Genomic DNA, 40,871 nt, shown 5'->3' on the forward strand with positions numbered 1-40,871 from the left:
CTGCTACCCCTGCTACCCGCCCGCTCCCCCCAGCAGCCTGGGCAGCAGGGTCAGCAGCCGCTCGCGGGTCAGGGCGTCGCCGGAATTCCATTTGGCGCCGTCCAGCATATAGACGCGGCCCTCCTGTACGGCGGGCAGGCTGTTCCACAGCGGCGTCCGCAGCAGCTGCTCCATGGCTTCCCGCGAGTCTTCGCGCTCCGGGATGAGCATGAAGACGCGGTCCCCCGCGTAGCTGTGCAGCTTCGCCGGGTCCACCTCGCCGAAGCCAAGACCCTGGTCCAGCATGCCCTTAATCTCTGCCGTCGGCTGCAGGCCGCCGGGAGCATACAGGGCCGTGGACAGTCCGGTCATCGCCATAGCAAACAGGCGGTTGCCATGGTCATAGAACAGCGCGGAGGCGGTTTCTCCCGGATGGAGCCCCTCTGCGTACAGACGCTGCCACATGGCAGCGTTTTTGGCGTGGTAGGCCTCCAGCCAGGCTTCTGCTTCGCGCTGCCTGCCGAGCCACCCACCAAGTATCCGCAGCCGATGCTCGAGCGGCGCGAACGAATCGAAGGTGAGGGTCGGGGCGATACCGGAGACACGCGTATAGGCGCGCTCGTCCGAATTCGCGATAATAATCAGGTCAGGGTTGATTAACCGGGTCAGCTGCGGGTCCAGCGGGAAGCCGACATTGGCCAGATTCTTAACCCGGTGCTTATAGACGCTGTTCCGGGCGAAGGCCTCATCGCCTCCGGCCGGCTTGACTCCCAGCGCCAGCAAATCTCCCAGTGTCTCCCCGTGGTAGACAATCCGCTTCGGACGCTCCGGAATTTCCACCTCATGCCCCGTCCAATCCTTGACGGTAACTTTGCGCTGCTGGGCCTGGGCATACTGCCCGGGCGTGACTCCCGTCTTCTGCCGGAAGCGGCGGCTAAAGTAATATTCATCGGAGAAGCCCACCAGCCGGGCGATTTCGCGCAGCGGCTCGGCGGATTCCAGCAGATAGTTCTTGGAATGCCCGATGCGCAGATCGGTCAGATAATCGAGCGGCCGCTTGCCGGTCAGCTTCTGGAAGATAGGGGTGTATTGCCAGGGAGAGAGTTGTGCCAGCTCCGCAAGCTGCTTCACCGTAATGCTCTCCATATAATGATCCTGCAGGAATTGGATCGTACTCTCCACGGATTGCGCGGGACTGGGCAGCTGGCGGGTGGAGTAATTATGTTCAAACAGCAGGAGCAGCAGCTCCTGGAACTGCAGCTGCTGTCTGAAATACTGGAGTTCGTCCGCGCTGCCCTGGTTCGCAAGCAACTCTTCCGCGAGTCGGATTACCCGGGTGAAGGGGTGGGCGATTAGCTCTTTCCGGCCGGGCAGCAATTCAGCTGTATAGCAAGCAGGGGAATCTCCAGCCGTGATAGCGGCAAAGGATATCAAATAATAGTATAGTGTCATTTCCGCGTTATCCGTACTGTAGGAAGTTCCGGGGGACAGCAGACAACACTTGTCTGCATGTACTGAAAAGGCCGGCTGCTCCCCGATACAGAGCTCACCGCGGCCTCCGGTAAAGATTAGAAGTGTATGCTGACCGGCAGTCTGCACAGCGGACACAGTGTCGGCACTCTGGATTACCAGCTCAATGCCCCTTAGCTGAAACAACAGGGAACGGAGCGGAACTGCCGGCAGGGCCGGAGCCGCTGCAAGTGCGGGGGCAGGGGGGAGTCCCGGGTTCAGGGCATTCTGTCGCAAGGCTCGGCACTCCTTTCAGGGCAGTTGAATTTATATGTATATTGAGAACGATTATCAATAAACCTCATTGTATATAAAATAAAGCAGCTTATCAACATTAGTTGATAAGCTGCTTTTAATATTCGTCCTGTCTGCATGCGTAATCGTTACTTATTCAGCATGGCGGGGATTTCGCCCAGCAGCCATTCTCTGGTGGCGGCATCACTGGAGGTTTTCATGATGTCCTGTGTATAGACGTAACCGTTCTTAACGGCCGGCAGGCTTTTCCAGACTGCACTTTCCAGCAGCTTGTCGGTCGATGCCTTGGCTTCGTCAGCTACCGGCGTCAGAAGGAATATGCGGTCCCCTGCGTATTCCCGGATAACCTCCATCGAAATCTCCTGGAAGCCCATGTCGGCGTCAAGCACCTTTTGGATCGCCGGAGTAGGCTTGAATCCGTTCTCTCCATACAGTACCTGCGAAAGGCCGGTTGTAGCCATTACAAACAGTCTGTCGCCCGGATAGTAAGTGAAGACTGCGGCGGTTTCGCCTTCCTTCATGCCTGAAGCTTTAAGCTGGGCCCACATGGCGTCTTCCTGCGTCTGGTACTGGGCCAGCCAGGCTTCTGCTTCTGCCGTCTTGCCCAGGATACCGCCGATTTCCTGCATCCGTTCCTTCAGCGGGGCGAAGGTATCGAAGATAATGGTTGGAGCGATTTTGGACAAGGCATCGAAATCAGCCTCTTCAATTCCGGCATAGATGATCAGATCCGGCTGAAGCTCAAGCGTCTTCTCCAGGTTGATCGGGAAGCCGACATCTTCTACCCCGGTCAGTTTGTCCTTGAACACCTGGCCTTCAGCCATGGAGAGCGGATAGCCAATGGCCTGTACGCCCAGCGCAATCAGATCGCCGTAAGTTTCCCCGGAGTAGATGATCCGCTGAGGGTTCACAGGAATCTCAACCGTATGGCCTTTGTAATCGGTGTAAGAGCGTGTTGTGGCTGCCGGTTCTGCAGTAGCTTCTGCGGTTGGAGCAGAGGTTGCAGCGGTATTGCCGGCAGCTGTGTTAGCCGCAGCGTTGCCTTCATCATTCTTGGTGCTGCTGCAGGCGAGCAGTAAGGTGCTCATCAGGAAGATGATGCACAGGATAGCGAAAGGTTGTCTTGCCTTGTTCATTGTAAGTATGCCTCCCCATGTGTATATCGACTACCAATAATGATAATCATTCTCGTTGAAATCATCATAGAGGATAACTATCCATTACTCAATGGACAAAACCCAAAGCGGGAATCGAGTTTGTGCAAAAGAAGAATGGAGTATGTGCAAAGCCGGATATCCGTTGTGAATTTTCAGGTTTTAAAAAAAGAATGAGGCTATTCAGACTACATTCAGTTTGGGTTGTTATGATGCATTCAGCCTACCTCTTGAGCAGGGTGTTTTAGAGGTGTTCTTTTTCCGCGGATTGTGTAAATACATAGATGAATAATCGATTTATTACCGTTGTTATAAGAAAAAAATATAAGTCTTTAGTACCTGAATTTAAAGTCAGGATATGTCGATAAGAGATTCAAATCATAATTCAACAAGGAGGATAACAGATTGAAGAAAAACAGTTATTTCCGGTTTTTGCTGATGGCATTGCCGCTGCTTCTGGTATTGACTAACGGGGGATTGGCGCTGGCGGCCACCACTGTAACGGTCTCCAAAATTGTGCTGAATGCAAGTGAACTTACGCTCGCGGTGGAAGAGACTTCGGCTCTAACAGCTACTGCGGTCTATTCCGACAGCACATCAGGGGACGTGACGGTTAACAGTGACTGGTCCAGCGATAAGCCGGCGGTAGCCACCGTATACAACGGGATTGTGACGGCCAAGGCGGAAGGGACAGCTACGATTGTTGCGGTATTTACATATAGTGACGGCACGAAGTTTTCCCAGGCCGCAACGGTTACTGTAACCAAGAAGGTCAAAGCCCTGACGCAGAATGTCCAGAGCCTGGACCTCCGCAAAGCCGATTCGGGCAGCATTATTCTGACCGCAACGTATTCGGATAATACAACGGATGCCACGGTTGCGAACAAGGCAGTCTGGAGCACAAGCGATGCTGCGGTAGCTACCGTGGTAAACGGTGCAGTCAAAGGGATCTCCTCCGGGACTGCCACAATCACAGGCGTATACGGCAAAAAAACCATCACCGTCACAGCGAATGTAGAGGTAGCCAAGTGGATCGAAGCGGATCAGCCGGAGCTTGCGCTTTTGCTGAAAGAGAGCTCGGCTGTTAAGCTTACAGCTACTTTCCAGGATGGCACACAGGAGAATGTAACGTCCCTGGCCACCTGGTCCTCCAGTGATGAATCGGTTGCCGATGTCCTTAAGGGCGTCATTACCGGCTACAAGCAGGGAACGGCGGTCATCACCGCCAAATACGGCACCAAGACTACCACAGTAGAGGTGACGGTTGACCAGACCAGTAAACTGGTTGTGGATGATCAGAGTGTTTTTCTGAAGACGGAAGAAGCTCAGCAGCTTAAACTCACCGCAGTCTACCCGGATGGGACGACCAAAGATGTGACCAGCACCGCGGTCTGGAGTTCGAGCGATCCCAGTATTGCTTATGTATATAAAGGCAAGGTTTACGGCTATACAGCCGGAACGGCGACGATTACAGCAGCCTATGGCGACAAGTCTGTACAGGTGGATGTGGACGTTGCGGTGGCCCGGTATCTGGATCTGAGCGAAGAACAGCTTAGCCTGAAGACAAGCTCCACCCATGCGCTTACCCTGACGGCGACCTATGCCGATGGCAGCACCGAGGATGTCACTTCTAAGGCGGCATGGAGTTCGAGCGATGAGCTTGTTGCTTTTGTCAAAAAAGGATCCCTCACTACTTATAAATTGGCTGGAACCGCAACAATCTCTGCCGTCTACGGCACACTTGAAACCTCGACCCAGGTGGAAGTAGGAGCTGTAAGCAAACTGGTAGCCAGCGATGATAATGTATTCCTGCAGATCAGCGGTACGAAGCAGCTTGTGCTGACTGCCGTTGCAGGCGACGGGTCCTCATCGGATGTTACAAGCAGTGCGGTATGGACCACAAGCGATAAGAGCATCGCTCTGGTCAGCAAAGGCCTGATCACCGGTTATTCCGTAGGTACGGCGACCCTTACAGGAACTTATAATGGAGCGGCGGCCACGGTTACCGTTGATGTGGGAACAGCAAGACATCTGGCCTTAAGTGAAACCAGTCTGAATCTTGCGGTGGATGCTGCCAAGGTGCTTGTGCTCAAGGCGACTTTTGCGGACGGTACGGTAACCGATGTAACCAGCAAGGCAACCTGGACCTCCAGTGATGAAGCTGTGGCTTATGTGGATAAAGGAAATATTACAACCTACGCAGAAGGTAATGTAACGATAACGGCGGTCTATGGCGGGAAGACAGTCACTGCAACAGCTGCTGTAGGTAAAAGCAATAAGCTCAGCGTCGACAACGACAGCCTGAACCTGCGCCTGAACGGAACTCATCAGCTTGTGCTGACTGCCCTGGATGCAAGCGGCACTCCAAGCATAGTGACAGACAGCGCAGTCTGGACCACTGCTGATGAGAATATCGCTATCGTGACCAAAGGTCTGGTTACGGGCTACAAGTCCGGCAAAACTACAATTACCGCCGTTTATGGCGGCAAAACCCTCACCATTGCGGTGAGTGTCGAAACAGCTGCGCGCCTGAATCTTACGGTCAGCAAGCTGAATCTCGGCAAGGACCAGAGCAAAGCAGTAACGGCTATGGCCAGTTATGAAGACGGAACTTCACAGGATGTCACAGAGGATGCAGTGTGGAGTACGGATAATGCGGATGTAGCTGACGTTAGCAAAGGAACCATTACCGTCTATGCTACAGGCAGTGCTGTAATTGCGGTCTCTTACGGCGGCAAGACGGCAACGGTCAAAATCACGGCAGGCACACCGGACAAACTGTCGCTGCAGGCCACAACCATTGAACTGAAGGAAGACGAGACTTATCAGGCCGAGGCTACCGGCAGTTACAGCGATGGCAGCGACAAGACGATCACGAGTGAGGTGGAGTGGAGCTCCAGCGATGAGAAGATTGCCGAAGTTAAGGACGGTCTGATTACCGGCCTTTCTGTCGGTACAGCAGTGATTACCGCCAAAATAGGGACGGAGAAGGCCGCAATTACCGTGAATGTGGGCCTTGTGGATGAGCTGGCTGCCAATGTGAGCCTGATTACGATGTCTGCCGGAGACAAGGAGCAGATTACACTGACTGCCACGGATTCCGCCGGTGTAGAGAGTGATGTAACGGCGGATGCGGATTGGAGCTCAGCCAAGACTACAATTGCTACGGTCAAAAAAGGTCTTGTAACCGGAGTGCTGAAGGGCAAAACGGCGATCACCGCCTCCTATGGAGGGCAGAAAGTGACGGTCAATATTGAAGTGGATCAGATCACTGTCATCGAAGCATCGGTGACCAACCTGGCGATGAAATCCGGCGATACGGCAAAAATTACAGTGAGCATCACTTACAGCGACGGCAAAACCAAGGATGTGACGGACAAGGCGGAGTGGAAAAGCGGAAGCTATAAGATCGTCACAGTTACCGGCGGCTCGGTCAAGGCAGTGGCTTACGGCAAATCCTATGTGACGGCCAAATACGGCGGCAAAACCGTCAAAGTCCCCGTAACCGTTGATGTGCTGAAATATCTCGAGGTCAGCCAGATGAATCTTACGTTGAGCGTTGGCCAGTCTGTGCCGCTGGCGGCAACGGCTACTTTTGAGGACGGCAGTGAATCGGATGTGTCCAAGACGGCAGTCTGGGCTTCCGCCAAGGAGCTTGTAGCTACCGGCAAAAACGGGCTGATTAAGGCCAACAGTAAAGGTACTGCGAGCATATCCGTGAAATACGGCGGCAAAACCGTGAAGATAAAGGTCACTGTAAAATAACTTACTTACACTTGCCTCATTTTCCATTTTGGAGAATGAGGTGGTTTTTTGCGGATTTTTGTTATTAACATATTGATAATATCATTAAAGTCTGCTAAGATGTTGTTAATAACAAATTAATAATAACATTTAGTTAATATCAATTGCTAAAATAAACAACAGGAGGTAATGACCATGTTCGGATTCCGCTTCGTAAAGTTCCAGCCCAGTGAATATGTCCTTAAGGTGAAGAACGGTAAGGTAGTGCAGGAAGGTGTGGGACTTTCTTTCCATTATTACGTGCCTACGACCTCGGTTGTAGTGGTGCCGGTCTCTTCGATTGATGTACCGTTTATGTTCGAGGAAATTACGGCTGATTATCAGACGGTGACCGTGCAGGGGCAGCTGACCTACCGGATCGTGGATTACCGCAAGACTACGCAGATTCTTAACTATACCTATAATCTGCGGAAGAACACCTACCTCTCCGATGATCCGCACAAGCTGGCCCAGCGGGTGATCAATATCGCCAAAGTGCTGACCAAGAAGCAGCTCGGGCAGCTGCCGCTGAAGGAAGCCATTCAGTCGAGTGAACGTCTGGCTAAGACAATTAAGCTCGAAATCGGACAGAGTTCGGAGATAGAGAAGCTGGGCATCGAGCTGATGGGGCTGTCCATTCTGGCAATCGTGCCGAATAAGGAAACGCTGCGCGCGCTGGAGGCGCAGGCCCGGGAAGAGATTCTCCGCAGCGCCGACGATGCGCTCTATGAACGGCGTAATGCCTCGATTCAGCAGGAGCGGCGGGTGAAGGAGAATGAGCTGAATACGGAGATCGCCGTGGAGACGAAGAAACGGCAGATCCGCGCAGCGCCGACGATGCGCTCTATGAACGGCGTAATGCCTCGATTCAGCAGGAGCGGCGGGTGAAGGAGAATGAGCTGAATACGGAGATCGCCGTGGAGACGAAGAAACGGCAGATCCGCGAAACCCAGCTCGATGCCGAACGCTCGGTGAAGCAGAAGCAGAATGAGATGAAGGAGGAGCAGCTCAGCTTCGATACTGCGCTGGAGGAGAAAAAGCAGGAGCTGATTGAACTGACGGTGGCGAATCAGAGAGCAGAAGCGGATGCCAAGGCCTACGAGTTATCGGCGGTGATGAATTCGCTCCAGGGCGTAGCACCTGGTGTACTTCAGGCACTGACGAATGTAGGCATGAATCCGGATAAGCTGATTGCCATCGCGTTCCAGGAACTGGCTGAGAATGCCGGGAAGATCGGGCAGCTCAATATTACCCCGGATCTTTTGCAGGGAATTATGGCCGGATCGCCGGGTAACGGGGCGGGCGCGGCAAGAGGAGGCAACGGACGATGAGCAGCCCGGTATCCGAGAACAAGATTATTCTGATCAAGCGCAAGACGCGCCTGGAAGAACTGGTGGTCCGCTACAATACGATCCAGCAGGCCCAGTTCTATATTGAACGGCTGGGGGCCGATTTCAGCGATTATTTGAGCGAGGACTTCACTTACCGCAAGGCGGTAGAGGCTGCTGTAACCGAGCTGAGCGCGGTAGGCCGGCTGCAGCTTCTGGACCGGCAGCATGTGCCGAACTTTATTTTTGGAGAGCGGGATACAGTAGTGGTGCTGGGGCAGGACGGTCTGGTGGCCAATACACTGAAATACCTGCGGGAGCAGCCGCTGATCGGTGTGAATCCGGATCCGCAGCGCTGGGATGGTGTGCTGCTGCCCTTCACGGTTAAGGACCTGCGGCAGCTGGTGCCGGAGGTGCTCCGCAGCCAGCGGCAGGTGCGCGAGGTTACACTTGCCAGGGCAGAGCTGAACGACGGTCAGAGCCTGTACGGTGTCAACGATCTGTTCATCGGCCGCCGGACCCATGTCTCGGCCCGTTATCAGCTTGAACTGAACGGTACGCTGGAGCAGCAGTCCTCCAGCGGGATTATTGTCTCCACCGGCATGGGCTCCACCGGCTGGCTCAAAAGCGTTCTCGCCGGAGCAGCGGGAATTGTCAGCCAGGCGGCACAATGGCAGGCAGCGGAACGGGTGACGGTAAATGCGGGCTTGGAAGCACACGCGTCTGTACATGGGGGCAGACCGCAGGAAAGCGGTGCGGTGCTCAAGCTGGCCTGGGATCATCCGGAGCTCTACTTTACGGTACGGGAGCCTTTTCCCAGCCGGACGACTTCGGCCGATCTGGTATTCGGCAGGATCAACAGCCGCATGCCGCTGCGAATTACTTCGCAGATGCCGGAGGACGGGGTAATCTTCAGTGATGGAGTCGAGAGCGACTACCTGGAATTCAACTCCGGCGTAGAGGCAACGATTAGCCTCGCGGAGAAGAGGGGACGGCTTGTAGTCTAACATGCATATGTATGATGTCCAGGCGCGAAGCGCAGATACAAGGAAGGGGTTCTCCGCAGTGCCGCTGGTACGGCTGAGAGAACCCCTTTTGTCTTGAACCGCTTATTCCGGCTTATATTACTGCTGGAAGCTGCGTCCCTGATTCATCGGAGAACCGTAGGAATGGTTAGTCTGCATGGGTGTATGCAGCGGCTGCGGGTTAAATGAAGAGTTAATTGAAGAGTTAATTGGGCTATGCAGTGAATTTACCGGCTGGCTATTGGAAGTGAAGGACGGGCTGAAGGAAGAATTATATCCTCCAGAGCCTGTGCTGAAGCTTTGATTGCCAGAGTTACCAGTACTGAAGCTTGGGATTCCTGTATTAAAGCCCTGTTGTTCGGTATTGAATCTTTGAATACCACCTGTATTGTAGCCGGCAGTCGGAATCTGCTCCAGCTGTCTGATTAACTGCGAGACCTGCTGCAGCTGCTGCATAGCGGTCTGATGGCCCTGCAATGCCTGCTGAATCATCTGAATGGCCTTATTGCTGTGCTGGCTGAGCTCCTGCAATTTGGCGGCATGCTCCTGCTCCTGCTGCAGAAGCTGCTGATAATTCTGCGTGCCCTGCTGGGTCTGTGTCATTAGCTGCTGGATGATTTGCTCGCTTTGGCTGATCTGGCTGGAATGGTTTGAATTCAAAGTAAGTGGCCTCCTTGGCGGGTGCTGTAATGGTCATGCGGGCTTATTATCTCTGGCGGAGGCACTTAATATTCATCCTCATGAAACCGCACGCGAAGCATAGCTTGAACGGTTACAATTGTGCAAACTCTGCTTCAAATCCGCAGGGACGAGTTGATATGAATAGGTACAAGCTGCTGTGCAACTAATGCGGCAGACTGACGTCTATGTAGAAAAGAGTTTCCAGAATCACCCATAACCTGGAGGTGGGGCAACCATGAATCTGCGTGAGCGTATCAGCCTGACTACAACTTATGTTCCAAGGAGCATCAAGCTTATGCTTGTGTTCGCAGTGCTGTTCACAGCATGCTTCACAGGATCAGCCGCAGCAGCGTCATCATCATCCTCAGATCTGATTATTGTGAACAAAAAGACGAATAAGCTGGCCTATTTCAGCGCCGGTAAGCTGGAGAAGGTTTTTCCGGTCGCCACCGGCAAGACCCAGAGCCTGACGCCTGAAGGCAGCTTCAAAATTGTGGTCAAAATCAAGAACAGACCCTATTACAAAGAAAAGATTCCCGGTGGCGATCCGGCCAATCCGCTGGGCGACCGCTGGCTGGGACTGGAAGTGAACAACACCTACGGAACCACCTATGCCATTCATGGCAACAATAATGAGGCCTCCATCGGTAAATATGTCAGCGCCGGATGCATCCGGATGCATAATGAGGATATCCACTGGCTGTATCCAAGGGTAGCCAATAACACTCCCGTGATCATTACTAGTTCAGGACTTGATATGGCAAGCATCGCAGTGAAGAGCGGCTATTCCACCGGGCCGACAATGATTGCGGGCGTCTTTATCATCAATGGAGAAAAGCTGGAGGTTAAGGATTCTTTCCTGCTGGAGAATTCACGGGTATTCGTTCCGCTCCGCGAATCGGTTGCCCTGCTGGGCGGAACCTTGAAGCAGGAGGCGGGAACCGGAGCGCTTATCATCACTATAGGTGAGCACACCGCGGTCCATCAACCGCTTAGCGAAACAGCGAAGGTGAACGGCAAAACGGTGGCCATGCTGGCCTCGCGGAGCGTAAACGGGCGGTTGTATATTCCCTTAGGCAGCTTGACGCCGCTCTTTGGCCTTCCCGTCATATGGAATGCCAAAGAGGCGACTGCGGTGCTGTGAAGCGGCTAAACTAGAAGCTGCCAGATGAAGGTCTAACCGTAGCAATCACGCGCTGCATATATGTCATTGCGGCAGCTTGCTGCTATGCTGCAGCCGGCTGATTATGTTTTCCGTGACCGGCCGGCCTAATTGCTCCAATGCATATAGGACAGCTCCTGCTTCGGGCGGGAGCTGTGGTGTTACCACGGTATACTGCTTGATAGCGCCATTCTTTAGTAATTTACGCATTTCAGCCTGGAAGTAACCGCTGTTTGCTACACTGCCAATAAAGGCTACCGGGACGGTCTGCTGCGCAAAAGAAGAAGCCAGCAGCCCGATGCCAGTCTTAATCTGCTCTGCAGCCCTGCCGCAGACCCGGCCGGCGGCGGAGCTTCCGTGCTCCGCTTCTTCCGTAACTATAGGAGCAAATTCTCCAAAACGTCTGTCCCGGGCTTTCCGGTCATCGTCAAACCCTTCGCTCGCAAGCTGGTATAATTCAGACACAGCAGTAACATTCCAGTGTGCCAGCATCCGGGCGACAAGCAGCTCATCGCTGGAATCCGTGTGACTGGCCAGTACTTCAAAGACGGTATCGTATGAGAGGAGCCGGGCGGCACTTGCGGCATAATGATGGAAGTCATAATTGCGTAAATAACGTCCGTCTTCATTAATGGCAATAATGATGGAGCCGGTTCCCGAGATGACAATAATGCCGGGCTGCGCAAGCAGGGCTCCGTAATGGGCGATAAGCGCGTCATTGACATGCCACTTCGGACAGGTCAGCTCCGGAACCCCGGTGAGCGGCAGGATCCAGTTCAAATCCTCCGGCGAGTCATAGCCGGCAATTCCGGCAGCGATGCCGATGACCCTTCCGGGCTCGATCCCCCCGCTTACCAGCGCTTCTATAATCGCTGACCTTACGTTATGCTGAGCGGCAGAATCCCGGTATGCGGAAGCGCTTCCCTTTTTGCAATAAGCCAGTACATTTCCCTCGATATCGGCGGCGATGACGCGGGTATACGTCCCGCCTCCGTCTATTCCAATTACAACCTCCGCACGCTGCATTCCGAACACCTCTTCACATTCTTTTCTACAGAATACTATAATCACTCCAGTGTTGGATATAACGCAGGCAGATACTGTGAGGGGAAAATGCTCCCTCACGGCAGCCGCTATACCGGGAGCTTGCAGTTGCTGATGCAGGATTAACAGGGTAAATATAGAATTTATAGAAAGACACTGGAAAACAATGATTCGGAGGACAAAATGAGTAAACTCGCAACTTTTATAGCAGAGATGCTGCGTTTAGTGTTTTTGCTGATTCTGACCTTATTCTTACTTGGGAGCCTGGAACAGTCGATCTTCAAGATGCTATATGGATGGACCGGGTATATGTATACTGCAGTAATCGGTAATTTACTCGTGTTCTTTGTGTTATACCGGAACTATTGGCAGTTCAAGGGCTGGTACAAATCGGAGAAGAATCAGAAGCTGAAGCCGGTGTGGACCCGGAGTCTGAGTGCCGCCGCGCTGCTGCTGATTCTTGTTCCGTTTGTGGTACCGTTCTGGATGTAGTTAGTTTTGTACAGAGGATGATGCTTCCCCTGGAATTTCAAAGAACTCATTTAGCTTCATATTTTGTTGCCCGACCGTCCTGGAGACACCCGTAGCATCTATGAATCCATAGGTTGCCTCCATAACCGGAAGCATCAGATGATAGAATGCGAGGCTACCCTTATAGGCGGGCATTTTTCCGGCCTGATCCACAATTTTGTACGGTACAAAGAAGAGTCCGGCAGAGGATGGGGCACTGTAGTCTATTTTGGCAGACCAGATCTCTTCCGCATAATTACCTGCAACTTCATAATACGAGATACCAGGCCCGCCTTGAATGAAGAAACGGCCCGCTGTGCCTTCCGGGAAATAATAGTCCTGATTCTGTGACTCATTAATGATAGGGATTTGCTTAAGCGTACTGACGCGGGGAAAATGAAGGGCTGCTGTTCGGGCTTCCCCCAGATTCGCGGATTGGAGTTGAGTGATCAGTGCCCCGCTTGCTTTGGCGATATACACACTCCGGGTGGCTGCATTCCAGATTACATGAGCATCGGCTGCTTCTGCTATGAAGCGGATCGGCACCATGACTCTGCCTTTAAGCAAAACCGAGGCGACAGGCAGTGCGGTTGGTTTGCTTCCAATCAGGGCGTTTTTTTGACCCGCAACCAGTGTGATTGTTTCCCCGCTGCGGCCAATTGTAACCGTCTTGGTGCCATTGTTCCAAGCGACAGTAATCCCCGGGATATGCTTCACTACATTTAGCGGGACCATGGTTGTGCCTTGTGTGAGGTAAGGGGGAATGTCCGTGCTTATCGTGGAGTTGTTTATTTCTACTGTAATGGTTGGAGCTGAAGCAGGGGCGGCCAGGGCAGTGCCGGACAGCAATATTAGCAGCAGCAGCGGCAGGCAGATAAATTTGATGACTTTCATCTTGAGTAGTCCTCCTTCGAGAATTTTGTTGGTTTACTAAAATTATACAGTTATAGACGCCGGATCTATTTGAAAGTTGCGTATATGCCAGTTGTACATATCTTGGTACATACCCGATGGAAAGGCTGCGTCGCACAGCAGGCTGTCGGATTGATTATTATACACTGAGGGGGAACAGTATGGAGCAGCGGGTAGAGGAACAGCTCGATTTGGATGACTACGTAGGTTTTTGGAAAAGGGTGCTGATCAGCTTCATAGATTTTCTGATTCTGGCCCTTCCTACGTATTTTTTGAACAGGTTTTGCGTCTCTGCCGCAGAGTCGGCGGAGTCGGCGTTTCCACTTTTTATTCAGTTTGTGCTGCTGATAGGCTTCAATGTGTTCATGGTTGTCAAATATGGAGGGACTCCGGGCAGACTGCTTCTGGGGGTAAGAATTATTAATGAGGACGGGAGATATCCGGCGCTGAAGCAGGCTTTGATTAGATATCTCTTCTTCATCGTCAACGGCTTTCTTGCGGTTATTGTGAGTTTGAACACTGAGGAATTATCTGCGGTTTCCAGCAGTCTGGCCAACTGGAGCCCGCTCGCCACGAATTTGAATGTGTTTTTTGGCTGGGTCGTGGTCGCCGATTGCCTATTCGTTGCATTCACCCGGCGCAACCGGGCGTTGCATGATATGATGGCCGGAACCTATGTGGTTAAGAAGAATGCACTGGACCGTCTTGTTTGAGCCAAAAGAATAGATAAGCCAACTCGCAAAGGGGATAGACCAGACGGCGCTGCCGCTCCTGTTCTATCCCCTTTGCGCGCTGCTCCGGAGGTGGATTAGCCCACCTCCAGAACAGCCTTCATGAACGTCTTGAGCGCGGAATCCCCGCTTTCTCCAATCCATTCCCTGAGCTTTCCGGACCTTGCTGTATATAGCTCCAGCATCTGTTTCAGCTGCCGGTCAAAGAGCTCAGGCTGTCCGGTACGCTCTGCCTTCATCAGGGTTATCAGCTTCGCCCAGTTAACAGTGCTGGAGCCGGGACTATGCTGGGGATAACGCTGAGCAAGCTTTAGTACGTCATCCAGCGGCTGTCCCGCCGCCAGCTCTGCAGCCAGATAGCTGCCGATGAAGCGGTGGCTGCCATCCTCCTCCAGTGAGGCGACGAATTGGCTGCGGGCTTCGTCCAATTCCCCCTGGTACATCAGCGCGATAGCATTAATTCCCTGATCATAGCTGTGCGGTTTCTGCTCACGCAGTTCAAGAAACCAGGAATAATAATGATTGTAGCTTTTCCAGTCGGACTGCTCATAGTAGTAGTGCGCCAGGTTGAAGACATAGTCTGCAGTCGGACGCAGCTCTACAAGCTTCACTAGCAGAGGTATCGTTGCGGCTTCTAAGGATTTGTCTTTAGTATAGGAAGCCTTGGCTGTCATGAGATGAACCAGCATCTTGAGGGCATGGTCATCCTGCGGATCTCCGGCATAGTCGTGGCGGTACGCTTCCAGTGCCTGTTCAAGCTTCTGCGCTTTAACCAGCTGATCGGCAGCGGTAAGACTGCGTGATTGTAAATAGAAGAAAGGCAGATTGCCGACGGTGTCCTCGTTCAGCCTGTAGCCATTGCTGCGGGTAATCACCCGCCCGGATTCATCATAGACTTCGATGCTCCACGAGAAGCGTCCGCTTGGATCGGCGAAGCCGAGCAGAGAGGAAGGCTTAACGGATTCCCAGCCTTCTCCGCTGCTGCTGGTGGAGAAACCGCCGCTGTTATACAGCTCTGTTACAGGGATGGAAATCTTATTCCCCGTGATATGCTGGCGGATTACATAACTGAAGGTGCTGCCTTCCGCTGAGACTGTGCCGCTGAGGCTATAGGAAGCCGCGTTCTTAACGGCTTCCCACTCAAATTCTACAGAATCTCCTGTAAGGATCTGTGAATTTACCGGTGATTTCAGCTCCAGCAGAGGCTGAAGGATAATATTATTAGTCAAACGATCATTTGGTTTGATCTCGATCCAGTCATCAGTCTGCACAGGCCAGGTCCAGCCGTCGATCTGCTCAAAGCTCAGGCCCAGATGAAGCTGGTAATAGCCGGGAATGACGCCTGAGAATGAAAAGCGGCCCTGCGCATCCGTGTAGATTTCATATGGCTCCGAGCCATTTAACACACTATGACTCACTTCGCTCTCCGGCCGCAGGAAGATGCCTGCCCGTGAGACTGGAGTTCCGTCGCTGTAGGTTAGTGTCCCTGACAAGGTGGCAGGAGCAGAGTTTCCTGCTTCCGCAGCGGATAATAAAGCGTTCCGCATCAGGAGCAGTTGCCGCTCTGATTCAGAATGTGGCTCCTCCAGAAACTGTGAAGTTGCTTTTAAGGATTCCGGTGGGGATGCAGAGACCGTGGAGCCTTGGAAGTTTTTGGAGTCTTTGGAGTCTTGGGAGTCTTGGGAGTCTCCGCCATTCCCCTCGTTCATCTCCTGATATTTCTGGTCACGGACCTCCTGATAACTCTCCAGTCCGTTGCTTACCAGCTTCAGCGCTCCGCTGCTGTCTCCCTCTGCAAAAAGCAGCCGTGCACTCAGCCAGGCCGAACGGGCATTTAATTCTTCTTCACCATAATGCCCCGGGGAGTCAGCCTGCATGAGCAGCACTTTTGCAGCCGCCCAATTGCCTGCACTCAGTGCCCGCTGTGCCTGAAGCAGGAGCAGTTCTCTGGCCAAAGAGGATTTGCTGCTAATTCTTGCAATAGCCTCCGTAAGGACCTTGTCTCCGTCACTTCCGGTGCCAAGCACATCATATTCATAGGCCAGCTGTTTAGCCGCAGTAAGCAGATAGCGGTCTATAGGGCCTTCTAGCACATACTCCTTCAGGAACCGCAGCTTATCCCCGGGAAGTAGTAGCGAAGGGGGTTCTTCGTTATTGTTCTGGCTCCACTGGCTTGAGGAAGAACCGATATATACATTGTACTGATATGGCGGCCTCGCATTGCCGGGCTCAATGATCCTGGTACGGATGAGGGTCATTCGTTTACTGCCGCTGTTGGAATTCAGAGTGTTCAGCAGTTCCTCGCGTGCCTTGGACACGGTATTTGCAGCTGCGGAGGTTGCAGGCTGAACCGAAGGCGCTGCTGCCTGCTGAAGAACACCCGGTATTACTATCAACAGCGCAAGCGGAAGCAGCACGAACAGCACCAGCTGTTTGACCTTGATTCTAATTTTCATGGCGTCTCACCGCCTGTTCATAAATGTCTTTCCAATACGTATTGCCGCCAGCTTCAATCAGTTCCCGCTGGCCCTGTACGGGTAGTGTACGGGCCTCCTGTTCCGGGGTCCCGCTCTGCGGGTAGCATAGGATCAGCGCACCTGCGATTAACAACGCAGATAGCGCACCTAGTGGCTTGAGCGGGATTTCCAGTTCCTTATTCCATAGTGCCCGCAGGCGGGCCAGCGGTGCGGAAGGGTGAGTCTGCTGCAGAACCCTTTCCTGTCCGCTGAAGGAGAGGCAGCTCAACTCTTCATCCAGGCGGCGTTTAATGTTTTCTTGTTCACTGCTCATAGAGCATGCCCCTCCTTCTCCAGAATCTGCTTCAGCAGTAACCGTCCCCGGGATAACCGGGATTTCACCGTATTGTCCGGTAATCTCAACTGCCCGCTGATCTCACGGATGCTCATCTCATGGTAATAGTACAGCGTCAGGCATTCGCGGTAGATGTAATCCAGACTTCTTACAGCTTCACTTAGCCGCAGATTATGCCATTCTGCTATAAACAGCTCTTCTGCGCCTGCGGAGGCGCCTGCTTCATTCTGTACCCAGGCCCCGCCCTCCGGCGCAGGAAAAATATTTCGCCAGCTCCATGTCCGCTGCCTCATCCGGCAGCGGTTAACCACGATGGTAATCAGCCAGGGGCTCAGACGCTGAGGGTCCTTCAGCTGCCCGATTTTGGCATAGGCCTGAATGAAGGTATCCTGCACGGCTTCCTCGGCAGATTGCCGGTCCCGCAGCAGCAGCCAGGCGGTCCGGAGCAGCATATCCCCATATTGCTCCATTAGCTGGCGGAGAGCGCACTCATCCCTGGCCTTGATTCTCTCTATAATATCCAGATGAAGCTCCCCTCCCTTTATTAGTAAGATGCGTGCTGCGGGAGGAAGGTTGCGTGCCGCAGGGAAATAATTCCTGAATTGAAGGGCTTGAGCAGCGAATCTGCTTCTCAATTGCAGAAAGTGCAATAGAAAACGCGTTTTTGGAGGCTGGAAAGCAATCTGCTGTATTTGATGCAACAGAATTTTGAGGAATGGCTGTATAAGGGTGTTTTTGTGATTTTTGACTGCAGAAAGTGCAATAGAATCAAATTTCGGGTAATTTTTAGGGAGTTCAATTGTACTAAATGCAACAGATCCGGAAATGCAGCTTTGGGGGGCGGGGAGCGGTAAGGGCAACGCTGCAACTACACGCTGCAGCATCAGTCCCAGCTGCTCCATGCCAAAAATCTTCTATAGAAGGAGCAGCCTGAGAAGGAGCATCGTGCAACCTTTAGCGGGGGCACTGCGTCATAGGTTAACAGTTTAGACTTTAAAAGACGGTACCTATTATGAAGGAGATGGCATCATGATCACATCATTCAAAACGATAGCAGGCATAATTCTACTCGGCGGAATGCTCAGTCTAACGGCTTGTAATTCCGGTAAGCCGGATGCGGCGAATACCGGCGGAACGGCTGCGCAAGCCTCGGAGCTTCCGGCGTCTGCACAGCCGGAAGGGAGTCCCGCCCCGGCGGCGGGCACGGAGCCGGCTGAAGCTGGCGGCGCTGCAGCAACAGCTGCGCCTGACGCGGCTCCTGCTGCGCAAGGCGGCACTGGCGCGGCCGCTTCACCTGCGGCTGCAGAGCCTGGCGCAGCGGCGGGAGCCGCGTCGGCCGCTACGCCGCAGGAGCTGAGCAAGCAACTGAAAGAGCTGCTGCAGCTTGCCAAGCAGGGCAAGGTGCCCGGCGTGGAATATGCTGCACACAGCGGACTTATTGACGATGTGGAAGCAGCATGGGGAGAGCCGGACACCAAAGAATCGGCAGGCAAAGGCATTTATTCCACGTATGCCGGCAAGCACGTGGTATTCGGCTTTAACAAGGGCAGCCAAATCTTCGATGTGCGTTCAAGCGCCTCCGACTTACAGAAGCTGACGCTGAAGCAGATTGAAGAAGTTCTCGGCAAGCCGGACGCTACCTCCGTGAACGGCAGCGATGACATTTATATATTCCAGGCGGGCAAGCAGTACCAGCTCAAATTCATCATCCCGGATTCAACGGGTACCGTGGATCATATCTCAGTATTCTCCAAACAGGATTCCATCAACAATATGGCTGGTTAGAACAGCATCTGTAAATCCCCGGATTGCGGCAGCTGCAGTCACATAGATAGAGTAATTTAAGAAGAGTCCCTTAGCAGCGGCAACTGTGTAGGGACTCTTCTTGATTATCGGATACAAGTACCGGGCAGTTGCCCTCCATGAATGCAGCTGCTGCTATCGTGCACAGAACTTCTTGCTGATATAATCAGTTTATGGGTTGATCTGTAGAAAGAAAAGAGGCACAGCTATGCATCTGGAGTTGAATGAAAGTGAATATAAAGTATCTTCCGGCGGGTTAACCATAGAGCTGCTGCCCAAGGAGTTTGCGCTTTTGCAGTTTCTGTACCGCAACAGGGGACGGACCTTCAGCCGCGAGCAGCTTCTGGATAAAGTGTGGCCCATGGAGTATCCGGTGGAGCGGACCGTCGACGATCATATCTACCGGCTGCGCAAGAAGCTGAGCGGCCTGGGCGGGATTGATATCAAGACCATCCGCGGATTCGGGTATAGCCTGGCCGTGCCGGGCTCGCCGGAAGGGGTAGCAATGACCCCTGCAACGAATGATCCGGAGCTGCGGGATACAATGAGTGAGGTATTCATGAAGTTTCATATCTACGGTCAGGGCAAATCGATGCTGACCCTCGCACGCCAGCAGGACATTCTCGGCTACGAGCTGGACCCGCACTATTCGATGGTCGTTCATTTCGTCCAGGGAGATTTGGAGTGGCTGATCAATACGGACGAGATTCCGCTGAAGGACCGGCTTTTTTACCTCAACCTGTTCTACTTCTTCATTGGTGACCCCAAGGTGAAGATGGAATACGCCGAGCGGCTGATTGAGAAGAATCTGCTGAATCCGCCTGAGCAGCTGGAACTGGAGATTCTAACTATGCTGGATTTGTACACCTTGGCAGGCCAGCCGGACAAAGCGCTGGAACGCCTGAAACGTTCTTATCAGGTAATATCCGAACCGGATTTTGAGAACTTCGTTCCGGCGACGCAGATTACGGAGCTGTTCATACATCTGGTGGCGGGAGCCGGGGATGAGCAGCTGGAGCATATGGACGAAACCGTCAGCCGGACCCTTAGGGACAAGCCTTTTCTGCGGGAGATCGGCGGTTACAAAGTAGTAAAGGGACTCTGGGCGCTTCGGCGGGCACAGTGGGCAGAGGGAGAGAAACTGATACATGAGGGCTTGCAGGTGCTCGATATGTCCGGCTTCGTGCCGTTGCGGTTCTATTCGGTGTACCGGATCTACCATTTCTGCCGCATGTATCTGGCCGGGAGCCCCTTGCGACGCAAGTATGAGCGCCTGTTTACAGCAGAGCTTGAAGCTTTTGGTCTGGTAAGGCTGGAACTGGCTCTCGAAAATCTGCTGCTGCCGCTGCTCGAGTCCCCCTGATAATTCTCTGACAATTCTCCGTTACATTAGGATCATGAATGCATCGCACATTCAATGATATTACATGTAACCTGGAGGAATGTCAGATGGAGCTTACAACCAAGCAGGGAACCAGCCTGCTGCATAACAAAACGTACATGCGGGTGTACAGCGCATTCGCCACGGCAAGCTTCGGCGACTGGTTCGATGCACTGGCTATTCAGGTGCTGGTCGGCTACCGCTGGCAGGCCGGGCCGCTGATGCTGGCGCTTATTCCGGTAGCGCTGGCGCTGCCGAGTATTCTGTTTGGCTCAATTGCCGGCGTGGCTGCCGACCGGCTGGATAAGCTGAAGCTGATGCGTGTCTGCGATCTGCTTACTGCGCTGCTGACTGTACTGGTGCTATTCGCCCCGAGCATGTTCTGGCTGCTGCCTTTGCTGGCGCTGCGTTCAGCGCTATCCACGCTGAATATGCCTGCCCAGCAGTCTTTGACCCGCAGCCTGGTCAGAGAGGACCAGCTGCTGCAAGCCTCGTCGCTCAATGGGCTGGTTAACCAGGGCTCCAAAATTGCCGGCCCTCTGCTCGGAGGTCTGGCGCTCGCTTTCCTTACGCCGCAATGGTGCATACTGATCAATGCCTTGCTGCGCGGCTGCTCTTATCTGCTGCTGCTGTCCGTGAAGAACATCCGCACGGATGAAGAGGACAGCAAACAGCCTGAGGCGCCGGAAGACAAGATTCCGCTGCATACGATGTGGCGGGAAGGCTGGAGCTTCATGCTGCGCAGCCGGATCCTGCTGAGTACTATGCTGTTCGGGCTGGCCGGGGCACTGGTGATTCAAGTGGTCGACTTCCAGTTCACCAGCCTGTTCCGGGTATTTGCACCGGAGCGGGAATCCCTGCTCGGCTGGATGGTAGCCGCTACCGGAGTAGGAGCTGTGCTGATCATACTTCTCCTGAACAAGCTGAATCCGGAAACGGGATATAGCTGGAGGCTCGGCTCGGGATATGTACTGATCGGCGGTTCCATTGCTGCACTTGGATGGCTTCAGCCCGGCGCTTCGATAGTATGGGTTCTGCTGATCGGATTTGTACTGGGGATTGGAAACGGGGTATTTATGGTTACGTTCAATTATTGTCTGCAAAAAGAAACCCCGCCGCATATGACAGGCCGTATCTTCGGCATCCAGAACACCGTACTGAGCACGGTACTTATTGTTGCACCTTTATTAGGCGGCATGCTTGTCCAGTATGCAGGCCCTGCCCGTATTTTTATCAACACCGGCCTTCTGCAGCTCCTTCTGGGTCTGGCGGGTCTGCTCTTCGGACGGCTGCTCTGGCCTGTGGCCAAGCTCAAGTTGGAAGGTGCACAGCCAGCAGCTGCAGTAGAACAGGGGTAGCTTAAAGGCAGACAGTAAGTTTAAGATCAAGCCCTTCGGGGCTTTTTCTGCACTGCCACATTACCTATTCAGGAGGAACTAATGACGACTTATATTTACATGGTGAGACACGGGGATTCACTCCGGACCGGGATGGACGAATGGACGCGCGGCCTATCTCCTGAAGGGGAAGAGGATGCCCGCAGAGTAACAGAATGCCTGCGTAATGAAGGCATTGATGCGTTGTACAGCAGCCCGTATATCCGGGCCATACATACGATTGCCGATTTGGCAAAGGTACTTGGGCAGGAAATCACCCTCAAGGAGGATCTAAGAGAGAAGGTCTGGATGGAGGGCAACCGGCAACTGCCGGACGAGGATCTGTTTGCTTCACTTCAGGCGATGTATGCCGATCCGGACTTTGCTCTGCCGGGCGGGGAATCGAATCGCGAATGCCAGGCAAGGGCGGTAGAAGCGTTGCAGGAAATCCTGCAGGCACATGAAGGAGAAAGAGTTGCCATCGGTACCCACGGGCTGGTAATGGCGCTAATGATGGGCTATTTTGCCCCGGAATATGATCTGGACTTCCTGCTGAAGACCACCAAACCAGATATTTATGTCATGGCCTTCTCGGAAGGCCAATTGACCGGGGTGGAGCGTCTTATAGTTAAGGGATGAGCATGGAGAATGGCCGAAGAACGTACCAAGCCGCGGATGGGCTGGGTGCGTTCTTTGGCGCGGGGGAGGAGAGTGCAAAAATGTTGTACGAAGTGCAGCTTCGGTCCATAGATACCCGGGTAATCCGGATGATTGTTGTATGACATACAAGAATTGTCCTGCCAAACCGCCTGGAGGAGGAGAAATGCTGCCTTTTCTACAACAATTTGAGATTGCGGACGATTTGATGCGGGGAATGTTGTACTTTGTACAGAATTATCTGGCGGTCACCGCGGCGCGGCGGAGTCCATCCTTCGCTGTGGTGACGGTGACAGCTAAACTACAGTCCGTAGAACCGCACCGTATTCGCTGTTAAAATAGCCTTCGCCTCGCTCCAGGTATAACCATGCAGCGCTCCCCAGGCGGCGGCAACGTCATGCACCATTGACGGATGGGTGGTACGCCCGGTGAATGGGCCTTCAAAAGGCCACGGACCATCGGTCTCCGCCATTACCAGCTCCGGCGGGTAGCGGCGCGCGAGATCCTGAATCTCCTGTTCATAGAGAATATCGGGAGTGAACGAAATATAATAGCCGCGGCTGATCATACGGTCGACAGTATCTTTCGGGCCCTTGAACCAATGGAAATGGGCCCGGGTAATGTTATGCTGCTCAAGCAAATCACATACGGTCCAGGCATCTTCGTAGACGGCATGCAGTACCACTGGTTTGGCTAAACATGCCGCCAGGCCAAGGAGTCTGTCCAGAAGCCGGATATAAGGTTCCATATCCCATGCTTCCCCGCGCTCTATAGCTTCGGCCCGGGAATAGTAGGGAAGCCCGATTTCACCTATAGCTGCCATATCCGGGGCATGGAGCGTGATCCAGTCCAGCAGCGCGGCCAGATCCTCTTCCGGCGGCAGCGGCTGCTCGGGATGGAAGCCGTAGGCGGGTCTCACCAGCCCGGGATAACGGGCTGCTACCTCCTGAGTACGCAGACTGGAAGCGAGGTTCATCGAGACCGCAATCAGCGCCTCAATGTCCTGCTCCGGCAGGCTCTGCAGCAAGGGGGATAACAAAGTCTCTTCATATTGGTCCAGATGAATATGGGCATCAATCATGTGTAATCGCTCCTTCCTCTGCAGGTTACTTCTCTACAAATTGCTGAGTGGTATCATGCGGTTCAAAAGTGATCGAGCCAAGCTCCATCCCCGTTGTCCCTGCCTTGTATTCCAGCTTCAGCGTTCCCATGCTCTCGGTCATTCCTACCATTAGGCTGGTATCCGCTAATAGCTTGCCGTCCTTCACCGAGTAGTAGGTAACAGCACCAATACCGGCAGTTTTGCCGAAATATTTCAAGCCGTCTTCTGCACGGTCCGGAATTCTCATCGTTACTTTGGACGGTGTTGCTCCTTTGAGCTCAAGCTTCAGCAGCACATCGTTCTGATCTATTGAAATACTGGAGGATACAGCAGCAGAAGCCGCTTGATCCGCAGCAGGCACGGAGAGCTCCTGCCATTGTTCAGGCTTGACCACATGAACTTCCTGCACTACCAGCGAAGTTCCGGTACCCACTGTGAACACAACCGTTACTTCAGGCTTCCCGTCAGAATCTATATCGGCATAGAAGAGCTGGGGCGGATTCGAGAAATCTCTGTCTACGGTCCAGTCGAAGCTGTGCTTCTTCCCGTTCACTTCCAGGATGAATCCTTTGTAGGTGTTGCCGTCCTTCAGCGCCGCATACAGCTTGACCTTGGCATTATCCCCGGCCACAACGAGGGGTTCAGCGGGAACCCTGACCGTTGTGCTGAGACTGCCCGGCGTAATCGCGACCCGGGTTCCTCCCGCTTCCAGCTCTGTGGTAGCACCCGTAAGAGAATTCAGACTATCTGCCGGAATATATACATGTCCGGCCTTAAGAATAACAGGAGCCTCCAGGCTATCTTTATAACTTCCGTCTGTTTGTGTATAGCGGACCTGGATAGAGGAGCTGCCGGGGGTAAGGACTTTATTATCCCAGCCAGTCGTGAGAGTAAGCTGCTTGAGGACATTATTCCATTGCAGCTGGATAGGGTAAAACTCCTTCAGGGCAAGAGCCGGTACATATAATATCCCATTGGAATGGAATGGCGGAACTTGGGGAAGAACGGCTTGTCCGTCTACCTTAAGGGATAGCGGAGCTGCAGCAGAATGGGCAATATTTATGGATGATGCCGCCGCATGGCCTGCGAGGAGCAGGGCAATAGCGGAAGCGGCAATTAATTTTTTCATAAGATAACCTCCGGAGTCTGGAAATTCCAATCCATTTTATTATAAATGAAAAACTCCGCTTGCGGGTCACGTTCTGTTAACAAAGATAAGTCAAGCCTGTTACGGTTACCTGCTCTGCGCGCTAAGCGTATGACAAAGACCCGCAGGAGAAGGAAGCGGATGCTGTCCTTTTCTTGCGGGTCCTTTAAGATATAGTCTATTAATTTAGTTATACGGAACGTTTCATAGCCTGAACGGGAGCCAGAGGCCGGGCTGCGGGAGTATGATCCTTCTTGTGGAACAAGCTGCGCAGGTAAGGGAGGACCCAATAATCAAGACCGATTCTGCCGGCATTGGCCGCCGAGACCACAATGATCACTCCCATAAGCAGCAGCTGGACGTTGGTGCTGACCGTGCCTGAGAGCAGGTAGGCAGAGTTCATAACGATTCCCATCAGAGCGGCGAAGGTAGTGAAGGTGCCCAGAATCAGACCAAGTCCGACCAGAAATTCACCTGCAGGAACCAGCAGATTGAAGAAATTGACACCGGGAAGCGCCGCATGCTGCAGGAAGCTGCCCCACCAGGCTTGTACAGTGGCATCTTCACCGACACTTTTGGCAATGGCCCCTTTCAGGAAGCCAGAAGCATCGAAACCGCCGGTAAGTTTGTGCCAGCCTGCTTCAATCCATTGATAACCTACATATAGACGTACTATTGTGAGCAGCACCATTGCTGCTTTGTTTGTGCGAAACCAGTTGTTGAACATACTCTCCACTCCTAAAGTTTAGTTAGCATACCTTCTGCAAGTCACGTCGTTCATAACTCACTTCGGAAGCATCGGCTTAAGTTTTATTGGCTAACTGTCTGTGAGCTACCTATCCTGAAAATCTTTATCTGTTATCGGATGATCATCTTCGATGCCTTAATTTTAAGTGATTTTTTTCACAAATAGTGTGATATAAATCACAAAATCCGAATAAAATTTTATATCAAACTAAAATTTGATTAATATTTCATGAAATTTTCAATACCCGGATTATATATACTTTTAGATGGCTGGACGAAGCCGCTTGACACCTAATTTATATAAATCTACCATATAAGATATGAATGAAAAAAATGTATTGGCGGTCATTGGCCGTATCCACCGACGCGGAAATAAGTTCATTGAACAGGAATTGAAAAAGCATGATATCCACGGCATCGCTCCATCGCACGGAGATATTCTGTATCAGCTGTTTGCCCGGGAAGCTCTTACAATGAACGAGTTGTCCCGTGGGATTGATAAGGATAAGTCTACGATTACGGCATTAGTGGACAAATTGCTGCGGCTGGATTACGTGAGGCGGGAGCAGGACCAGCAGGACGGACGGATATTCAGGTTATCTCTTACTCCAAAAGGACGGGAGCTGCAGCCGGTGTTCGAGGCGGTATCCGAATCGCTGCTGGAAGCAGTCTATGAGGAGTTCGCTCCTGAAGAGAAGCAGCAGCTGATGAGCCTGCTTGCCAAGATTAAGCTGTAATACAAGTGCATGCCGGAGAAGCAGGGTCTTTCGAGAACGAAAGGCTCTGTTTGCTGTGAAGAATAAGGAGTATATGCTCCGCCAGATATGATTTATCTACCAGAAGAAACAGCTGGTGATCCGTATAATTAACCCTTAATATCTATACATATACGCAGGAGGGTGGAGTCAATGTTGCGGACCCAAGGAATTATTATGGCCTCCGGCGGAGCGCTATTATGGGGAGTATCGGGGACGGCCGCCCAGCATTTGTTCCAGCAGGCCATGCTGCCTGCGGCCTGGCTGGTGACCCTGAGACTGCTGGTATCGGGAGCCCTGTTCCTGATGTTTACACTCCGCAAGGAGGGCTCGCAGGTATGGAAGCCGTGGCTGGACCGGAGATTCGTTCTTCAAATGCTGCTGTTCGGGCTGCTGGGCATGCTTGGGGTACAGTACACGTACTTTGCTTCCATTGAGTCAGGCAATGCTGCAATCGCCACACTGCTGCAGTATTTAGCCCCGTTGTTTATCCTCCTGTACACTGTTATCTGGAGAAAAACCAAGCTGGCTCCGCTGGATATCATCGGTGCGCTGCTCGCGCTGGGAGGAACGTATTTACTGCTGACCGGCGGCGATTCCTCGGAGCTGACCGTTCCCCTGAGAGGCTTGATCTGGGGGATTCTATCCGCAGTGTCCTTGACGTTCTATACACTCTATTCCGGTCCGCTGCTTAAGCTGTACAGCACTTCACTGCTGATGGGCTGGGGGATGATTGTGGGAGGAGCAGGGATGAGTCTGATTCACCCGGTCTGGTCCGTACCGTCTGCTGATTGGTCGCTGTCTATCATTCTGGCTATACTATTCGTTATTCTGCTAGGAACATTAGCCGCCTTCTATCTATACATCGGCAGTCTCCGCCACATTGCTCCGCATGAAGCCAGCCTGCTGTCCTGTACGGAACCGATCTCAGCAATTGTCTCCTCCGTAATCTGGCTGTCCGTCCCCTTCAATCTGTACCAGGCACTGGGAGCGGGAATGGTTGTACTTATGACTGTAATGGTTTCTTTGAAATCACGGACTAAAGAGACCGCGAAATAAATCGAACGAAATCCCTGAATCCTTCCAAGTAGATAGTGTAAGCCTGAAGGGGGAGATGTTGAGTTAGCCGAGCAGGCCGCTCTGCTGGAGAAGCTTAATCCATATCTGGAAAAGATGGGGTATAGGATGAAGCCTTCTAACCGTTAAAATTGCCGCCATGCACAAAATCAAAAACCACCGGATGGGGAAAATTCCCGTATATCCGGTGGTTTTTTATCCATACTGCATTGTACGGAGTACCCTGCAATTCGCCATATCCTTATAAAATATTTTGCAGGAGGGAAGATAATGGATCATTTGGAGGCTATACAAAAGCATATCGAAGCAGAACGGACCCGGCTGAATCAGATGGAAGAGCAGCACGGCCGCCTGCATCCCAGTGTAATCAGACAGTCCAAAAAATTGGACGACCTTATTAATGAATATCATAAAGCGGATGCCATCGATAAAAACCGCGATCCTAAGCGTTAAACAGCAGTCAGGCCTGAATCCCCTCAAGCGCCAGCAAGACTAAGTTCCGGACAGATTCCTCGTTCAGTGCATCCCCCGTCAGCAATAACCGGTAAAAAATAGGCCCGTAAATCAAGTCGATACTGCTCCAGATGTCGAGCTCTTGCTTCAATTCTCCTCTGGCCACTCCCCGTTCGAGCAACTGCCAGGCCTCCTGGCGGCGCGGACCGAAAAATCTGCTGCGGTAAGCCTCAGCCAGTCCTGGGTCAAATTGCCCTTGACCGATCAGTTCAGTAATGACTTTGCCTTCCCGGCTGGACAGGAACATGGCCAGATTTCCCGCGTGAATCACCAAATCCTCCTTCACAGAGCCGCTGTCTGGTATAGGCAGCCTGGCGGTAGCGGCAAAAAGATATCCGTCCATCACTACCGCAGCTTTATTCGGCCACCATTTATAGATGGTCGCTTTGCTGACCTGAGCCTGTTCCGCGATTTTCTCCACCGTAACTGCACCGAATCCCATCTCCAGCAATAAATCATATGAAGCGTTCAGAATGGCATTCTTCGCCTCTGTATTGCGCGGCCGGCCTCTCTTCTTATCCATGGCGCTTTCCTCCTAATAGATTACTACATAGATAACCTGCGACATCCAAACTCAAGATCGATCTGTAACTGGAGTATAACATAAAAATGCCTATTTACAATACTGGACGTTTAGTATATTATTTGGTCATAGGAATTACTAAACTGTACGTTCAGTATTACAAATTGAAAGGTGGAGTTACTAATGAAACAACAAGAAGTATCCGCTAAGAATCACAAAGCCGTTCCCGGTTGGATCACATTTCTGCTCGCCGTATCCTGCGGACTGATTGTGGCGAATCTCTATTATGCACAGACGCTGGTCGGACCGATCGGGCAGGCCATTCATCTGTCTCCCGGAGCCACGGGGCTGATTGTGACGCTGACACAAATCGGTTATGTTGTCGGGCTGCTGTTCATTGTACCGCTCAGTGATATTATCGAGAACCGGCGGCTCGCTGTAACATCACTAATTCTGGTCGTAGCTGCACTGGCAGCTGCGGCACTTGCACCGAATGCTCCGCTGTTTCTTGCAGCCTCCATGTTCATCGGGCTGGGCTCGGTAGCTGCGCAGATATTGGTGCCGTATGCTTCCTATCTGGCAGCAGAGGAAGAACGCGGCCGTGTGGTAGGCAATGTGATGAGCGGACTGCTGCTGGGCATTATGTTTGCCCGGCCGGTAGCAAGCTTCATGGCCGGACTATGGGGCTGGAAGTCAATATTTGTTGTCTCAGCAGTTGTGATTGCGCTCTTGACCCTGCTACTGTCCCGCATACTTCCCGCACGCAAGCCAGAACCTACGTTGAATTACGGCCAATTAATCCGCTCTCTGGGTACACTGTGGATGCAAACGCCGGTTCTGCGGCGCCGGGCGATTTATCAGGCCAGCTTATTCGGTGCCTTCAGTCTGTTCTGGACGACGGTTCCTATGTACTTGTCCAGCTACTATCACCTGTCCCAGCAGGGAATTGCCCTGTTTGCACTGGCCGGTGTGGGAGGAGCAGTGGCAGCCCCTATTGCGGGCAGACTGGCAGACCGGGGCTGGACCAGACTGCTTACAGGTCTTGCCATCTCACTTGCCGCCGTATCCTTTATCTTGGCTTATCTGCTCCGGGATAATTCGAATCTTACACTCGGCCTGCTGGTTCTTACGGCCATTCTGCTGGACATGAGTGTATCCGGCAACCTGGTGCTGGGGCAGCGGGCGATTTATTCGCTCGGCAATGAAACAAGAGGACGGCTGAACGGATTGTTCATGGCGATATTCTTTGTAGGCGGAGCAGTAGGCTCCTCGCTGGGCGGCTGGGCTTATGCTTACGGCGGCTGGAGTCTGGCTACACTGATCGGGCTGGCCCTGCCGGTGCTGGCTCTGGTGTACTTTTTGACCGAGAAGAAGAATCTGGTTTAAGATCGGGAGCATGGTGTTCAGCAATAATCCGCATAGCCGGATATTTCGAATATAACTAAAGTAGGCAGGGGAGCTTCGATCCTCTGTCTTTTTATTTTGCCGCGTAATGTAATGGAATAGACATAGAGAGCGTACTAGCTCATGTAAATTACTTGGCCAAGTAAATTCAGCCTGGAAGGGAGGGTCTCTAAGGATGCAAGAGCGCGCATTGCTGCCTTTGATTCACGAAAGAGTTCAAGAAAAGACGGAAACCGAGCTGGAGTTCACAGCGGTTTTTGAAACCTACTATAAACGGATATTCAATTATATTGCCTACCGGGTGAATTGCCGTTATACCGCCGAAGACCTGGCCAGCCAGGTGTTCGAGAAGACATTGTCCAAGCTGCCAGGCTACTCTCCGGAGAAAGCTCCGCTGGAGGTATGGCTGTTCGCCATTGCCAGAAATGTTGTGAATGATTATTACAGAAGCCGCGCCAGGCACCGGTTCTTCTCATTGGATGCAATCCGGGAGCTGGTATCCGGCAAAAAAGAGCCTGAAGACCTGATTCTCGAAGGCGAGCGCAGTGACAGGCTCAAGCTGGCGCTGGATACGCTCAGTGTGAAGGAGCGGAATATCATCGCGCTGAAATTCGGGGCAGATCTGAAGAATACAGAAATTGCGCTGGTTACAGGAATAACGGAGAGCAATGTCGGTGTCATTCTCTATCGTAGCATGCGGAAACTGAAATCTGAAATAGGGAGTGTGGAAGGGCTATGAAGAACAAGCAGGAGACAGCGGATTCGCTTGAGCTGCTGGAGCTGGAACAATTTCTGGCCCGGCAGGACTTCTCCCGGGACTCGGACAAGGCGGCCATTCTCCGCCAAGTGAGAAGCCGCTCATTACAGGAACAGGAGGAATTAAAAATGAATATTAAACAACGGTTTAGACGTCCTGCCATGATCATAGCTTCCCTGCTGGTGGCAGGCATAGTAAGTGTTTCCTTCGTCCGGCCTTCTTTTGCCCAGGAGATGCTGGAGCGGGTGCTGATGTCGGTAAATCTGGGACACATTGAGGTAAGTCAGATGGATGCGAGCGTTCCGCCGGTGTTCCCGGATGCCTGGAAGGGCAAGATATTTGATCAGGACGGCAATCCGGTCAATTCCTTCGACCCCATGCCAGAAGCCATCTTCAATGCAGCCGGTGAGGCCATAGTGGACTTTGACGGGGATAAACTGATTACCCTGAGCGAGCAGGAGCAGCGGGATAAGGAGGAGGCAGCGCATAAATTTGCTGTCAAGGAGCCTGCGGAGCTGGACAAATACGCACTCTTCAAAGTAAAGCTGCCGGAATATTTGCCTGAGGGCTTCACCTTTGACCATGGAGAATTCTTCAAGGGCGAGGAAGGCGTGAACGGACAGGTTGTTGAATTATTCTTCTCCAGCAAGGAGAAGGGGAAGCGGATCTGGATGCAGCTGCGCTTGGCCAATGAGGACAATGCCTTTGCAATGTCGACAGATGGTACGGTAGAGCAGGTGAAGGTCAAGGGAACCGATGCGGTTCTAGTCAGTGGCAGAGGTCTGGACTGGGAAGCAAACGGAGTACTGTACGGCCTCAGCACCCGTGGACTTGAACGGGCCGAGGTAATGAAGATCGCCGAATCGATCCGCTGGTAAGCGTAACGGTAAATAGGATAAATAGGATAGGATAGGATAGGATAGGATAGGATAGTAAGGGTACAACCCGCAAGCTGAATTAGATGCACCAGGCCGTGATCCCTGATTAGAGGGGGAACAGTCTGGTGTTTTTTTGAAATATAGAATTTATCCTGCGCAGGATCACTTGGTGGATACCTATGACTTGTTTCTATTAGATTATAAGGCTCTGAATGGAGAGTTCATGCGGATTCTCTGTAACGGACTGAGGAGCCCTTATTTCTGCCAAAAGCCCGTTTTCCGCAGGCTAGCGGACATCAGCGACCTTATATTCGGCTTTCCACCCCAAATATACCTGTCAAAGCGGCAATAAGTGCTGTACGGTCCGTTAGGCCGTCTAAATTATTCTTTTCGAACAAATAAAGGCTCTACAGTCCGCAAGGATCCGGAGGAAGGCAGGAGAAGAGGCCGGGGGAAGGCCTTAACGAACCTGAATCCAAGCATCAAAGACAATGGAGGGAGGGCCGTGCGCAACCTTCTTCTCCAGCTTGTCATGCCCGTCTGCATATTGAGGCCAAGTCCTTCATAGACATGTACTAATCAATGCATTCAAAACAGGTTAAGGGGATGATGTCATGCGCCGGATAACATGGGTACTCGCGATCATTATGAGCGTGGCCTTAGTATTGACGGGGTGCGGGAAGAAGGATGCCGCCTCTGTGGTCAAGGATTTGAATAGTGTGTCTGACAAGCTGGAGAGCAAGCAGGGAGCTTATCAAGGCTCAGGCACGATGACCTTGTACACCGGGGAGCAGCCGCAGGAATACAAAGTGGAAGTGTGGTACAAGAATCCGTCCTACTACCGGATCAGCCTGTCTAATGTCCAGAAGGATGTGAAGCAGATTGTGCTGCGCAATGATGAGGGCGTATTCGTTCTGACACCAAGCCTCGGCAAAAGCTTCCGGTTCCAGAGCGACTGGCCGGACAGCCAGGGACAGGTATATCTGTACCAGACGCTGCTCAAGGGAATTGTCTCTGACAACAACCGCCAGTTCGTAGAGGACGGGGACAATTATGTGTTTGAGGTAGCCGCGAATTATCAGAGCAGCGCGCTGGTCCGCCAGAAGATCTGGCTGGCCAAAAAAACCTATGAACCAAAGCAGGTTCAGGTATCGGATTCCGAAGCCAAGGTTGTGGTTAACGTGACCTTCGACAGCTTCAAGTTTGATCCGGAATTCGCCGCAGATTCTTTTGATATGCAAAAGAATATGGCCACGGGCTCACCTTCGGAGAGCACTGTAGCTGAAGTGGATGAGAACGGTAATCCGGTAGTGGCAGAAGACGGGGAACAGGCCGGCCAGCCGGTTACGGCAGAACTGGGTGACTTCGGAATCATTGAGCCGGATTATGTTCCGGCTGGCGTGAAGCTGAAGGATACGAACAAAATTGAAGGCAGCAAGGATCATGCGGTGCTTATCCGCTATGACGGTATTTACCAGTACACCATTATGGAGGCCCGTCCGCTGGACCGGGCGGTATCGCTGGCTCCAGGCAGTGTGATCGATCTCGGGTTCACTTGGGCACTTCTCAGCGGAGACGAGCAGCAGACATTGACCTGGATGAATGAGGGTGTAGAATACCGGATCACGAGCGATAATCTGCCAGTTACGGAAATGATGCAAATTGCCGCTTCTATGGAGGAACAATCGGGTAAATAAATATCAGTAGGCGGATACTGCGCAACGTGGGAAATATTCCTCTACACGCAGTATCCGTTTTTTTGCTGGTTCTGCTCACATTGACAGGGGCCTTCTCTAAGCATTACCATTGCAGTAAGACCCCAAGTTCTATGCGATTTCAGCGTAGATGTTTTACTACAATGTAAGAAGGTGAACCTGAAGTGCAAGCAAGCTATCGACCGACAGTAGCCGAGATCAATCTGGATGATTTGCGTGCCAATTATGAGGCTTTCCGGGCGGCACTGCTGCCGGAGACCAAATTCATGGGATGCGTCAAAGGAAATGCGTACGGACACGGTGCCGTGGAAGTGACCCGGGAGCTGGAACGACTTGGAGCGGATTATGTTAGTGTCGCCTTTTTGGATGAGGCATTGGAGCTGCGTCAGGCGGGAATACTAATTCCTATTCTGGTGCTGGGCTACACCTCCCCTGAAGGAATAGCCGTTGCCTGGAAGAATAACGTTACCGTAACACTGTTCACACCGGAAGTACTGGAAGCTGTTAGAGCGCTTCCTGTAGAGAAGGAGCACCGGCTGAAGGTGCACATCAAGATTGACAGCGGGATGGGCAGGCTGGGATTATTGCCGGCCGATGCACCTGCTTTCATTGCTGAAGTGCATTCAGTAGCGCAGGCGGAGCTGGAGGGCATGTTTACTCATTTTGCTAAGGCAGACGAACAGAACAAAAGCTATACACTGATGCAGCACCGACGTTTCATGAGCGTGGCGGAAACGCTTCGGGACATGGATATTAAGATCCCGATCATACATACGGGCAATAGCGCTACGGCCATTGATACACCTCTCTTATCCAGCAACATGGTGCGTGTAGGCATAAGCTTGTACGGATTCTATCCTTCAAGTGAGGTGAATCGCGAGCTGGTGGCTTTACGCCCGGTAATGACGCTGAAGACGCAGGCTGTCTATATCAAGACCCTGCCGCCTGACTCAGGCATCAGCTACGGCACCCGGTATTTCACGGACAGCGATGAGGTTATCGCTACGCTTCCCGTGGGATACGCTGACGGATATTCCCGCATGCTAACGGGCAAAGCAGAGGTGCTAATACGCGGACGCCGCGTTCCTGTCGTCGGAACAATCTGCATGGACCAGTGTATGGTATCACTCAAATCTTTCGCTGAAGAAGCGGAACAAATCAAAGCTGGCGAAGAGGTTGTACTCATCGGCCGCCAGGGAGCCGTGTCGATCACGGCAGACGAACTGGCGCTCCATCTTGGGACGATTCACTACGAAGTCATCTGTATGCTGGCTCACCGGGTGCCCCGCGTATATGTACGCGAAGGCATGTTACCCAACCTCGTGAATCCCCTGCTGCAGACTTGAAGCCGTGACCAGAGACCTTGTGCAGGAATTGAAAATAAGGACTAACCCGTATAGAGCGTGTGACTTATAGTCTATACGAACCGCCATTTCTAGTTTATAATGGGATGCAGCATACTTGATATACTGGCGGCATATATTCCTTGTATAAAATTCCTTGTATATTGTAACACTGGAACACAAGGGCAGAAGGTTTGTGGGGGTGGAAGAGAAGGTGGCCAATTTGCAGAACACCAAAAGAATCATGATCAGCTTGCCCGATCATCTCTTGCAGGAAGTGGATGGGATCGTTCAATTGGAGAACTCTAACCGTAGTGAATTGATCAGGCAGGCCATGAAGCTGTACTTGACTGAACGGAGGAAACGTACCATCCGGGAGTCGATGCAGCGGGGATACATGGAAATGGCTAAGATTAATTTGACCATGGCAAGCGAGGCCTTTCTCGCAGAGGAAGATGCAGACAGTACTCTTGGCCGCTTAGTAAGCGGGGTGTAAATATTGATTGTTAAACGCGGCGACGTTTTTTTTGCCGACCTTTCACCGGTCGTGGGTTCAGAGCAAGGCGGAGTTAGGCCGGTACTGGTCATTCAGAACGACATTGGCAATCGCTTCAGCCCGACTGTAATTGTGGCAGCTATCACTGCCCAGATCCAGAAGGCCAAACTGCCGACGCATGTGGAGATTGATGCGGCTGCCCACGGCTTTGACCGGGATTCCGTTATATTGCTGGAGCAGGTTCGGACCATTGACAAACAACGCTTAACCGATAAGATCACCCACCTGGACGATGAGACCATGAAGCTGGTGGATGATTCGCTGCAAATCAGCCTGGGTCTGATTGACTTCTGAACCTTATAGGGCTATGACATCAATAATTGTACTAAAAGGCATGCCGGAGATGTATCCGGTATGCCTTTTTTACAAGGATAAGAATGAATACGTTCGGGGTCGACGGAAAGTAGCTGAGTAATCATTGAAGATAATGCCCCGTTGTGTGGGTTATTTGGCAGTTCCGCCGGGTGTTGTGCAAGGGCTTGACCGTATGTTACAATTAGACCGGTCAGTCGGTCTATAGGGGGGATACATATCAAAGGACGCTCGGATGGAGAAGAAACCAAGAACCGTATTCTGCAGAATGCTTCTCATTTGTTCGCACACAAGGGTTATGGTGCGGTAAGTATGAATGAAGTCTGCTTAGCTGCCAAGGTCAGCAAGGGCAGCCTGTATCACCATTTCCCCAGCAAGGATGAACTGTTCCTGTATGTGGTGGAGGATGATACTCAGAAGTGGCTCTGTGAGTGGGAGGAGCTGCGGAACAAGATCAGCGGGACGGAAGCCAGGCTGTTCGCGCTGGGAGATCATTACGCGAATGACTTCCAGAATCCGCTGATTCATGCGCTGGAGGAATACGCCAGATCCCGTACGCTTACCGATGATATGCGCCAGCGGCTCTCGCAGATCTACGAATCTGCTTCACAGGCCTGCCGTGACCTGCTTCAGGAGGGTATGGATTCCGGATATCTGATTCCAGGCAATCTGGACAACTATGTGACCATCGTCAGCGGCATGCTGGAAGGGATCGGCAGGGTCAGCGAGATTACAGCACTCGCCAAGGGGCCTGAGGATATCAGGGAATATTACCGCGGGGCCATTCAGCTGCTGCTTCAAGGACTGCGTACCCGGGAGAGCTGAACGGTTCTACCCACTGCGGCTACGCGTCTTTCAAAGGAACTTACGCTTCGGAAGCAGTAAGACTATGTATCGCTTTCAGGGTTCTGTTTCAGTGAGGAAGAGAAGGATAATTCCAGGCGCGAGGCATTACGTTTTTTTCTTTTTAAATAGACCGGATGGTCGGTCTTGTCCACGGCGTTATGCAAGCAGCTGTACCCGTGCCGTTATGAGTTCTTCGCCGTTAATGGGAGAGACTGTTATTACATGAAATGAAGTACACCTGGAGCCTGAAGATTTGCCCGGGAAATACGGAGGGATTTACAATGTCATTATTACTAAGAAACCGGGGCGCGATGCTGCTCCTGATGTTGAATATATTTTTGGCGTTCACGGGGATTGGTCTAGTTGTCCCTATTATGCCGACCTACATGAATGAGCTGGGCATTGGCGGGAGTGTTGTCGGACTGCTTGTGGCCGCTTTTGCCCTGACGCAGCTGCTGGTATCACCGTTTGCCGGGAACTGGTCGGACCGGATGGGCCGCAAAAAAATCATTATCGCCGGACTGATTGTTTTTGCCTTTTCGGAGCTGCTCTTTGGTCTGGCTAATGTGCCTTGGCTGCTCTTCGTATCCAGAATGCTCGGCGGTGCGGGTGCGGCGATGATTATGCCGGCGGTTATGGCTTATGTTGCTGATACGACCTCTTCTGAAGAACGCGCCAAAGGTATGGGCTTGATCAATGCGGCTATTACTACGGGATTCATCATCGGGCCGGGAATTGGCGGATATTTGGCTGAGCTCGGCATCCGGGTCCCTTTTTTCGTCGCTGCCGGAGCGGCTGCCGTTGTCGCACTCATTACGTTTGCCGTTCTGCCGGAATCACTGTCTGCGGAGAAGCGCAATGTAGCGAAGTCTGATGAGGGTAACAAGGAGAATCTGGGAATGCAGATGCTGCGCTCTTACCGCGAGCCTTATTTCTTCGGTCTGGTGATCATATTCGTGCTCTCCTTCGGGCTGGCTAATTATGATACAGTGTTCGGGCTGTTTGTGGATCATAAGTTCGGGTTCACCCCCAAGGATATTGCGTTTGTCCTGACGTTCGGTTCCATCGCGGGTGCGGTGGTTCAGGTTACGGTGTTTAGCTGGATTTTGAACCGTTTCGGCGAAAATAGAGTGATCTCCATCTGTCTGCTCATTGCCGGACTGTCTATCTTCCTCACGCTGTTCGTTCACGGGTTCGCAGCTATTGTTGCAGTGACCTTCATCGTATTCTTGGCGATGGATATTCTCCGCCCCGCCGTCGGTACACAGCTCTCCAAGATGGCGGATGAATCGCAGCAGGGGTTTGTCATGGGGATGAACTCTGCCTACACCAGTCTTGGCAATATTGCCGGCCCGATTGTTGCCGGAATCCTGTTCGATATGGATGTGAATTTCCCTTATGCGGCGGCTGCGCTCGTCATGGTACTCTGCTTCCTAATGTCGCTGAGTTACGGGCGGCGGAAACGGAGCCGGCGGAGTGCGGTGATGCGGTAACGGGAGGGGAAGGTTGGATACTTATACAACCATGTCCAAGTGTTATAGGTTTATGAAACGGCTATACTGTCCCGCGAGGGACGGTGTAGCCGTTTTTGTATAACTCCGCTGGGGTGGGTAAAGACACCGGAAACCTCCTTATTAGCCAGGGGGGCTGCAGCGGGCCAGGGGAATAGTTATGATGAACGAAAGGCAGCCCCTGTTCGCACACCTTAGGTTAAAATGGGAGTAAGGACAACCATTTCAGAGCTAAATGCGAAAGGAGCTGTTACTATGAAGAATACCATAAAATACGTAGGTTTGGACGTGTCTAAAGAAAAAATTGCAGTGGCGATTGCAGACGAGGGACGGGACCCCGCACGGTATCACGGAGCGATTGCCCATACGCCAGATGCTGTAGGACGACTCATTCGGAAACTGAAAAGCCCGGAGGTTACTCTTGAAGTCTGCTATGAGGCGGGACCCACCGGGTATGATTTGTATCGCTGGCTGACCAAGATGGGAATTTCCTGCACGGTCATCGCCCCCTCACGTATTCCTCAGCGTTCAGGCGATGCCATTAAAACCGACCGGCGGGATGCAGAGCGGCTCGCTCAGCTCCACCGTGCGGGAGAATTGACGGCCATTCATGTACCCACTCCGGAACTCGAGGCTCTTCGGGATCTCATCCGAGCCCGGGAGAATGCTCGGGAAGAACTGCACCGGGCCCGGCAGCACCTCGTTCATTTTCTGTTACGGCACCAGATCCACACCCCGGAAGGGATGAAAAAACGCTGGACGAAACGATACCGGCTGTGGCTCTCTACCTTGACGTTTGAGCATACCGCGCAAGAACGGGTATTCACCGAGATGCAACAACAGTTGCGGGAGGTGGAGGAGCGCATTAAACGGCTAGAGGAGGCCATGCGGAAAGAAGCCGAAATCTGCCCGTACGCCTCTGTGATTCAAGCGCTCCAGGGTCTTCGGGGGATTGCCCTGCTCACGGCCATGACGCTCGAAGTAGACCGGAAACAACAGCAGGATAAAGCTGGACATAAAAATAATGCGTGCTCCCAGAATGTTCGCATAATAGCCCAAAGGAATTCTTAGAATCGAGCCAAGCACCACCGGAATCGCTGTGACCATCGCAAGTCTTCCCGGAGGGATGCTGATGTCCTCGGAAATAAAGGGCATCAGGGAAGAGATGATCACCCACACCATGAATCCGGTAATCAAGTTTAAGGTTTGTAGCGGCAATTGCACTTTTTTAATCATTCGACTCACCTTTTCGCCGTTTATTCTCTTGATTATTCGTATGAATACTTCCTGTACTCATTGTATCCGCCGGTCCCCCGGCTCAGATATAGGGGAGTCCCCTTTCCCTGACAGGGGAAACCCTAAAAAAAATAGCCCCGCACAGCGGGGCATTGCTCCAGACCTTATTCACTCCTGCAACTCCTGCCACAAACGAAACATTTCACAATTTCTCTTATCCCTTACTTCGGGCTTCGGCCTCTGTTACATTAGTTGGAAAAACGCATCTTAATTTTATTATTCCGGATCATGTAAAGGAATTAGTTATGATGAACGAAAGGCAGCCCCTGTTCGCACACCTTAGGTTAAAATGGGAGTAAGGACAACCATTTCAGAGCTAAATGCGAAAGGAGCTGTTACTATGAAGAATACCATAAAATACGTAGGTTTGGACGTGTCTAAAGAAAAAATTGCAGTGGCGATTGCAGACGATGGGCGGGAACCCGCACGGTATCACGGGGCAATTTCCCATACTCCCGATGCCGTAGGACGACTTATTCGGAAACTTCAAGGCTCGGATGTGACTCTCGAAGTGTGCTATGAGGCGGGACCCACCGGGTATGATTTATATCGCTGGCTGACAAAGATGGGAATTTCCTGCACTGTCATCGCCCCCTCACGCATTCCTCTGCGTCCTGGCGATGCCATCAAAACAGACCGGCGGGATGCGGAACGGTTGGCCCAGCTCCACCGCGCGGGAGAATTGACAGCCATCCATGTGCCGACTCTGGAACTCGAGGCTCTTCGGGATCTTATACGGGCACGGGAGGATGCCCGGGAAGAGTTGCACCGAGCCCGGCAACGACTGATTCATTTTCTGTTACGGCACCAGATCCACACCCCGGAAGGGATGAAAAAACGCTGGACGAAAAGATATCGGCTGTGGCTCTCTACCTTGACGTTTGAGCGTACCGCGCAAGGACGGGTATTCACGGAGATGCTACAGCAGTTGCGGGAGGTGGAGGAGCGCATCAAACGGCTCGAGGAGGCCATGCGGGAAGAAGCAGAAATCTGCCCGTATGCCCCTGTGATTCGAGCGCTCCAGGGCCTTCGGGGGATTGCGTTGCTCACAGCCATGACGCTCGTCGTTGAAATCGGGAATTTTGAGCGGTTTCGTTCGCCTGCGCAGCTCATGAGTTATCTGGGGCTGGTTCCGCGCGAATCTTCTTCGGGACCCACGACGAAACGGGGCCGTCTGACCAAAACCGGAAATGCCGCCGTAAGACGTGCCCTAGTGGAATCCGCCTGGAGTTACCGTCACCGTCCGGCGGTCAAAGGCGATTTAGAAAAGCGGTTAGAAGGGCAGAGTACTCAGGTGCAGGAAACGTCATGGAAGGCGCAGGAGAGGCTGCACAAAAAGTATATCCGGATGGTCAAACGGGGAAAACACCGAAACTTGGTGATTGCAGCGGTGGGACGGGAGTTAGTCTATGAGGCGGGACCCACCGGGTATGATTTATATCGCTGGCTGACAAAGATGGGAATTTCCTGCACTGTCATCGCCCCCTCACGCATTCCTCTGCGTCCTGGCGATGCCATCAAAACAGACCGGCGGGATGCGGAACGGTTGGCCCAGCTCCACCGCGCGGGAGAATTGACAGCCATCCATGTGCCGACTCTGGAACTCGAGGCTCTTCGGGATCTTATACGGGCACGGGAGGATGCCCGGGAAGAGTTGCACCGAGCCCGGCAACGACTGATTCATTTTCTGTTACGGCACCAGATCCACACCCCGGAAGGGATGAAAAAACGCTGGACGAAAAGATATCGGCTGTGGCTCTCTACCTTGACGTTTGAGCGTACCGCGCAAGGACGGGTATTCACGGAGATGCTACAGCAGTTGCGGGAGGTGGAGGAGCGCATCAAACGGCTCGAGGAGGCCATGCGGGAAGAAGCAGAAATCTGCCCGTATGCCCCTGTGATTCGAGCGCTCCAGGGCCTTCGGGGGATTGCGTTGCTCACAGCCATGACGCTCGTCGTTGAAATCGGGAATTTTGAGCGGTTTCGTTCGCCTGCGCAGCTCATGAGTTATCTGGGGCTGGTTCCGCGCGAATCTTCTTCGGGACCCACGACGAAACGGGGCCGTCTGACCAAAACCGGAAATGCCGCCGTAAGACGTGCCCTAGTGGAATCCGCCTGGAGTTACCGTCACCGTCCGGCGGTCAAAGGCGATTTAGAAAAGCGGTTAGAAGGGCAGAGTACTCAGGTGCAGGAAACGTCATGGAAGGCGCAGGAGAGGCTGCACAAAAAGTATATCCGGATGGTCAAACGGGGAAAACACCGAAACTTGGTGATTGCAGCGGTGGGAC

35 protein-coding genes and 3 pseudogenes are annotated in these 40,871 nt (G+C 52.6%); 25 read left to right on the plus strand and 13 right to left on the minus strand.

Going from position 1 to position 40,871, the window contains the following annotated elements:
* Nucleotides 1–12 precede the first annotated feature (12 nt).
* Both QW71_RS28840 and QW71_RS28845 read right to left on the minus strand, forming a co-directional pair.
* On the minus strand, nt 13–1,725 hold the full coding sequence (locus QW71_RS28840; protein ID WP_235441583.1) for a helix-turn-helix domain-containing protein: 1,713 nt from the start codon (nt 1,723–1,725) through the stop codon (nt 13–15).
* A gap of 146 nt (nt 1,726–1,871) precedes the next feature.
* Nucleotides 1,872–2,879: an ABC transporter substrate-binding protein gene (locus tag QW71_RS28845; RefSeq protein WP_039307525.1), complete on the minus strand. Its 1,008-nt coding sequence runs from the start codon at nt 2,877–2,879 to the stop codon at nt 1,872–1,874.
* 423 nt (nt 2,880–3,302) lie between these two features.
* On the opposite strand from QW71_RS28845, the gene QW71_RS28850 reads away from it, so the two are divergent.
* From QW71_RS28850 to QW71_RS28860, 4 genes and pseudogenes are all read left to right on the plus strand, one after another.
* Nucleotides 3,303–6,662 (plus strand): Ig-like domain-containing protein, encoded by a 3,360-nt coding sequence (locus QW71_RS28850; RefSeq protein WP_052770393.1) that lies wholly within the window; start codon nt 3,303–3,305, stop codon nt 6,660–6,662.
* Between the two features lie 174 nt (nt 6,663–6,836).
* Nucleotides 6,837–7,493 (plus strand): annotated as a pseudogene (locus tag QW71_RS37405) (SPFH domain-containing protein); the annotation flags it as partial.
* An 11-nt stretch (nt 7,494–7,504) separates the two neighbouring features.
* Nucleotides 7,505–8,011, plus strand: a pseudogene (locus QW71_RS42305) (SPFH domain-containing protein); the annotation flags it as partial.
* Entirely contained in the window at nt 8,008–9,015 is a 1,008-nt protein-coding gene (locus QW71_RS28860) for a sugar kinase (protein ID WP_039307527.1), read from the plus strand. The pseudogene QW71_RS42305 and the gene QW71_RS28860, both read left to right, overlap by 4 nt.
* Before the next feature lie 117 nt (nt 9,016–9,132).
* Here the strand turns inward: QW71_RS28860 and QW71_RS42065 are convergent, their stop codons facing one another.
* The gene (locus QW71_RS42065) at nt 9,133–9,693 is read right to left on the minus strand and encodes a hypothetical protein (RefSeq protein ID WP_063776477.1); all 561 of its coding nucleotides are present in this window, start codon (nt 9,691–9,693) and stop codon (nt 9,133–9,135) included.
* Between the two features lie 256 nt (nt 9,694–9,949).
* Here QW71_RS42065 and QW71_RS28870 point away from each other — a divergent pair, with 256 nt between their 5' ends.
* Nucleotides 9,950–10,858 (plus strand): L,D-transpeptidase family protein, encoded by a 909-nt coding sequence (locus QW71_RS28870; protein WP_052770396.1) that lies wholly within the window; start codon nt 9,950–9,952, stop codon nt 10,856–10,858.
* A 63-nt stretch (nt 10,859–10,921) separates the two neighbouring features.
* Here QW71_RS28870 and QW71_RS28875 read toward each other — a convergent pair whose 3' ends face one another.
* Nucleotides 10,922–11,902 carry an N-acetylglucosamine kinase gene (locus QW71_RS28875; protein WP_039307530.1) on the minus strand — a complete coding sequence of 327 codons (981 nt, stop codon included), beginning with the start codon at nt 11,900–11,902 and terminating at the stop codon, nt 10,922–10,924.
* Nucleotides 11,903–12,103: 201 nt separating this feature from the next.
* Between QW71_RS28875 and QW71_RS28880 the strand changes: the two genes are divergently transcribed.
* Nucleotides 12,104–12,412: a hypothetical protein gene (locus QW71_RS28880; protein ID WP_039307533.1), complete on the plus strand. Its 309-nt coding sequence runs from the start codon at nt 12,104–12,106 to the stop codon at nt 12,410–12,412.
* Here the strand turns inward: QW71_RS28880 and QW71_RS28885 are convergent, their stop codons facing one another.
* The gene (locus tag QW71_RS28885) at nt 12,413–13,324 is read right to left on the minus strand and encodes a copper amine oxidase N-terminal domain-containing protein (protein ID WP_039307535.1); all 912 of its coding nucleotides are present in this window, start codon (nt 13,322–13,324) and stop codon (nt 12,413–12,415) included.
* Between the two features lie 179 nt (nt 13,325–13,503).
* Here QW71_RS28885 and QW71_RS28890 point away from each other — a divergent pair, with 179 nt between their 5' ends.
* On the plus strand, nt 13,504–14,055 hold the full coding sequence (locus QW71_RS28890; protein ID WP_039307537.1) for an RDD family protein: 552 nt from the start codon (nt 13,504–13,506) through the stop codon (nt 14,053–14,055).
* 95 nt (nt 14,056–14,150) lie between these two features.
* On the opposite strand, the gene QW71_RS28895 is transcribed toward QW71_RS28890, so the two are convergent.
* From QW71_RS28895 to QW71_RS28905, 3 genes are read right to left on the minus strand one after another with little or no spacing between them, the layout of a single operon-like run.
* Nucleotides 14,151–16,529, minus strand: coding sequence for a carboxypeptidase-like regulatory domain-containing protein (locus tag QW71_RS28895; RefSeq protein ID WP_039307539.1), 2,379 nt, complete (start codon nt 16,527–16,529; stop codon nt 14,151–14,153).
* Nucleotides 16,519–16,863 (minus strand): hypothetical protein, encoded by a 345-nt coding sequence (locus QW71_RS28900; protein WP_039307541.1) that lies wholly within the window; start codon nt 16,861–16,863, stop codon nt 16,519–16,521. The genes QW71_RS28895 and QW71_RS28900 overlap by 11 nt, the downstream gene beginning before the upstream one ends.
* Nucleotides 16,860–17,336 (minus strand): sigma-70 family RNA polymerase sigma factor, encoded by a 477-nt coding sequence (locus tag QW71_RS28905; RefSeq protein ID WP_235441584.1) that lies wholly within the window; start codon nt 17,334–17,336, stop codon nt 16,860–16,862. The genes QW71_RS28900 and QW71_RS28905 overlap by 4 nt, the downstream gene beginning before the upstream one ends.
* Nucleotides 17,337–17,913: 577 nt before the next feature.
* Here QW71_RS28905 and QW71_RS41055 point away from each other — a divergent pair.
* From QW71_RS41055 to QW71_RS28925, 4 genes are all read left to right on the plus strand, one after another.
* Entirely contained in the window at nt 17,914–18,669 is a 756-nt protein-coding gene (locus QW71_RS41055) for a YjgB family protein (protein ID WP_039307543.1), read from the plus strand.
* A 226-nt stretch (nt 18,670–18,895) separates the two neighbouring features.
* Nucleotides 18,896–20,050 (plus strand): winged helix-turn-helix domain-containing protein, encoded by a 1,155-nt coding sequence (locus QW71_RS41890; protein WP_039307545.1) that lies wholly within the window; start codon nt 18,896–18,898, stop codon nt 20,048–20,050.
* 86 nt (nt 20,051–20,136) lie between these two features.
* On the plus strand, nt 20,137–21,426 hold the full coding sequence (locus QW71_RS28920; protein ID WP_039307547.1) for an MFS transporter: 1,290 nt from the start codon (nt 20,137–20,139) through the stop codon (nt 21,424–21,426).
* A gap of 81 nt (nt 21,427–21,507) precedes the next feature.
* The gene (locus QW71_RS28925; RefSeq protein WP_039307550.1) at nt 21,508–22,083 is read left to right on the plus strand and encodes a histidine phosphatase family protein; all 576 of its coding nucleotides are present in this window, start codon (nt 21,508–21,510) and stop codon (nt 22,081–22,083) included.
* Between the two features lie 319 nt (nt 22,084–22,402).
* Here QW71_RS28925 and QW71_RS28930 read toward each other — a convergent pair whose 3' ends face one another.
* The 3 genes from QW71_RS28930 to QW71_RS28940 form a co-directional block, all read right to left on the minus strand.
* Nucleotides 22,403–23,182: a TatD family hydrolase gene (locus QW71_RS28930; RefSeq protein ID WP_047014037.1), complete on the minus strand. Its 780-nt coding sequence runs from the start codon at nt 23,180–23,182 to the stop codon at nt 22,403–22,405.
* A gap of 25 nt (nt 23,183–23,207) precedes the next feature.
* Entirely contained in the window at nt 23,208–24,332 is a 1,125-nt protein-coding gene (locus QW71_RS38345; RefSeq protein WP_052770398.1) for a stalk domain-containing protein, read from the minus strand.
* A gap of 208 nt (nt 24,333–24,540) precedes the next feature.
* Nucleotides 24,541–25,077, minus strand: a complete 537-nt coding sequence (locus QW71_RS28940) for a DoxX family protein (RefSeq protein WP_039307555.1) — start codon at nt 25,075–25,077, stop codon at nt 24,541–24,543.
* Between the two features lie 340 nt (nt 25,078–25,417).
* Here QW71_RS28940 and QW71_RS28945 point away from each other — a divergent pair, with 340 nt between their 5' ends.
* From QW71_RS28945 to QW71_RS28955, 3 genes are all read left to right on the plus strand, one after another.
* Nucleotides 25,418–25,834 carry a MarR family winged helix-turn-helix transcriptional regulator gene (locus tag QW71_RS28945; protein WP_039307558.1) on the plus strand — a complete coding sequence of 139 codons (417 nt, stop codon included), beginning with the start codon at nt 25,418–25,420 and terminating at the stop codon, nt 25,832–25,834.
* Nucleotides 25,835–26,005: 171 nt separating this feature from the next.
* Entirely contained in the window at nt 26,006–26,911 is a 906-nt protein-coding gene (locus QW71_RS28950) for a DMT family transporter (RefSeq protein ID WP_039307560.1), read from the plus strand.
* Nucleotides 26,912–27,199: 288 nt separating this feature from the next.
* On the plus strand, nt 27,200–27,382 hold the full coding sequence (locus tag QW71_RS28955; RefSeq protein WP_039307562.1) for an aspartyl-phosphate phosphatase Spo0E family protein: 183 nt from the start codon (nt 27,200–27,202) through the stop codon (nt 27,380–27,382).
* Nucleotides 27,383–27,389: 7 nt separating this feature from the next.
* Here the strand turns inward: QW71_RS28955 and QW71_RS28960 are convergent, their stop codons facing one another.
* Nucleotides 27,390–27,965 (minus strand): TetR/AcrR family transcriptional regulator, encoded by a 576-nt coding sequence (locus QW71_RS28960; RefSeq protein WP_039307563.1) that lies wholly within the window; start codon nt 27,963–27,965, stop codon nt 27,390–27,392.
* Nucleotides 27,966–28,148: 183 nt separating this feature from the next.
* Here QW71_RS28960 and QW71_RS28965 point away from each other — a divergent pair, with 183 nt between their 5' ends.
* The 10 genes from QW71_RS28965 (at nt 28,149) to QW71_RS41600 (ending at nt 38,358) form a co-directional block, all read left to right on the plus strand.
* The gene (locus QW71_RS28965; RefSeq protein ID WP_039307564.1) at nt 28,149–29,351 is read left to right on the plus strand and encodes an MFS transporter; all 1,203 of its coding nucleotides are present in this window, start codon (nt 28,149–28,151) and stop codon (nt 29,349–29,351) included.
* Nucleotides 29,352–29,544: 193 nt separating this feature from the next.
* Nucleotides 29,545–30,108, plus strand: coding sequence for a sigma-70 family RNA polymerase sigma factor (locus tag QW71_RS28970; protein WP_039307565.1), 564 nt, complete (start codon nt 29,545–29,547; stop codon nt 30,106–30,108).
* Nucleotides 30,105–31,004: a DUF4367 domain-containing protein gene (locus QW71_RS28975; protein WP_039307567.1), complete on the plus strand. Its 900-nt coding sequence runs from the start codon at nt 30,105–30,107 to the stop codon at nt 31,002–31,004. Before QW71_RS28970 ends, QW71_RS28975 begins: the two co-directional genes overlap by 4 nt.
* A 614-nt stretch (nt 31,005–31,618) precedes the next feature.
* The gene (locus tag QW71_RS28985) at nt 31,619–32,701 is read left to right on the plus strand and encodes an outer membrane lipoprotein carrier protein LolA (protein WP_039307570.1); all 1,083 of its coding nucleotides are present in this window, start codon (nt 31,619–31,621) and stop codon (nt 32,699–32,701) included.
* A gap of 182 nt (nt 32,702–32,883) precedes the next feature.
* Complete coding sequence (gene alr, locus QW71_RS28990; protein ID WP_039307572.1) at nt 32,884–34,065, plus strand: alanine racemase; 1,182 nt, start codon at nt 32,884–32,886, stop codon at nt 34,063–34,065.
* A 211-nt stretch (nt 34,066–34,276) separates the two neighbouring features.
* Nucleotides 34,277–34,558 carry a CopG family ribbon-helix-helix protein gene (locus QW71_RS28995; RefSeq protein WP_039307597.1) on the plus strand — a complete coding sequence of 94 codons (282 nt, stop codon included), beginning with the start codon at nt 34,277–34,279 and terminating at the stop codon, nt 34,556–34,558.
* 3 nt (nt 34,559–34,561) lie between these two features.
* Complete coding sequence (locus QW71_RS29000; protein WP_019913013.1) at nt 34,562–34,912, plus strand: type II toxin-antitoxin system PemK/MazF family toxin; 351 nt, start codon at nt 34,562–34,564, stop codon at nt 34,910–34,912.
* Between the two features lie 279 nt (nt 34,913–35,191).
* Nucleotides 35,192–35,755 carry a TetR/AcrR family transcriptional regulator gene (locus QW71_RS29005; RefSeq protein ID WP_268794639.1) on the plus strand — a complete coding sequence of 188 codons (564 nt, stop codon included), beginning with the start codon at nt 35,192–35,194 and terminating at the stop codon, nt 35,753–35,755.
* A gap of 302 nt (nt 35,756–36,057) precedes the next feature.
* The gene (locus tag QW71_RS29010; RefSeq protein ID WP_039307580.1) at nt 36,058–37,269 is read left to right on the plus strand and encodes a tetracycline resistance MFS efflux pump; all 1,212 of its coding nucleotides are present in this window, start codon (nt 36,058–36,060) and stop codon (nt 37,267–37,269) included.
* A gap of 273 nt (nt 37,270–37,542) precedes the next feature.
* A complete protein-coding gene (locus QW71_RS41600) occupies nt 37,543–38,358 on the plus strand; it encodes an IS110 family transposase (RefSeq protein ID WP_052770401.1) in 816 nt (271 codons plus the stop codon).
* Here the strand turns inward: QW71_RS41600 and QW71_RS39375 are convergent.
* Nucleotides 38,266–38,523, minus strand: a pseudogene (locus QW71_RS39375) (MFS transporter); the annotation flags it as partial. The gene QW71_RS41600 and the pseudogene QW71_RS39375 overlap by 93 nt on opposite strands.
* Nucleotides 38,524–38,923: 400 nt before the next feature.
* Here QW71_RS39375 and QW71_RS40660 point away from each other — a divergent pair.
* Nucleotides 38,924–40,871 (plus strand): IS110 family transposase (locus tag QW71_RS40660; protein WP_063776478.1); only part of this gene is annotated, 1,948 nt, incomplete at its 3' end.

The organism is Paenibacillus sp. IHB B 3415 (genome assembly GCF_000802655.2).
Taxonomy (GTDB): domain Bacteria; phylum Bacillota; class Bacilli; order Paenibacillales; family Paenibacillaceae; genus Paenibacillus_AQ; species Paenibacillus_AQ phytohabitans.

Excerpts from the sequence above, each read along its gene's own strand:
- QW71_RS28845 (WP_039307525.1), bottom strand. The coding sequence starts at position 2,879 with ATGAACAAGGCAAGACAACCTTTCGCTATCCTGTGCATCATCTTCCTG.
- QW71_RS28860 (WP_039307527.1), top strand. The coding sequence starts at position 8,008 with ATGAGCAGCCCGGTATCCGAGAACAAGATTATTCTGATCAAGCGCAAG.
- QW71_RS28870 (WP_052770396.1), top strand. The coding sequence starts at position 9,950 with ATGAATCTGCGTGAGCGTATCAGCCTGACTACAACTTATGTTCCAAGG.
- QW71_RS28875 (WP_039307530.1), bottom strand. The coding sequence starts at position 11,902 with ATGCAGCGTGCGGAGGTTGTAATTGGAATAGACGGAGGCGGGACGTAT.
- QW71_RS28880 (WP_039307533.1), top strand. The coding sequence starts at position 12,104 with ATGAGTAAACTCGCAACTTTTATAGCAGAGATGCTGCGTTTAGTGTTT.
- QW71_RS28885 (WP_039307535.1), bottom strand. The coding sequence starts at position 13,324 with ATGAAAGTCATCAAATTTATCTGCCTGCCGCTGCTGCTGCTAATATTG.
- QW71_RS28890 (WP_039307537.1), top strand. The coding sequence starts at position 13,504 with ATGGAGCAGCGGGTAGAGGAACAGCTCGATTTGGATGACTACGTAGGT.
- QW71_RS28895 (WP_039307539.1), bottom strand. The coding sequence starts at position 16,529 with ATGAAAATTAGAATCAAGGTCAAACAGCTGGTGCTGTTCGTGCTGCTT.
- QW71_RS28900 (WP_039307541.1), bottom strand. The coding sequence starts at position 16,863 with ATGAGCAGTGAACAAGAAAACATTAAACGCCGCCTGGATGAAGAGTTG.
- QW71_RS28905 (WP_235441584.1), bottom strand. The coding sequence starts at position 17,336 with ATGCTGCTCCGGACCGCCTGGCTGCTGCTGCGGGACCGGCAATCTGCC.
- QW71_RS41055 (WP_039307543.1), top strand. The coding sequence starts at position 17,914 with ATGATCACATCATTCAAAACGATAGCAGGCATAATTCTACTCGGCGGA.
- QW71_RS41890 (WP_039307545.1), top strand. The coding sequence starts at position 18,896 with ATGCATCTGGAGTTGAATGAAAGTGAATATAAAGTATCTTCCGGCGGG.
- QW71_RS28920 (WP_039307547.1), top strand. The coding sequence starts at position 20,137 with ATGGAGCTTACAACCAAGCAGGGAACCAGCCTGCTGCATAACAAAACG.
- QW71_RS28925 (WP_039307550.1), top strand. The coding sequence starts at position 21,508 with ATGACGACTTATATTTACATGGTGAGACACGGGGATTCACTCCGGACC.
- QW71_RS28930 (WP_047014037.1), bottom strand. The coding sequence starts at position 23,182 with ATGATTGATGCCCATATTCATCTGGACCAATATGAAGAGACTTTGTTA.
- QW71_RS38345 (WP_052770398.1), bottom strand. The coding sequence starts at position 24,332 with ATGAAAAAATTAATTGCCGCTTCCGCTATTGCCCTGCTCCTCGCAGGC.
- QW71_RS28940 (WP_039307555.1), bottom strand. The coding sequence starts at position 25,077 with ATGTTCAACAACTGGTTTCGCACAAACAAAGCAGCAATGGTGCTGCTC.
- QW71_RS28945 (WP_039307558.1), top strand. The coding sequence starts at position 25,418 with ATGAATGAAAAAAATGTATTGGCGGTCATTGGCCGTATCCACCGACGC.
- QW71_RS28950 (WP_039307560.1), top strand. The coding sequence starts at position 26,006 with ATGTTGCGGACCCAAGGAATTATTATGGCCTCCGGCGGAGCGCTATTA.
- QW71_RS28955 (WP_039307562.1), top strand. The coding sequence starts at position 27,200 with ATGGATCATTTGGAGGCTATACAAAAGCATATCGAAGCAGAACGGACC.
- QW71_RS28960 (WP_039307563.1), bottom strand. The coding sequence starts at position 27,965 with ATGGATAAGAAGAGAGGCCGGCCGCGCAATACAGAGGCGAAGAATGCC.
- QW71_RS28965 (WP_039307564.1), top strand. The coding sequence starts at position 28,149 with ATGAAACAACAAGAAGTATCCGCTAAGAATCACAAAGCCGTTCCCGGT.
- QW71_RS28970 (WP_039307565.1), top strand. The coding sequence starts at position 29,545 with ATGCAAGAGCGCGCATTGCTGCCTTTGATTCACGAAAGAGTTCAAGAA.
- QW71_RS28975 (WP_039307567.1), top strand. The coding sequence starts at position 30,105 with ATGAAGAACAAGCAGGAGACAGCGGATTCGCTTGAGCTGCTGGAGCTG.
- QW71_RS28985 (WP_039307570.1), top strand. The coding sequence starts at position 31,619 with ATGCGCCGGATAACATGGGTACTCGCGATCATTATGAGCGTGGCCTTA.
- QW71_RS29010 (WP_039307580.1), top strand. The coding sequence starts at position 36,058 with ATGTCATTATTACTAAGAAACCGGGGCGCGATGCTGCTCCTGATGTTG.
- QW71_RS41600 (WP_052770401.1), top strand. The coding sequence starts at position 37,543 with ATGAAGAATACCATAAAATACGTAGGTTTGGACGTGTCTAAAGAAAAA.